This is a genomic window from Pseudacidovorax sp. (assembly GCF_017991995.1).
Lineage (GTDB): Bacteria > Pseudomonadota > Gammaproteobacteria > Burkholderiales > Burkholderiaceae_C > Xenophilus.
This window is the reverse complement of sequence record NZ_JAGOPN010000016.1, coordinates 1-56,248: the sequence shown is the minus strand read 5'-3', so window position 1 is coordinate 56,248 and position 56,248 is coordinate 1. Positions and strand designations below refer to the sequence as shown.

The window sequence follows — 56,248 nt, the reverse complement described above, 5'->3', positions numbered from 1 at the left end:
ATTTATTTCGATTGCATCATAGAAACGCCTCGTGCCCAATCGCGGCAACGCGGGCCCATGGCGGCCTCGCGAGACGGAGACACCATGCCAGAGCCCACCCCATCGCCGCACGACCCCGTGCCCATCCGCGGCCTGCACCACTTCGCCTGGCGCTGCCGCGATGGCGAGGAAACCCGCCGCTTCTGGGAGGACCTGCTTGGCCTACCGCTCGTGCACGTGATCAAGAACGAGCACGTTCCCAGCACCGGCGAACACTGCCCCTACGTGCACATCTTCTTCCAGATGCGCGACGGCTCTTACATCGCCTTCTTCGACCTGGGCGACGACACGGTGGCGGCCCCCTCGCCCAACACGCCCGCCTGGGTCAACCACATCGCGCTGCGGGTGGACACGGTGGAGGAGCTGCGCGCGGCCAAGGCCCGCATCGAGGCTGCGGGCGTGCCGGTGCTGGGCATCACCGACCACCACATCATCGGCTCGATCTACTTCTTCGATCCGAACGGCATCCGCGTGGAGCTGACCACGCCCACCGTGCCGCAGGCCGAGATGGACGCGCATGCCCGCCGGGCCCGCGCCGCGCTCGACGACTGGACCCAGCGCAAGGCCCGCCTGCGCGAGGTGCGCCCGCACCATGGCTGAGCCGCAACTCGCCGTCATCGACGTACGGCCCGGCGCCGCGCTGGAAAGCCAGTCGGGCCTGCAGATGCTGCGGCCGCGCATCTACGGCGCCTGGATGGCACCGCCCGGTGGCGCACGGGTGGCCGCCATCGTCATGCATCCGACCAGCAACTTTATGGGCCACTACCTGATCGGCCCGCTGGCCGAGCGCGGCGTGTGCTGCCTGGGCCTCAACTCGCGCTACATGGGCAACGACACCGTGCTGCTGATGGAGCGGGCCATCCAGGACCTGGGCGCGGGCGTCCAGTTCCTGCAGTCGCAGGGGTACGACCGGGTGGTGCTGATCGGCAACTCGGGCGGGGCGGCGCTGGCCAGCTTCTACCAGGCGCAGGCCGAGCAGTTGACGGCCACCCACCTGCCCGACGGCGACCCGAGCGGCCTGCATCCGGCCGACCTGCCGCCGGTGGCCGGCATCGCCCTGTGCGCGGCGCACCTGGGCCGCAGCCGGCTGCTGGCCGACTGGATCGACCCCTCGGTCACGGACGAGCACGACCCGCTCTCCGTGGACCCGGCGCTCGACATGTACGACCCCCGCCATGCGCGGCCCTACAGCCCGGCCTTCCTGGCGCGCTTCAAGGGCGCCCAGCAGGCCCGGCTGCAGCGCATCGAGCAGTGGGTGCTGGCCCGCCTCGAACAACTGCGCGCCACGCCCGGCGCGCCGCGCGACCAGGCCTTCATCGTCTACCGCACCCATGCCGATCCGCGCTGCGTGGACCTGTCGCTGGACGCCAACGACCGTGCGCCCGGCAGCGTGTGGGGCGACGCGCGGCAGGTCAACTATTCGGCCAACGCCATGGGCCGCACCACCTCGCTCACGGCCTTCCTGTCGCAGTGGTCCTCGCGCTCGCAGGCGGACGGGCCCACCAACCTGGCCCGCACCACCTGCCCAAAGCTGCTGCTGACCTACACCGCCGACCAGTCCACCTTTCCCAGCACGCGCGACGCCTGGCTGGCGGCGGGTGGCGGCACCATCCGCAACGTCGACATCGTGGGCGGCAACCACTACCTGGCTGGCCAGCCGCACCTGGTGCGCGAAGCGGCGGATGCCATCGCCGCCTTCTGCCACGCCCTCTGAACAGGGAGCGCCTTCCACCATGGACGCCTTCACCTTCGCCCCACCCTACGAACTGCCGCAGTGGCCCTTCGTGCCATCGCCCGAACTTTCGGCAGGCGAGGCCGGACGCCATCCGGTCGTGATCGTCGGTGGCGGCCTGTCGGGCCTCACGCTGGCCTGCGACCTGGCCAGCCGCGGCATCCGCAGCGTGCTGCTGGACGAGGACGACACCGTCGGCGTGCGCGGCGCCTCGTCGCGCGGCATCTGCTACGCGCAGAAGAGCCTGGAGATCTTCGCGCGGCTGGGCATCTACGAGCGCATCGCGGCCAAGGGCGCCACCTGGTCCTTCGGCCGGACCTTCTCGGGCGACACCGAGGTCTACAGCTTCAACCTGCGCACCGACAGCGTCTCGGCGCAGCCGCCCTTCATCAACCTGCAGCAGTTCTACGTGGAGTGGTTCCTGGTGGACCGCATCCTCGAACTGGGCCTGACCGACCTGCGCTGGAAGAACCGCGTGCTGGAGGTGGAACCGCAAGACGACGGCGTGCGCCTGCAGGTCGAGACACCCGCGGGCCGCTACGCCCTCGACGCCGATCACCTGATCGACGCCACCGGCGCGAACAGCCCGATCCGCACCCAGCTGGCCCTGCCGGCCCATGCCTCGCGCAGCACCGACCGCTGGTGCATCAGCGACGTGCGCTTCAAAAAGCCGCTGCCCGTCGAGCGCTGGACCTGGGTGGACGCGCCCTTCAACGAAGGCCGCGGCGTGTGGCAGCACCTGATGGCCGACGGCGTCTGGCGCATGGACTACCAGATGCCCGAGGACGCCGACCCCGCCGAGGTCAGCCTGCCCGAGGTGGCCGCCGCCCGCCTGCGCGAGCAGCTGGGGCCCGACGTGGACTTCGAGTTCGTCTGGATCGGCCCCTACGGCTACCGCGACCATCTGCTGGAACGCTTCCGCCACGGCCGCATCTTCTTCATCGGCGACGCGGCCCATGTGGTCAGCCCCTTCGGCGCGCGTGGCGGCAACACCGGCATCCAGGACGCCGCCAACCTGGCCTGGAAGCTGGCCCTGGTGCTGAGCGACCAGGCGCCCGCCACCCTGCTGGACAGCTACGACGCCGAGCGCCGGCCCGCGGCCGTGCAGAACCTGGCGGTGACCAGCCGCTCGGCGCGCTTCCTGGCGCCGCGGTCGCCCGCCGAGCATGTGCTGCGCCGGGCCGTGGTCGCACTCGCCGCGCGCCATCCCTTCGCGCGCAGTCTGGTCAACACGGGCCGCATGTCGGTCGCCAACGACTACCCGCCCTCGCCCTGGCAGCCCAGCGGCAGTCGGACGGTGCAGAACGTGCCCCTGGCCGATGCGCAAGGCCAGTCCACCTCGCTCGCGGCGCTGCTGCGGCCCGGCACGCACTGGCTGGGCCTGTGGCATGCGCCCGGGCCGGCGCAGGTGGATGCGGCCCTGGGCGCCGTCGCCGGGCGGCCGATCCGGCTGGTGGCGGTGGGCCCGCGTGCCGATACCGCCTGCGGCCTCCCCGGCCATGCGGCGGGTGCGGCCGAACTCGCACACCTGGGCCTGCAACAGCCCGGCAGCCTGCTGCTGGTGCGCCCCGACGCCTACCGCGCCGCCTTGCTGCCCGCCGCCACGGCCGACGGCCTGCGCCAGGCGCTCGACACCGCCCTGACGCCCGCTGTCCCTTCCACGCCCGCCCCATGATCACCGAGCCCCACATCCCCGACCCCGACGGCTTCTATGCCGCCCTGCTGCAGGCCCATGAGGGCCTGAGCGAGGCGCAGAGCGCCGACCTCAATGCCCGCCTCGTGCTGCTGCTGGCCAACCAGTGCGGCGACCAGCAGGTGCTGCTGGACTGCATCCGCGCCGCCGCCCTCGACACCGACACCCCTGCCCCATGACCGCCACCACCGCGCCCGCCACCGTCTCCTTCGCCTCGGCCTCCGACACCCGCGAGCAGAAGCCGCGCCTGACCCTGCTGGCGCCCGACGTCTATGGCTACATCAGCGACTTCGATCCCAACTGCGGCTTCGTCGTCGCCGAGGACCAGGTCGTGCTGATCGACACCCGGCCCACGCCGCGCATGGCGCGCGACTTCCTGGCGGCCATCCGCAGCGTCACCGACAAGCCGGTGCGCACCATCGTGCTCACGCACTACCACGCCGTGCGCGTGATGGGTGCCAGCGCCTTCGACGAGGTGCAGGCCATCATCGCCAGCCAGGGCACGCTGGACTGGATCCGCACCCGCGGCCAGGCCGACTTCGACTCCGAGGTGGGCCGCTTTCCGCGCCTGTTCGAAGGCGTGGAAGAGATCCCGGGCCTGACCCTGCCCACGATCAGCTTCGACAGCCGCATGAGCCTGTGGCTGGGTGGCGGCCGCGAGCTGCAGCTGCTGGCGCTGGGCCGCGGCCATTCCAGCGGCGACACCGTGGCCTGGCTGCCGGAGGCCGGCGTGTGCTTCTCGGGCGATGTCGTGGAGAACCGCTGCGGCGTCTATGCCGGCGATGCCTACATCCGCGACTGGGCGGCCACGCTCGACGCCGTGGCCGCCCTGCACCCACGCACCCTGGTGCCCGGCCGCGGCGCCGTGCTGCAGGGCGAGGCCGCCTGCACCGAGGCCATCCGCCTGACGCAGGACTTCCTGGCCACGCTGCTGGGCGCCGTGCAGGCCGGCATCGACGCCGGCGAATCGCTCAAGGGCTGCTTTGCGCGGGCCGAGGCGGCCATGGTGCCGCGCTTCGGCGACTGGCCGGTGTTCCGCCATGTGCTGCCCTTCGACGTCTCGCGCGCCTACGACGAGCTCACCGGCACCGAGCATCCGGTCGTGTGGACCGCCGAGCGCGACCGCGCGCTCTGGCAGGCGCTGCACGGCTGAGCGCGCATTCCTTCGCATCGATCACAACACAGGAGACAACCCCATGACCCGCTTCTTCCACCGCCTGGGCGCTGCCCTGGCCCTGGCCGCCGCCACCGCCGGTGCCGCGCTGGCCCAGGGCGCCTATCCCAGCCAGCCCATCAAGTGGCTGGTGCCCTATGCCGCAGGCGGCGGCACCGACAGCATCGCGCGGCAGCTGGCCGACGCCATGCAGCCCTCCATCGGCCAGCCGGTGCTGATCGACAACCGCCCCGGCGCCTCCACCAACATCGCCGTGGGCCTGCTGATGCAGGCCAAGCCCGACGGCTACACCGTCATGCAGGCGGAGAACGCGGCCCTGCTCTTCAACGAGCACATGTTCGCCAAGCTGCCCTACAAGCCGGCCTCCGACTTCACCTACATCGGCGCCATCGGCCGCATCCCGATCGCGCTGGTGGTGCGCAGCGACTTCCAGGCGCAGAACCTGCAGCAGTTCGTCGCCTATGTGAAGGCCAGCGGCGACAAGGCGAGCTACGGCTCGCCCGGCATCGGCACGCCGCACCACATGGCCATGGAGCTGCTCAAGCAGAAGGCGGGCCTCACCATCACGCACGTGGCCTACAAGGGCGCCGCCCCCGCGCTGCAGGACATGATGGGCGGCCAGGTGCCGATGATGATGCTGGACCTGGGCACCGCCCTGCCCTACCTCAAGAGCGGCAAGCTGCGCGCCCTGGCCATCGCGCTGCCCCAGCGCGCCAAGGCCCTGCCCGACGTGCCCACCTTCAACGAGCTGGGCTACCCGGAGGTCAACGCCTTTGCCTTCCACGGCCTCATCGGGCCGGCGGGCATGCCGGCGCCCGTCGTCGAGAAACTCAACGCCGAGCTGCGCAAGGCGCTGCAGGCGCCGCGCGTGCAGCAGGTGTTCGGCGAATTCGGCTTCGAGGCCCTGCCGGGCACGCCCAAGGAGTTCTACGACATGGCGCGCGCCCAGAGCGCGTACTGGGGCCAGATCATCCGCACGTCCGGCGTGCAGCTGGATTGATCGGGACTGCCGGCATGCCCGCCCTGGCTTCCCCGCCCGCCGCCCTGCGCGTCGGCTTCATCGGCGTGGGCGTGATGGGCGGCCCCATGGCCGGCCACCTGGCCCGTGCCGGCCACGCCGTGGCGGTGCACGATGCGCAGGCCGGCGTCGCGACCGCCCTGGCCGAGGCTCAGCCGGGCCTCCGCCCCTGCGCCACGGCCTGCGAGGTGGCCCGCCACAGCGACATCGTCGTCACCATGCTGCCCAACGGCCGCGTCGTGCGCGACGTGGTCTTCGCGCCGGAGACGGGCCTGCTGGCCGGCTGGCAGGCGGGTGGCCTGCTGCTGGACACCTCCTCGGCCGAGCCCTGGCTCACGCGCGAGACGGCCGAAGGCCTGGCGGCCCGCGGCATCGCCATGGTGGACGCGCCCGTCTCGGGCGCGGCCTGGGGCGCCCAGGCGGCCGAGCTGGTCTTCATGGTGGGCGGCACCGCCGCGGACGTGGCGCGCGTGCGGCCCCTGCTGGACGCGATGGGCCGCGCGGTGTTCCACCTCGGAGGGCTGGGCGCCGGCCACACGATGAAGTGCCTGAACAACCTGGTGACGGCGCTGACGCTGACCGCCACCGCCGAGGGTCTGGCGCTCGGCACACGGGCCGGGCTGGACCCGGCCGTGATGACGCAGGTGCTCAACGAATCGACCGGCGGCTCGTGGATCACCCGCACCCACATCGACCAGCGGGTGCTCAGCCGGCGCTTCGACGACCCGTTCAAGCTCGAACTGATGCTCAAGGACATGGGCATCGCGCTGGACCTCGCCAAGTCGCAGGACATGCCCGCGCCGCTCAGTGCCGCCGGCCTGGCGCTGTGGCAGGCCGCGGACGAGGCGCGAGGCCCTGGCGCGAGCGTCTCCGAACTGGTGCGCTGGGTGGAGACGCAGATGGGCGTGGAGATCCGCAGCCCGTCCGCTGGCGCGGCCTGAGCCGCGCCGCGGTGCGGATCAGGCCTGCGCGCCAAACTTGCCTTCGAAGGCCGACTCCGCCAGCGGCCGGCGGTCGCTCGGCACTTCACGCGCGCGGATGCCTTCGGGCAGCACGGCCGGATCGCCCTTCCGGCCCACGGCCACGACGGTGTCGATGGCGTACATCTCGGGCAGGCCGATGGCCGTGCGCAGCTTGCCGGCGTCGAAGCCGGCCATGGCATGGGCCGACCAGCCCGACAACTGCGCCTGGAAGGCCAGGCTGGCCCAGGCGGCGCCAGCATCGAAGGCATGCGAGGCGTTGGCCACCGGCTCGGTCTTGCCCGGGAACACGGCTTCGCGGGCCGAGGCGATCACCACCAGCGCGGCGGCGCGCTTCGTCCACATCTGGTTGAACTCGACGAGGCTGTCGAAGATGGGCTGCCAGGCGGCCGTATCGCGGCGCGCGTAGATGAAGCGCCAGGGCTGCACGTTGTAGGCGGAGGGCGCCCAGCGCGCGGCTTCGAGCAGGCTCATGAGAGCGGGCTCGGCGATGGCCTCCTCGGTGAAGGCGCGCGGCGACCAGCGCTCGGTGAACAGGGGATCGATGGGATGGGCGGGTTGACGGGGGTTGCTCATTCGAAAAACTCCAGGGGAAGGGACACACGTGCAAGCGGCATGCCCGGCAGGCAGGCGCGCACCGGCCCGGACGCCGCGGTCGGGTCCGGGCTGCACGCCCAGTGGGCGGATGCGCCGCGTCAAATCATGCCATCCCCGGGTATCGGGCCGCTGACGCTGTCGTGCTCGCGGCCAGGACGTGGGCGGGCCAATCTTGCTGTGATCGGCCAGCACGACACAGCGGCGCGAGGCCGCCACCATGGCGAGCGCCGCCTCGGCCTTGCACGGCGCGGGCGGCGCCTTCAGTCCACGCCGAGCGCATCGCGCAGCCAGGCATCGACCTGCGCTGCGGCCTCGTACTGGACCCAGTGCCCGGCGCCGGGAATGACATGCGTCGGACAGCCGACGAGCGCCGCGGCTTCGGCCGGATCGGCCGTCACGTCGTGGGCGCCCCACACGGCCGCGACCGGACCGGCATGGGCCGCCAGCACCGACTGCAGGCCGCCAGCCCGCGACAGCCGTTTGCTGCGAAAGCGGGTGGCCTGGCAGGCCCGGGTGTGCACGGCCAGCGCCTCGTCGTCAATGGCGGCCTCGTCGTGCAGCATGTGCATGAGCAGGTTGTGGCGCATGATGGCCGCAAGCGCCGCATGGTCCTGCGCCTGGGCGGCGGCATGCCAGTCATGCAAGGGGCCGCGCGGACGGCGGGCGCCGCCATGGCCGGCGGGGCCGAGCAGGAGCAGGTGATGGATGCGCGCGACCGTCTCGTCCGAGGCCGCGGCCGCCCGGGCGGCCAGATGCGCCGCGACCAGTCCGCCGAAGGAGAAGCCGGCCAGGTCGACGCCTTGCTTGCCAGCGCCCGGCAACTGCGCGATGCCGGCCATCAGCCGCTCGACCAAGGTGTCGAAGCTGCCCTCGTCGAGCGCGTCGGAATCGCCGTAACCCGGCATGTCGGGCACCCACACGGCGCGGTCTGCGGCCAGCGCCTCGATGTTGCGGACCCAGTGCATCCAGTTGCCATGGCCGCCATGCAGCAGCACCAGCGGGGCCCGCCCCGTGTGGTGGGTTCCCCAACCGCGCCAGCGCACGCGGCTGCCGCTGGGGCCGGTGTCCAGCTGCCGCGCCAGGGCGTCGAGCCGGCTGGCGCGCGGTGCGCGTGGGGCGAAGTCGGTGGGGGGCGGCGAAGGATCTGGCGTCATGGGCTGAGTGTGCTGCGAACGGCTTGACCTGCCGGCCGGCCTTGCGCCCTCTCCCCTCGTGGGAGAGGGGCGCACGGCGGCGCGTCTGACGAGGCGTTTCAGCCATTCAGGCCAGCACCAGCACGCCGTCGGCCGCGCGCACACCCTGGCCCTCGGGCAGCACGAAGACCGGGTTGATCTCGGCCTCCACGATGCGCTCGCCCAGCTGTGCGGCCATGGCGGAGAAGGCCACGATGGCGTCGACCAGCGCCGCGACGTCGGCCTTGGGCCGGCCGCGGAAGCCGTCCAGCAGCGGCCAGGTCTTGAGTGACTGCGCCATGGCCAGCGCATCGGCGCGGCCGAGCGGCAGGAGCCGTCCGTCCTGCTGGGACAACAGACGCAGGGTCGTGTCCTGGAACAGCTCGGCCGTGACGCCGCCCATGCCCAGCAGCACGGCCGTGCCCAGCGCATCGCGGTGCAGGCCCAGGATCAGCTCGGTTCCGCCCGAGACCATCTGCTGCACCAGGAAGCGCTGCGGCAGCACGCCCGCGCGGGCCTCGACCTCTGCGGCCATCTGCGCCAGGCGCGGCCCGACGGTTTGCGCGTCCAGGCCGACCGCCACGCCGCCGACGTCGCTCTTGTGCGTGATCTGCGAAGACAGGATCTTGAGCACCACGCGCCCGCCCAGCGCGCGCGCCGCCGCCTCGGCCTCGCGCGCATCGTGCACCACCCGTTCGGCCGCGCAGGGCACGCCGAAGCGGGCGAACACGGCCTTGGCCGCGGCCTCGTCCAGCGAGCCGCTGGGCAGATCGCCGGCATCGACGGGCACCCCCGCGGCTACCCCGTCGGCGGGCACTTCGAAGCCGGCGACATGCAGCATGCCGGCCAGCGCTGCCGTGCAGCTTTCGGCCGCCGCGAAGGCCGGCACGCCACGGCGCGTCAGCAGCGCGCCGATCTCCGGCGCATGCGGGCTCACGTAGGCCATCACCGGCTTGTCGGAATCGGGCAGGCAGTCCTGGATGGCCCCGGCCAGCAGCTCGGGCATGGCCAGACTGGAGCTGCCCACGATGATCACCAGCGCGTCGTAGCTGGGGCTCGCCAGCAGCGTGCGGATGGCGCCTCGCAGCAGGTCGGGCCGCAGGCCGGCCAGCGTCACGTCGATGGGGTTGCGGTCCAGCACGGCCTCGCTGCCGGTCTGCAGGGCGCGCAGCGCCTGGGCCGTGGCCGCATCGGGCGCGGGCGTCTCGAAGCCGGCCACGCCCAGGTCGTCCGACACCAGCGTGCCCGCGCCCCCGGTGGAGGTGAGGACGGCCACGCGCCGTCCCTGAAGCTGCCGGCCTGTGGCCAGCGCTGCGGGAATGTCCAGCAGATCCGAGAAGCTCTGCGCGCGGATCACGCCCACCTGGCGGAACAGCGCGCCGTACATGCGGTCGGCCCCGGCCATGGCGCCGGTGTGCGAGACGGCCGCCTGCGCGCCGGCCTCGGAGCGGCCGATCTTGAAGGCCACCACCGGCTTGCCGGCGCGCGCCGCCTTCAGGCAGGCCGCCCGGAAGCGCGCCGGATTGCGCACCGCCTCCACATAGAGCGCGATGACCCGCGTGGCCGGGTCGTCGGCCAGGTGCTCGATGAAGTCGGCCAGCTCCAGGTCGACCTCGTTGCTGGTGGCGATGAGCTTCGACAGGCCGATGCCCCGCGCCGCCGCGCGCGACAGCAGCGAGCCCAGGATGCCGCCGCTTTGCGACACGACGCCGATGCCGCCCACCGGGAAGTGGTCCATCTCCAGCGCGCCGGACGGCGAGAGCACGATGCCGTCGGTGAGGTTGACCAGGCCGATGGTGTTGGGCCCCAGGATGCGCATGGACCCCGCGGCCTCCATGAGCTGCTGCTGGCGCCGCGCGCCCTCCTCGCCCGTCTCCGTGTAGCCGCTGGCCAGCACGATGGCGGCCGCACAGCCGCGCTCGGCCAGTTCCTTCACGGCCAGGTGGGCGCGCTCGGCGCCCAGCAGCACCACGGCCACTTCGGGCACCTCGGGCAATGAGGCGATGTCGGGATAGCAGACCAGGTCGTCGATCTGTGCCACCTTGGGATTGACCGGCAGGATGCGCCCGGCATAGCCGTGCTTGCGCAGGTAGGCCACGGGCCGGCCCGAGGTCTTCTTCGGATCGGCCGAGGTGCCGATCACGGCCACGCTGCGTGGCGACAGGAGTCTGGCGATGGCGTCGCTCACGGCCTCACTCCTTGGCGGCCGTCTTGGCCAGGAAGGCCTCGACCGAGGCGCGGTGCTCGCTGCTGGTGTAGCAGATGCCCTGCGCCTGGCTGCCCTGGGCGAAGACGTCGTGCGCCGACAGCTCGAAGCTCTGGTCGAGGATGGACTTGGTCAGCGCCAGCGCGGTGGACGACGCGGAGGACAGCTCGGCGGCCCAGGCCTGGGCGTCGGCCAGCAGCGTCTCGGCCGAGGTCTTGCGGTCCACGATGCCCAGTGCGAGTGCTTCGTCCACCTTCACCTGGCGGCCGGTGAAGATCAGCTCCTTGGCCTTGGGCAGGCCCACGCGGCGCGGCAGGAAGTACATGCCACCGCCGTCGGGGATGATCCCGCGGTGGATGTACGACCAGGTGAAGCTGGCCCATTCGCTGGCGATGATGAAGTCGCAGGCCAGCGCCGTGTCCGCGCCCAGGCCCGAAGCGGCGCCATTGACGGCGGCGATCACCGGCTTGGGGCAGGTGTGCAGCAGGGCCTGCACCTGGTGCACGCGCTGCTGGCGGTGCCAGCCGTTGAAGCCCACCTCACCGGTGGGCGCATTCATGCGCCGCTGCATGCCGGCGATGTCGCCGCCAGCGCAGAAGCCCTTGCCGGCGCCGGTCAGCACCAGGGCGCGGATGGCCTTGTCGGCGCCCACATGCTCCAGCGCATGGGCGAACTCGCGGCGCATGTCGTCGCTCATGGCATTGCGCTTGTCGGGCCGGTTGAGCGTCAGGGTGGCGATGGCGTTGTCGACCGAGAGGGTGATGAAGTCGTAGGTCATGGCGGGGTTCCAAGGCGGGGTGGCGGGGGCCGGTTTCTGTTCAATCCGGCTTGATGCCGTTCTCTTTGACGATGCGGGTCCAGCGGGCCTCTTCGGCCTGCACGTAGGTGGCCAGTTCGGCGGGCGGGCCGCCGCTGACCACCAGGCCTTCGTGTTCGATCTTGCGGGCGAAGTCGGGCGTGCGCACCGCCTTGCGGGCGGCGGCGCCGAGGCGCTCGATGACGGCGGGCGGCGTGCCGGCGGGCACATAGAGCCCATACCAGCTTTCCATCTGGTAGCCCGGCACGGTGGCGGCGATGGCGGGCACTCCCTTGAAGGCCGGCGAGGGCTCGGGCGTGGTCACGCCCAGCGCGCGCAACCTGCCGCCATCGACGAAGGTGGAGGCGGCGGCCGCGGTGGCGAACATCATGTCCACCTGCCCGCCCAGCAGGTCGGTCAGGGCCGGGCCGGCGCCCTTGTAGGGCACGTGCACCAGCTTCACCTTGGCCAGGTTGGCCAGCATCTCGCCCGCCAGGTGGGCCGAGGTGCCCGTGCCCTGGGACGCATAGGTGAGCTTGTCGGGCCGGGCCTTCGCCGCCGTGACCACGTCGGCCACCGACTTGAAGGGGCTGTCGGGCCGCACCAGCAGCACATTGGGGCCGCGACCGATCAGCATCACGGGTGCGAACACGGCATTGCTGCCATAGGGCAGTTTGGGCTGCAACGATGGATTGACCGCATGCGCGAAGGAAGCGACCACCACCGAGTAGCCGTCGGGCGCGCTCTTGGCCACGTTGTCGGTGCCGATCATCGTGCCGGCGCCGGGCTTGTTGTCGACGATGACCGGCTGGCCGAGGTCCTTGCCCATCTCCTGCCCCAGCGTGCGGGCGATCAGGTCGGTGCCGCCGCCGGGCGAGAAGGGCACGACCAGGCGGATCGGATGGTCGGGGTAGGCGGCCGATGCGGCACCCGCCAGGCCGAGGGCGCCGACGGTGCCGAGGGCGAAAAGACAGGCGCGCCCTGCGTGCAAAAGTCGTCGAATCATGGTGTGTCTCCTTGTCGGGATCGATGCCCGAATGCACTGTCAAGCAGCACCCGGCCATGCGGCAACTCTAGGAGCATTCAAGCTTCGGAAAGCGCAAGCTGTTCCACTCAGTGGAATCACCGTAAGCTTGCCATCCCCTGCATTTGCGCCCTCCCTCCCATGCCTGGAGCCATCGATAGCCTTACGGAAAAGCCCGGCCTCTCTCCTGCCAATCGCTCGCTGGAGCGGGGTATCGCCCTGCTGCGCGCCTTCAGGCCGGGCTCGGAACTTCTGGGCAACAGCGACCTGGCTGAACGTACCGGCCTGCCCAAGGCAACGGTCAGCCGGCTGACGCAGACGCTGGTGGGCTGCGGCCTGCTGCAATGGGAGGCTGCATCGCGCGCCTACCGGCTGGCGCCGCCCGTGCTGAGCCTCGCGCACGCCATGCGGTCGGGTTCGCGCGTGCTCGCCGTGGCCGCGCCCCACATGCACGCGCTGGCCGAATCCCGGCGCATCAACGTGGGCCTGGCCGCGCCGGATGGCGACGAGATGGTCTACCTCGAATCCATCCGCTACGCCCGCCGAGTCGCGCTGCGGCATGTGGTGTCGGGCCAGCGCGTGCCGATGGAGCTGACCTCGCTCGGCCGCGCCTACCTGGCCGTGGCGCCCGCGGCCCGGCGGCGGGACATCCTGCGCGCGGTCGCGTCACGGCGCGGCCCGCAATGGCCCGCCCTCTCGCACGAGATCGAGGAAGCCACCCAGCAGATCCGCAGCCGCGGCTTCTGCGCGGCCTCGTGGCAGCCCGAAGTGGTGGCGCTGGCGGCTCCGCTGCCTTCGGCCGACGGCGCGGCCTATGTGCTGAACGTGAGCCTGTCCACGCCCTTGCCGATGGAGACGGTGGCGCAGGAACTGGGAGATGCACTGCTGGGACTGTCGGAGAAGGTCGCCCAGGCGTGGGCGGCCGACCTGCGGCCGCGCTGAGCCCGGCGCCATCATCCATTTGGCCGAGTAGCCACGATGCACCGACGGCTAGATTGCCCGGACCGCCGCCGAGACGCGCGAGGGAGGAAAGCGCAGGAGGGACCGACCACCCACAGAAGGGCCGCACGGGCACCGCGGCGAGGCAGAGAAAGCAGCCTTCCTCGCCCACCCGTTGCAGCCATCCTGTTCCCTGCCACGGGAGCAGGTGCGCTTTTTTGCAGGGGTCGTCGGGTGTGAAAGCACCCGGCGACCCATTTTTTTCTGGGCGTGTGCACGCCGGACCACGCCCGGCAAGTCCATTCACGCGCCGGGATCGCGCGGCTGCTGCGCCAATGCCTCGGCCGTCGCCTGGTCGAACCAGCGGATGTAGCTGAGCCGACCCTCGTCTGTCACGGTCTCGTCCGGAAAGGACGCCAGCATTTCCTCGGCAAAGGCCTGCACATGGGCCTTGTTCTCGGCATGGGCGATCACGTACGGATCGTTGCGACGGATGGCGCGCACCACCTGCCGGCCGATCTCCAGCGGATCGATGCCGATCTCCTGCAGCGAGGGCATGGAGCCCTTGCGATGGTCGGCCGTTTCGAAGTGCGCAGGGCGCAGGCGATGCGAGTCGCGCACGTTGGTGCGCGTGGCGCCGGGGCAGACCTCCGTCACGCCGATGCCGTACTGGCCCACCGACAGCCGAAGCGACCCCGACAGACCATGGATGGCGAACTTGGTGGTGCTGTAGATACCGCCCCAGGCCGGCGCCGGCACCAGGCCCGCGATGGAGCCGGTGTTGACGATGTGGCCGCCCTCGCCGTGCGCGCGCAGCTTGGGCAGGAAGCTCACGATGCCGTGGATCACGCCGTAGAGGTTGACGCTCAGCAGCCAGTCCCAGTCGCCGTAGGTGGCCTGGTCCATGGGCAGGTAGCCCGTGACCCCGGCGTTGTTGCACAGCACGTGGATCTTGCCGAAGGCAGCCTCGGCCTCGTCGGCCGCACTGCGCATGGCTTCCCGGTCGGCCACGTCCAGCTTCATGAAGCGCACCTTTTGCGACTGTGGCGCCAGCACTTCGCGGGCGTGGGCCAGGTGCGCGTCGCTGAGGTCGGCCACGATCACGTTCATGCCTTCGGCGAGGAAGGCGCAGGCCATGCCCAGGCCGATGCCGCTGGCGCCGCCGGTCACGAAGGCGGTCTTCCCGTGGAGGTCCTTCATCTTGCCGGTTTCATTCCAGCGCCAGGTTCATCGACCTGGCGGCGGCTGCCCACCGATCGCTGTCGACCTTCAGCACGGCAGCGAAGTCCTCGGTGGGCGCGGCGCGCTGCAGCGACAGGCGCTGCAGCAGATCGCCCACGTCCTTCGACTGCATGGCGCCCGCGATGGCTTGCCTGAGCGTGGACGCCAGCGGCGCCGGCAAGGCCTTGGGCGCGATCACGCTGTGGCGGTCTTCCACCACGATGTCGTAGCCGGACTCCTTCAGCGTTGGAATGTCCGGCATCACGGCCGAGCGGTCGCTGCCGGTCAGGGCCAGCATGCGCAGCTTGCCCGCCCGAAGGTGCTCGATGCCGCCGGCCAGCGAGCTCACGCCCACCGGGATTTCGCCCGACAGCAGCGCCAGGAAGCTCGGCGCATCGCCCTGGTAGGGCACCAGCTGCCAGTTCAGCCCGGTCTGGCGGCCGATGAGTTCGGCCGCCATGTGCGGCGTGGAGCCGATGCCCGGCACGCCGCAGCTCTTCGCCTTGGGGTTGTCCTGCATCCACTTGACCAGGTCGGGCAGCGTCTTGACGCTGGCGGGCGTGCCGGGGCCGGCGTAGAGGCCCAGGTCCAGGCGCGCCAGCGGCAGCAGTGGCTGGAAGTCGCGCACCAGCTCGTAACGCACGCTCTTGTACAGGTGCGGCGCCATGGTGATCACCGAGGCCGGCGTGACCAGCAGCACCGTGCCGTCGGCCGGCGCGCTGCGCACATAGTCGGCCGCCAGCCGGCCGCCGGCACCGGGCTTGTTGTCCACGATCACGGTGGTGCCCAGCGAGGCCTTCAGCGGCTCGGCCAGGGCGCGCGCGATCATGTCGGCCGCGCCCCCGGGAGGGAAGCCCACCACCAGGCGCACGGGCCCCTTCACGGTCTGAGCGGCAGCCGGCCAGGCGCAGGCCGCGGCCAGCGCGCCTGCGCCGGCCAGGAAATGACGACGGTCGATGTGCTTGTTCATGTCTTTGTCTCCTGTGGTTCTTTGAATCGGCGGGCCACGGCATGGCCGCGATGGCGCGCCCTCATGCAAGCGCGCCCACGGCCATGTCCGACAGCCGCTGGAAGCGCTCGATGTTGGCCGCCTGCGGCAGCAGGCCGGTCGTCAGGCAGACGAAGCTCAGGTCCAGCTCGGGGTCGACCCAGAACATGGTCGAGCCGGCGCCATAGTTGCCGAAGGTCTGCGGCGTGGTGAGCGTGCCGAACTGGTGGTGCACGATGCCCTCGCCCCGCAGGCTGAAGCCCAGGCCGATGAAGGCCGGCGGCGGCGTCCAGCCGGCGCGCAGGGCCACGCCACGGTAGAGCTCGTTGTGCATGTCGCCGGTGTGGTTCTGCCGCGCCAGCTGCAGCATGCGCGGGGACACGATGCGCGCGCCGTCGAGCGTGCCGCCCCGGCGCAGCATTTCGGCGAAGCGCCAGACGTCGCCGGCCGTCGAGCAGGCGCCCACATGGGCGGCATCGTTGACCTCTTCCTCGAACAGGCTGTGGCGACCCGGCTGCGTGCGGCCGCGCACGGCGATCGGCACCACGCCGCGGATGTCCGGCACGACCTTGCGGGCCCGCAGGTCGGGCCGCACGCCGAGCGAGGTGTCGCGCATGCCCAGCGGCTCGAACAGGTCCTCGCGGGCGATGTCGCGGAAGGCGCGACCCTGCGGGTCGGTGCGGCGCAGCAGCTCGCCCATGAGCACATGGTTGACCACCGGCGCGTAGTCGCAGCGCGCGCCGGGCTCGACGATGCCGTGCACGTTCTCGCAGACGGCCTGCAGCAGCTCGCCCAGGTCGTCCTCGAACATGTCGGGCTTGGGCGTCCACACGCCGGGCATGCCGGCGGTGTGGGTCAGCAGGTGGTAGAGGGTGGCGCGGTCACGCGGGGCGCCACCGAACTCCGGAATCAGCTCGGCCACGCGCGTGGTCAGCGAAAGCCGGCCCAGCTCCACTGCGCGCAGCACCAGCAGGTTGGTGAAGGCCTTGGTCAGCGAGAACAGGCTGAAGACCGAGTCGGCGGCCAGGCGCTTGTCGTGCGCCGCATCCTGGAAACCGATGGCGGCTTCCAGATCCAGCCGGCCGCCGCGGCCGATGCGGATGACGGCGCCGTGGTAGTGGCCGCGCTGCACGTCGGCCGCGATGGCGGCCTGCAGGTTGTCCAGTCGTTCGTTCATGGGATCGGGCATCCGGTCAATGCAGCTGCGTGTGGCTGCGCTCGGCCACCAGGCGGGCCACCTCGGTGTGGTCGGCCGTGGGGCCCAGAGCCTGCAGCGCCTGCTGCCAGAGCGCCAGCACCTGCGCGGCCATGGGTGCGTCGGCCTCGGTCTCGCGCGCCAGGCCGGCGGCGATGCCCAGGTCCTTCACCATCAGCGGCAGCAGGAAGTTGCCCTGGTAGCTGCCCGACAGCACGAAGGGCTTGAACTTGTTCTGGGTGCTGTTGTTGGCGCCGGTGGATGCGTTGAGCACGTCCAGCATCACGGCCGGATCGAGCCCGGCCTTGCGGCCGATGGCCAGCACCTCGCTGGCGATCCAGAAGCCGGCCGCCGATGCGAGGTTGTTGAGTGCCTTCATGGCCTGGCCGCTGCCCAGCGCACCGGTGCGGAAGATGGCCCGCGCCATCGGCTGCAGCACGGCGCTGGCGCGCTCGCAGTCGGCATCGCTGCCACCCAGCATGATGGCCAGGTCGCCCTTGCGGGCGCGCACCACGTTGCCGGAGACCGGCGCATCGACCATGCCCACGCCCTGCGCGGCCAGTCGCTCGCCGATGCGGCGCGTGGCCGAAGGCTCGCCCGAACTCATGTCGATGAGAAGCTGGCCTGCCCGGGCCGACGCGGCGGCGCCGTTCGTGCCGTCCGCACTGCCGTCGCCGAACAGCAGCTGCGCCAGATGCGCGCTGGTGGGCACCATGGTGATGACCACATCGCAGCGGGCGAAGACCTCGCCCGCACTGACGGCAGCCACCATGCCAGTCTCCGTGGCCAGCCGCCGGGCCGCCTCGGGCCGGATGTCGAAGCCCACCACCGCCACGTCGGCGCGTCGCAGCGTGGCCACCATGGGCTCACCCATGGTGCCCAGTCCGATGAAGCCGAGCGGCTGCGTCATTCGATGGCCCCGATCTCTTTGAGCACCTCGCGGGCGGCCTTGGTGCTGTCCAGCGCCGCGGGCACGCCGCAGTAGATGCATGCCTGCAGCAGCACGGCCTGGATCTCCTCCACGCTCACGCCGTTGTTGATGGCGCCGCGCACATGCAGCTTGAGCTCTTCCTTGCGGTTGAGCGCGGTGAGCATGGCGATGTTGAGCATGCTGCGCGTCTTGTGAGGCAGCGCCGGGCTGCCCCAGGCCTCGCCCCAACACCACTCGGTGATCATCTTCTGCAGCGGGCGGGTGAAGTCGTCCGCCGCCTGGATCGACTTGTCCACATACGCATCGCCCAGGACGGCCTTGCGCAGGGCCAGGCCCTGGTCGAACAGCGGGCTCTGCCCAGGCGGGGGAAAGCCGTTGCGGTCGGCGCCCTGCGGGCTGCCGGATGGCGTGTCGCTCATGCGGATCCTTCGTTTCAGTTTTGTACGACAGTATGTCAATCACCCGTTTTTCGTCGTACAGCGTTTTCCCGCAGTCCGGCTTGCGCGCGGCCATGCGGCGCTATCCTTGGCCGATCCGCTCCCTTTGCAGACCGCCCATGACGATCGCGCCATCCGCTGCCCATCCCTCGCCCATCGTCCGCATCGCGGCCTCGGCCGCGCCCCTGCGCCAGCAGGTGGTGAGCGCTGTGCGCGATGCGGTGGCACAGGGCCGCTACCTGCCCGGCGAACGGCTGGTGGAACGGGAGCTGTGCGAGCTGATGGGCGTCTCGCGCACCTGCCTGCGCGAGGCACTGCGCGAGCTGGAGAACGACGGCATCGTCACCAGCGTGCCCAACCGCGGCGTGATCGTGAGCACCATCGGCCTGCGTGATGCCCGCGAGATCTACGAGATGCGCGCCGTGCTCGAAGGCCTACTGGCCGAGCGCTTCGCCAGGCTGGCCAGCTCGGCGCACATGGCGGCGCTGGAGCAGGCGGTCGAGGCTCTGGCCCAGGCCTACGACAGCGGCGCCGGCCTGCTGGAGGCCAAGCGCGCCTTCTACGAGGCACTGATCGGCGGCGCCGACCACGACCTGGCGGCCTCGATGCTGCGCAGCATCCAGCTGCGGGCCAGCCAGCTGCGCAACATGACCCTGTCCGACCCTGACCGGGCACGGCACAGCATCAGCGAGATCCGGCAGTTGCTCAAGGCACTCAAGAAGCGCGACCCAGTGGCGGCGCAGGCCGCTGCCCACAAGCATGTGCAGAACGCCGGCGCGCTCGCGCTTCGGCTGCTGGAGCGCTCGGCGCCGCAGGCCGCAAGCGGCGATTGACGCTCAGTCCACCGCGCCCAGCGAGGCGCCGCCGTCGATCACGATCTGCTCGCCGGTCACGAAGCTGGAGGCCTCGGACGCCAGGAACAGCGCCAGCCCCTTGATCTCCTCGGTGCTCGCCATGCGGCCCAGCGGCACCAGCTTCGCGTGCGCCGCCTGCACGGCGGGATCCTGCATGCGTCCATTGGCGATGTGGGTGACGAAGGGGCCGGGCGCGATGGCGTTGACGCGGATCCGGTAGCGCGCCAGCTCGAGTGCCGCGGTGCGCACCAGATGCGCAGCGCCCGACTTGGCCGCCATGTAGGCCATGCCCACGCCCGGCGCCGGACGCACGGCGGAGATGGAGGTGGTGACGACGATGCGCCCACCCCGCCCCTGCGGCTTCATCACGCGCGCCGCCGCGCGGATGGCATAGAACACCGCATCCAGGCTGACGCCGATCACACGGTGCCAGCGCTCGTCGCTGTAGTGCTCGATCGCATGCTCGGGCAGCCGCTGGCCGCGGTCTGAAAAGGCCATGAAGCCCGGCCCCGGGTCGATGCCGGCGTTGGCGAAGACGATGTCCAGGCCGTGCGCCGCGGCGGCCTCGTCGAAGGCGGCGTCCACGGCGGGGCGGTCGGTCACGTCCAGCACGCGGCCGCGCACGGACAGGCCCTGGGCCGTCAGGCGAGCCACCTGGCGCTCGATGCCCGCGGCGTCCATGTCGAGGAGGGTGACCGTCGCGCCCTGGCTGGCCAGCGCCTCGACCATGGCCAGGCCGATGCCGCTGGCGCCGCCGGTGACGATGGCACCCTGGCCGCGCACGTTGAAGACTTGTTGAAGATCCATGGTCGGGAGGGCGCGGGCATGCCCGGCTCGCGTTGGAGGTTTGTCTGATGATCCCTTAGTTTCGTACGATTGTCATACAGGAATATCCCGGTGGCTGCGAATGCAGCATGGCTGCAAACTCGCGGCCATGACCGACGCCTCCCGCCCTGCCTGTGCCGTCCAGCACGAGGTCTATGCCATCCGCTACGGCCACCATCGGCGCGTCGCGGCGCAGAACTTCATCGAGGCGCCGGCCGATCCGCAGGCACCCATGCCCATGGACTACTTCGTGTGGCTGATCAAGTGCCCGGACGGTCGTCACGTCGTGGTGGACACGGGCTTCGACGCGCAGGCCGCGGCCCGCCGCGGGCGCGAGATGCTGCGCCCACCCGAACAGGGCCTGGCTCGCCTGGGCGTCGATGCCGCTGAGGTGGGCGATGTGGTTGTCACGCACCTGCATTACGACCATGCCGGCAGCACCGCCACCTATCCCCGCGCCACCTTCTGGGTGCAGGAGAAGGAACTCGGCTTCACCACCGGCAAGTACATGTGCCACAGCTTCTTCCGCCTGGCGTACGAGCAGCGCGACGTGCATGCCATGGTCGGCCACCTGTTCGAGGAGCGCGTGCGTGTGGTCGATGGCGACGTCGAACTGCGCCCGGGCATCCGCCTGCGCTGGGTGGGCGGGCACACGGCGGGTTTGCAGGTTGTGCAGGTGCACACCGCGGCGGGCTGGGTGGTGCTGGCGTCGGACCTCTTTCACTACTACGCCAACCGCGACAAGGGCTCGCCCTTCCCCATCGTCTATCGGCCGGACCAGAGCCTGGACGCCTTCGGCCGCGTCGGCGACTGGGCCTCGCACGAGTCCCTGATCGTGCCTGGGCACGATCCGCTGGTCATGCAGCGCTTTGCCCCCGATCCGCGCGACGCCGACTTCACGGTGCGGCTTTGGGAGCCGCGCTGCAAGCAGGACTGAGGCCCTCACGGGCCTGACTCCGTCGTGCAACGCGGGCACCAGGCGTGCCCAGCTGTTGCGGTACCACAACGAAAAGAGGGATCTTCTGTAAAGCGTCTGTAAAGCACGAGTTCTCCAGGACCAAAACGCCCCTCCGCAGAACGGAATGCGAACGATTGCCAATGAGAATCGCGTCCGCTTACAAACCCACGGAGCGGAGAACCATGAAAAACAACGCGACGCGCCGGCCCCGGAGCCTGCGTATGGCCGACGGCCTGGCCGCCAGCCTGTCCACCGCAGCCCTGCTGCCCTTGGGCGCTATGGCCCAGACCGCCGCCCAGCCGCCCGCCGCCGCCCTGCCGGCGGTGACGGTGCAGGAACAGGCCATCGACCCCAACCCCAATGCCGAAGGCGGCGCGCCCTACAAGGCCCGCACCTCGGGCGACACGCGCCACACCCGGCCGCTGGCCGAGACGCCGCAGACCATCTCGGTGGTCACCAAGACGGCCATCGACGATTCCGGCGCCACCGATCTCAAGCAGATCCTGGCCGCACAGCCGGGCATCACGCTGGGCACCGGCGAGAACGGCAATGCCTTCGGCGACCGCTACATCATCCGCGGCCAGGAAGCCCGCAGCGACGTCTTCGTCGACGGCCTGCGCGACCCCGGCATGACCACGCGCGAGAGCTTCGCCATCGAGCAGGTCGAGATCACCAAGGGCCCCAACTCCAGCTTCGCCGGCCGCGGCTCGGCCGGCGGCGCGATCAACGCGATCACCAAACAGGCCACGCTGGACTACGACTTCTACCGGATCTCGGCCGGTGCCGGCACCGACAAGTACCACCGTTTCACGGCCGACCTGAACAAGGGCTTCACCGACCAGTTCGCCCTGCGCGCCAATGTACTGACCGGCAAGGAGGGCGTGCCCGACCGCGACGGCTCCACCCGCCGCCGCGACGGCCTGGCCCTGTCGGGCCTGTGGGAAGTCAACAAGGACCTGTCGGTCACGCTCGACTACTACGGCCTGCGCGCCAAGGACAAGCGTCCCGACCTGGGCAGCTACCTGGTGGGCACGGCCCCCTTCCGCTATCCGGCGAAGAACGTGCCGCTCTATGCCCAGGCCAACGACTTCCTGCAGTCGGACGTGGACACCGTCACCGCCCGCGTGCAGTACCGCTTTGCCGACAACCTTAAGCTCAACAGCCTGACGCGCTACGGCCGCAGCGAGAACGCCTACGCCACCACCGGCGCCTCCAGCCGCACGGTCTATCCGCTGGGCAGCAACCAGGGCTACGTCGCGGGCACGCTGGACAACGGCCACACCGGATGGCAGGACGTCACCTACTTCGCCCATCAGAGCAACCTGCGCTGGGACACCGAGATCGCCGGCCGCAAGAACGAGTTCATCTTCAGCTTCGAGTACACCGACCATGAGGTGATCTCGGGCGGCTACAACATCACCAACGCCGGCGCCTACAACTGCCGCAACGCCACCACCAGCCGCGTGAACAACGCCTGGTGCATCACCGATGCGCTCGGCAACGCGGTGGCTGGCGTCAACTACCTGGCCAACCGCAGCTACACCCGCACGCCGCGCACCCGCGATTGGCATGTGAAGTCCACCGGCCTGAGCGTGATGGACACGGTGGACCTGACCGACCGCATCACCGCCTTCGGCGGCCTGCGCGCCGACTACACCGACTTCCGCCTGATCACCACCAGCGCCTCCACCGGCTTGGCCACCGGCAACTACGGCTACACCGACACGCTGTGGAACGGCCACCTGGGCCTGTCGTACAAGCTGAGCGAGGCCGGCATGGTCTACGCCAGCTACGGCACGGCGCAGGACATCAACGGCGGCGAGTCCGACACCGGCACCAGTGCCGGCTACGGCGGCCTGGTGATCTACCAGGGCAGTGCCGCGGGTGCCAAGCCCGAGACCTCCGAGAACCTGGAGATCGGCACCAAGTGGAACCTGCTGAACAACAAGCTGCTGTTCACGGCCGCCGCCTTCCGCACCACCAAGAAGGACGTGATGGAAGGCGCCAACTACGACGCCGTCGGCACCTTCAACACCGGCAAGAACCGGGTGCAGGGCGTGGAGTTCGGCCTGGTGGGCAACGTGACCGACAAGCTCACGGTGCAGGCCGGTGCCACCTTCATGAAGTCGAAGGTGCTGGCCTCGGCCACGGCCACCAACGTGGGCCTGCCGCTGTCCAACTTTGCCGACCGCGCCGCCACGCTGCAGGCCAAGTACCAGCTGACGCCGGACCTGTCCATCGGCGGCGTGGCCCGCCACGAGAGCAAGCGCTGCGGCGGCCAGCCCGACACCGGTGCCGGCTACACCAACGGCGTGTGCGCACAGCCCGTGCCCGGCTTCACGGTGTATGACCTGTTCGCCTCGTACCGGCTCAACAAGCACGCCGACATCCGCCTGAACGTGCTGAACGCGACCGACAAGGACTACTACACGGCGGTCTACCGCTCGGGCGCCTTCCTCTACAAGGGTGACGGCCGCGCCGTGCGGGTGACCTTCGACTACGAGTTCTGACGGTCGGGCGGCGGGCGGGCGCAGGCCTGCCCGGCCGCCGCGTCTGCTCCAATGCCGGGCTCAGCCTGACGTTCTCAATCCGATGTCCTCGCCCCCGCCGTCCGCCACCACGGCACCGTCCGACCGGATCCCGCCCGGCATCCTTGCCGCGCGCGACTATGAGCGGCTGGCCGGGCAGTTCATTCCCGCGGACCGGCTGGCCTACATCGCCGGCGGCAGCGGCGAGGACTGGACGGCGCAGGCCAACGTCGCCGCCTTCGGTCGCTGGTCCGTCGTGCCGCGCGTGCTGCGCGACCTGCGCGCCGGCCACACCCGGATGCGCGTCGGGGCCGAGGAATGGGCCCAGCCCATCGGCCTCGCGCCCGTCGCCTTCCAGAAACTGGTGCATCCCCGTGGTGAGCTGGAGACGGCCCGCGCCGCCGCCGCCACCCACACGGCCCTGCTGCTGAGCACGCTGGCCACCACGCCGCTGGAGGACGTGGCCCGGCTGCTGCCGGCCCAGGACGCCCTTCCCCGACCCTGGTTCCAGCTCTATCTGCAGCCGCGGCGCGAGGACACGCTGGCCCTGGTGCGCCGCGCCGAAGCGGCCGGCTACGGGGCCATCGTCCTCACGCTCGATGCCAGCATCCAGCTGGCCAGCCATCGGGCCTTGCGCGCGGGCTTCCGCATGCCGGCGGACTGCGTGCCGGCCCACGGCGCTTCAGCCGCAATGGCACCGGCGGTGCCCGAAGGGGCCAGCCGCATCTTCCAGGGCGCCATGGCGCTGGGGCCGCGCGCCGAGGACCTCGCCTGGCTGCGCACTGCCACGCCGCTGCCGGTGTGGGTCAAGGGCGTGCTCGATCCCGCGGACGCGCGTGCACTGGCCGACGCCGGGTGCGCCGGCCTCGTCGTCTCCAATCATGGCGGCCGCACCATGGATGGCGTCGCGCCCAGCCTGTCTCTGCTGCCCGCCGTGCGTGAGGCCGTCGGCCCCCACGTCCAGCTGCTCTTCGACGGCGGCATCCGCAGCGGCGCCGATGTGTTCAAGGCGCTGGCCCTGGGCGCCAACGCGGTGCTGGTCGGGCGCCTGCAGCTCTATGCATTGGCCGCGGCCGGTGCGCTGGGCGTGGCCCACCTGCTGCGCCTACTCGGCGAAGAGCTCCAGGCCTGCATGGCCGTGGCCGGCTGCGCCCGCATCGCGGACATCGGCCCGGACCGGCTGCTTGCCGTGCCGGACTTCAACGCGACCCCCTGAGGCCCCGCTGCCCATGCTGCTCACCATCGACCAGATCCTTCCCCGCGACAAGGCCCGCGACATGGCGCGGCAGCTGCAGGCGCAGCCCTGGCGCGCCGGGGCCGACACGGCCGGCAGCCTGGCGCGCGAGGTCAAGCACAACGAGCAGCTCGACGAGCGATCGCCGCTGGCCCAGACACTGGGACTGGAGGTGCTGCAGGCCGTCGCTGGGCATCCGCTGTTCGTTTCGGCGGCCCTGCCCCGGCGCATCTTTCCGCCGCGCTTCAACCGCTATGCCGACGGCGGCACCTACGGCGCCCATGTGGACAGCGCGGTGATGCAGCTGCCCGGCACGAGCGACGCCCTGCGCACCGACCTGTCGGCCACCCTCTTCCTGGCCGACGCGCAGGACTACGACGGCGGCGAACTGGAGATCGAGGGCCCCTCGGGCGTGCAGGCCGTCAAGCTCGATGCCGGCGACCTGGTGCTCTACCCCTCCACCAGCCTGCACCGGGTCACACCCGTGACCCGCGGTGCGCGGCTGGCCGCCTTCTTCTGGATCGAGAGCCTGGTGCCCGACCCCACCGACCGCGCGCTGCTGTTCGACCTGGACCAGGCCATCCAGCGGCTCGGCGCCGACCTGCCGGCCGCGGACCGGCGCCTCGTGCAGCTGAGCGGCGTCTACCACAACCTGCTGCGCCGCTGGGCGCTGACATGAGCAGAGGTGCACCCCCGCCATGCCCGCCCGGCCGTGTCGCCGTCATTCACAGCGTCCGGGCCGTCGCGCAAGCGATTGCGCGCCGCGATCTCCTTCAAACCCCACAAGCAAGGCCTTCCCACCATGATCCGCCACCTTCTCGCTCCCGTCCTGCTCTGCGCCGCCGGTGCCGTTTTTGCCCACGGCAATGTGCAGTGCCCCGCCTCGCCCAAGGCCGAATGGAAGCCTCACACCGACCTGCAGGCCAAGCTCGTCAAGGAGGGCTGGACCGTGCGCCGCATGGAGATGACGCCCACCTGCTACGAGGTCTACGGCAAGGACCCGCAGGGCAAGCGCGTCGAAGCCTTCTTCGACCCGAAGACGCTGGAACGTGTCGAAGAGAAGTGAGGCCGCGCCGCAGACCCGCGTGTGGAGCCGCAGCGTGCGGCTGCTCCACCTGGGCCTGATCGCATCGGTCACCGTGGCCTGGGTCTTCCGCGAAGACCTCGGCCCGGCGCACGAGGTGGCGGGCTATGTGGCACTGGCGGCCGCGGCGCTGCGCAGCGGCATTGGCCTGGCCGGACGCGGATATGCGCGCTTCGGGCAGTTCGTGCGATCGCGCGCGGCCACGCTCGGCTATGCACGGCAGGTGCTGCGCGGCACCGCACCCCGCTACATCGGCCACAACCCGCTGGGTGGCTGGATGGTGCTCGCCCTGCTGGGCTGCATCGGCCTGCTGGGTGCGAGCGGCTGGCTCTACACCACCGACCTGTTCTGGGGCTACGGCTGGCTGGCGTGGCTGCATGCCGCGCTGGGCTGGACGCTGCTGGCGCTCGTCGCGCTGCATGTGGGCGGCGTGGTCTTCACCAGCATCGCGCATCGCGAGAACCTGGTGAAGGCCATGCTCACCGGCCGCAAGGCGCCGCCGGGCCCCGGCGACGTGGACTGAACACCGGCGCGACGAGGCACCGCGCCGTCACAGCTTGGCGATCGACACCTCGGTCGACTTCACCAGCGCCACCACGTCCGAGCCGACGCGCAACTGCAGCTCGTCCACCGAGCGGGTGGTGATGACGGAGGTGACGATGCCCCAGGGCGTCTCGACATCGACCTCGGAGACGACGTCGCCGCGGATGATCTCGCGGACCTTGCCCTTGAACTGGTTGCGCACATTGATGGCCTGGATGGACATGGATAGCTCCTTGTGGATGGGTGACAGAAGACGATGAAGAAGGAAGGGCTCAGCGGCTCGCTGCCGCCAGGGCCTGGTCGAGATCGGCGCGCAGGTCGTCGATGTGCTCGATGCCGATGGACAGGCGCACCGTGTCCTCGGTGACGCCGGCACGGGCCAGTTCGTCGGGCGAGAGCTGGCGGTGCGTGGTGGAAGCCGGATGCGTGGCCAGCGAGCGCACGTCGCCGATGTTCACGAGCCGGGTGAAGAGCTGCAGCGCGTCGAGGAAGCGCTCGCCGCCCGCACGGCCGCCCTGGATGCCGAAGGTGAGCACGCCGCTGGCACGGCCGCCCAGGTACTTCTGCGCCAGCGCATGGTCGGGGTGGTCCTCCAGCGCGGCGTAGTTGACCCACTTGACCGCCGGATGGGCCTTCAGGTGCCGGGCCACGGCCAGTGAATTGCTGCTGATGCGGTCCAGCCGCAGCGCCAGCGTCTCGATGCCCTGCAGGATCTGGAAGGCGTTGAAGGGCGAGATGGCCGCGCCCGTGTTGCGCAGCGGCACCACGCGCGCCCGGCCGATGTAGGCCGCGGGGCCCAGGGCCTCGGTGTAGACCACGCCGTGATAGCTCGGGTCGGGCTCGTTCAGCCGGCGGAAGCGCTGCTTGTGCTCGGCCCACGGGAACTTGCCCGAGTCGACGATGGCCCCGCCGATGCTGGTGCCGTGGCCGCCCAGGTACTTGGTGAGTGAATGCACCACGATGTCGGCGCCATGCTCGATGGGCCGGCTGAGATAGGGCGAAGGCACCGTGTTGTCCACGATCAGCGGCACGCCATGACGGTGGGCGATGGCGGCCACGGCGGCGATGTCCGTCACGTTGCCGGCCGGGTTGCCCAGCGACTCCACGAAGACGGCCTTGGTGCGCTCGTCGATCAGCGCCTCGAAGCTGCCCGGATCGCGGTGGTCCGCGAAGCGCGTGGTGATGCCGAACTGCGGCAGCGTGTGCGCGAACAGGTTGTAGGTGCCGCCGTAGAGGGCCGTGCTGCTGACGATGTTGTCGCCCGCCTCGGCGATGGTCTGGATGGCATAGGTGACGGCGGCCTGGCCCGAGGCCAGCGCCAGCGCCGCAATGCCGCCCTCGAGCGCCGCCACGCGCTGCTCCAGCACATCCTGCGTCGGGTTGTTGATGCGGGTGTAGATGTGGCCCGGCACCTTCAGGTCGAACAGGTCGGCGCCATGCTGGGCCGAGTCGAAGGCATAGGCCACCGTCTGGTAGATGGGCGGCGCCACGGCATGCGTCGTGGGGTCGGGCCGGTAGCCGGCGTGGACCGACAGGGTTTCGAACTTCCAGTCCTTGGCTTGGGTCATGGCGGGTCTCCGTGGAAAAAGGATCAGATGGCCCAGCGCAACGCATGGGCGGGCGTCTGCGCCAGCGGGTCGTTGGCGGCGGGCGGCCGCGACTCGTCCGCGGGCTTCTGCAGCACGCGGTCGAGGATGCGTTTCTCCAGCGCGGCGAAGGCGGCCTCGCCCTGGGCGCGCGGGCGCGGCAGGTCGACGCGCACGTCCAGCGCAATGCGGCCGTCCTCGATCAGGATCACGCGGTCGGCCAGGGCCACGGCCTCCTGCACGTCGTGCGTGACCAGCAGCGCGGTGAAGCGGTGGCGCTGCCACAGGCGCTCGATCAGGCGGTGCATCTCGATGCGCGTGAGCGCGTCGAGCGCACCCAGTGGCTCGTCGAGCAGCAACAGCCGCGGGTGATGCACCAGCGCACGCGCGAGGGCGACGCGCTGGCGCTGGCCGCCCGACAGGCGCGCGGGCCATTCGTCGGCCCGCTCGGCCAGCCCCACCTGGGCCAGCACTTCGCGGCCCCGCTCGTGCGCGCCGGCGGGCAGGCCCAGCGTCACGTTGTCGAGCACGCGCTTCCAGGGCAGCAGCCGCGCCTCCTGGAACATGATGCGGGTGTCGTCATGCAGTCCGCGGATCGGCCGGCCGTCGATGCCGAGCTGGCCCGAACTGAGCGACTCCAGCCCTGCCACCAGGCGCAGCAGCGTGCTCTTGCCGCAGCCGCTGCGGCCGACGATGGCCACGAACTCGCCCGGCGCCACATGCAGCTGCAACTGGTGCAGCACCTCACGCTCGCCGTAGCGCTTGCCCAGGCCCTGCGCGTCCAATGCCACGCCAGCCGGGGCGGTGACGGCCTCTTCCCGATTCGGTACAGCGCTCACGACGCGGCTCCCGGTTTGAACAGGTCGACGTCCAGCGCATCGACGCGCCGCGGCAGCAGCTTCTCCGCCAGGAAGGCATCGGCGATGCGCTGTTGCTCGCCCAGGCGCTCGCGGGTGACGACGCGCACCGCATAGCTGCGGCGGCCGTTGGCCTGCTCGACCACCGCGGCATCCAGGCCCCAGAAGGGCGCGAGCAGGGCCGCCGCCTCCTTGGGCTGGGCCTTGACCCAGCGGCCGGTCTTTTCGAGTTCGGCGTACAGCACCGACAGCGCCTCGGGCCGCGCCCGTGCGAATCGTGTGCTGGCCAGGTAGTAGCGCTGGTACGAGGCCAGCCCCGTGCCATCGGCCAGCACGCGCGCCCCCGACTGGATCTGCGCGGCAGAGAGGAACGGGTCCCACACCACCCAGGCATCGATGGCGCCGCGCTCGAAGGCCGCTCGGCCATCGGCCGGCGTAAGGTAGGCCGGCTCGATGTCCTTGAAGCCCAGGCCGGCCTTGGCCAGCGCCGCCAGCAGCAGGTAGTGCACGCCGGCCGCCTTGGCAAAGCCGACCCGCTTGCCACGCAGGTCGGCCACCGTGCGCAACGGCGAATCGCTGCGCACCACGATGGCCTGTGCGGCGGGCGACGGCGCCTCCTGCGCCAGAAAAGTGAGCTGAGCCCCGGCGGCCTGCGCGAAGACAGGCACCGTGTCGGCCACATCGGCGCTTACGTCCACGTTGTCGAGGTTCAGCGCCTCCAGCAGCGGCAGTCCGCTGGTGAACTCATGCCAGGTCGGCTTGAGCCCCAGCGGCGCGAAGGCCCGCTCCAGCGTGCCCTGAAGCCGAAGCACGGCAATGAGGGTGGAGGACTTCTGGTAGCCGATGCGCACGGCCTGCGGCGCGGCGCCGCCCTGCGCGAGCGCGGGACCGGCGGCTAGAGCGCCGAGGAGGCTCAAGGCGGTGCGGCGTTGAATGAAGAGATCAGAGTTCATGAAGAGGGTGCAACAGCAAGAGATCTATCGCCGGCCCGGCGTCCCATCAAAGGACGCCGAAGGCCGCGGAGCCGGCCAGGCGGGAGCGCCCGCGGAACTGGCTCTGCCAGGCCGCCAGGCGCGCCCCCCGCAGGGGGGTTGGCGAAGCGCGCAGCCTGGGGGGAATTCATTGATACCCCGGGTGCCAGCGCAGCCACCATCTTTCGAGGCCGCGCGCAAGCAGGTCCGCCAGCTTGCCCAGCAGCGCATAGAGCAGGATGCCCACCAGCACGACGTCCGTCTGCAGAAACTCCCGCGCGTTCATCGTGAGGTAGCCGATGCCGGCCTGGGCCGAGATGGTCTCGGCCACGATCAGGATCACCCACATCAGCCCCAGCGAGAAGCGCAGCCCGACCAGGATGGAGGACAGGGCGCCCGGCAGGATCACCTGCCGGTACAGCTGCCAGCGCGACAGGCCATAGGTGCGCCCCATCTCGATCAACTGCGGATCGACGTTGCGGATGCCGTGGAAGGTGTTGAGGTAGATCGGAAAGAACACCGCCACGCTGATGAGGAACAGCTTGGCCGATTCGTCGATGCCGAACCACAGGATCACCAGCGGAATGAGCGCCAGCGCCGGAATGTTGCGCACCATCTGGATGGTGGAATCGAGCAGCGTCTCGAAGAAGCGCACCGAGCCCGTGAGCAGGCCCAGCGCCAGCCCCAGCCCGCCACCGACGGCCAGTCCCGCCAGCGCGCGGCCGGCGCTCACCTTCACATGGGTCCACAGCTCGCCCGAGACGGTGAGCTGCCAGGCAGCGCGCAGGACGTCCACGGGCGCTGGAAGTACGCGCGAGGAGAGCCACCCCAGCGACGAGGCCGCCTGCCACAGCACCACCAGCAGCACGGGCACGACCCAGGGCAGCAGGCGCTGGCCGAGGCCGGCGAGAAAGATGCGAAGACCGCCGGGCCCGGCGGACGGCGACAGCACGGGAGGTGCCGGCAATGCTTGTGCTTGTTGGGTCATGGGCGTCTTTCTGCTCAGCCCTGCGCACGCAGCCGCGAGGGCGCATCGACATTGGCGACCACCTCGCCCAATGGCCCGCCGGCCCGTGCGCCCTCCCCCACGCGGGCCTGCACATCGCGCGGCAGCAGCGGGAACACCAGCTCGGCGAAGCGATAGGCCTCCTCAAGGTGCGGATAGCCCGAGAAGATGAAGGCATCGATGCCCAGGTCGGCGTACTCGCGGATGCGCGCGGCCACCTGCTGCGGATTGCCCACCAGCGCGGTGCCTGCGCCACTGCGCACCAAGCCCACGCCCGCCCACAGGTTGGGGCTGATCTCCAGGGCCTCGCGGCTGCGGTTGGCGCCGCGGCCATGCAGCGCGGCCATGCGGCGCTGGCCTTCGGAATCCATGCGGCCCAGTGCCTCCTGGGCCTTGGCGATGGTGGCGTCGTCCACCCGGCTGATGAGCGCATCGGCGGCCTGCCAGGCCTCGTCCTCGGTCTCGCGCACGATCACGTGCAGGCGGATGCCGAACTCGACCTGGCGGCCGTGACGTTCGGCCCGCGCCCGCACATCGGCCAGCTTGCGCGCCACCTCCGCGGGCGGTTCGCCCCAGCTGAGGTAGCGCTCGACCTGCTCGGCGGCGAGTTCATGCGCCGCCTCGGACGAGCCGCCGAACCATACCGGCGGATGCGGCCGCTGCACGGGCGGAAACACCAGTCGAGCCCCCTTGACCTGCACATAGCGACCATCGAAGTCGAAGGCCTCGCCGCCATGGCTGCGTGCCACGATCTCGCGCCACACGCGGATGAATTCGGCCGACTGCCCATAGCGCTCGGCATGGTCCAGGAAGACGCCGTCGGCCTCCAGCTCGGCCCGGTCGCCGCCGGTGACCAGATTGATCAGAAGGCGCCCGCCGCTAAGGCGGTCGAAGGTCGCGGCCATGCGCGCCGCCAGCGAGGGCTGGTGCAACCCGGGACGCACCGCCACCAGGAACTTGAGCCGGCGCGTGGCGCCGATCAGGCTCGACGCGACCACCCACGGGTCTTCGCAGGAGCGGCCAGTGGGAATCAGCACGCCTTCATAACCGAGCGAATCGGCCGCGCCCGCAATCTGCTGCAGGTAGGCGAGATCGACCCGCCGCGCGCCCTCGGTGCTGCCGAGATAGCGGCTGTCGCCATGGGTGGGAAGGAACCAGAACAGCTGGAGGCTCATGGGAGGAAGTCGGTGATGGGTCGTGGGCACACAGGCGGACGAGGCGGCGCCCGTCACCAGGAATGCGCGAGCAAGGCCGCGGGCACGAGCCGCACGCGCCGGGGCTTGCCGGCGCCCGCAGCGCTGCGCAGACGCTGGAGTGCATTCAGCGCGCCGGGCCTGGCACCCGCGACAGGCCCCCGGGCCGTCTGTGCGTCGGCCAGGCGTACGCCCCAGGCCAGGGCGGTGACGCCGATGATGCGAAGGGCGGTCTGCGAGAGCGCGCGATGGCGGTCTTGCAACAGGGGATGGATCGGCTCGGCGTCGGCGCGCCGCAGGGCAGGAAGGCTCATGGCGATCTCGTCGTTGGATGGCGTGCGACAGCCCAGGCCGCCAGCGGCAGCCATCGCACGAGAGCAATGGGAGGGGAAGAAAGGCAGGACGGCGACGGCGCCGCCCGAGTGGCGTCACACGCTACATCGCACGCTGCTGAAGGCCACCGGCGCGAAGCCGCGCTGCGGCGGCAGGTTCAGCCCTTCGGCGGCCAGCGTCTGCACGGCCTCGGCCAGGCGTGCATCCAGCTCTTCCTGCAGGTGGTAGGCGCCCTCGGGCACCAGCGTCACCTGCGCATCGCTGGCATACACGCCGGGCAGGATGTGCCGGGCGCCCAGCGACTGCAGCACGGGCCGCAGCGCGTAGTCGAGCGCCAGCATGTGGTGCGGACTGCCGCCCGTGGCCAGCGGCAGCACCGTCTTGCCCTTGAGCGCCGTCTGCGGCAGCAGGTCCAGAAAGGTCTTGAGCAGGCCGCTGTAGGCGGCCTTGTAGACCGGCGTGGCCACCACGATGGCCGGCGCCTCGGCCAGCGCGGCCACGGCCTGCGCGATCGCCGGTGCCGACACATCGGCCGCCAGCAGCGATACGGCGGGCAGGTCGCGCACCTGCAGCAGCCGCGCCTCCACATCGCGCTGCGCGAGCCGGTCGGCCACGGCAAGCAGCAAGGCGGTGGAACGGGAAGGTGCCGAAGGGCTGCCGGCGATGAGGAGGACGGGAGGCATGGGCATCGGGACCAGGGCATCGCGGCTGGCGCGGCGCCATCGGTCAGTGGCGGGGGTTAGCTGTCGATGGCATCGATTCTGGTGAGAGGTCCTGCTGCTGCGAACGACCGTCTTCGCAGGTGGTCATGCGGAAAACGAGTAAGGCATGCTCTTCCAGCACGACTTCGACCCACCGAATGCCCGGCCCGAGGGCGACCGGCCTGCCGTATCCTCGACGGCATGGAGCATAGACAGATGTGGCCGTACTGATCCCTGCCATAGGCGCCTGCGCCGGGCGCATGACCGCTGGCGAGCGCCGCTTGGCCGAGCGCCTGGAGCAGAAGCTCGACGACGACTACCTACTTTGGTACGACGTGCCCGTCGGCCCCAAGCAGACGCATCCGGATTTCGTGGTGATCCATCCGCGCCGGGGCATCCTGATCCTCGAAACCAAGGACTGGCGCATCGATACCGTGCAGGAGGCGAACCGCCAGGCTTGGACGCTGCTCGTGGATGGCCGGCCCAAGGTCGTTGCCAACCCTGCACTGCAGGCGCGCCACTGCGCCATCCAGGTCGTCCATGCGCTGGAGCGCGATCCTCAGCTCGTGCATGCCGATGGACCGCACGCCGGCAAGTTGGCCTTTCCGTGGGGCAGCGGCGTGGTCTTCACCAACATCACGCGCAAGCAGTTCGAGCAGTCGGGCTTGGACCAGACCATCGATGCGCATCTGGTGATATGCAAGGACGAGATGCTCGAATCCGCTGAGCCGGAGGCTCTACAGAAGCGCTTGTGGGACATGTTTCCGCACAGCTTCGGCCATGCAATGTCGATGCCGCAGCTCGACCGCGTCCGCTGGATCATGTTCCCGGAAGTGCGGGTGCCCGTGCAGGGCAGTCTGCTGCCGGCCGACTCGGAAGAACTGCCAGACATCATGCGGGTCATGGATCTGCAGCAGGAGCAGTTGGCCCGCAGCCTGGGCGAGGGCCACCGGGTGATCCATGGCGTGGCCGGCTCTGGCAAGACCATGATCCTGGGCTACCGCGCCGAGCATTTAGCCCAGGCGCCCTCGGCCAAGCCCATCCTCGTTCTTTGCTACAACGAGCCGCTGGCCGTCAAGCTGGCGGCCCTATTCGCACTCAAGGGCCTGGAGCACCGGGTGCACGTGCGCAACTTCCACCGATGGTGCCGCCAGCAGCTCGTCGCCTATGGGCAGCCCGTGCCCGCGCAGGGACACGACATGTTCGACCGCATGGTGGATTTCGTGATCCGCGGTGTGGAGCGCCACCAGATTCCGCCGGCCCAGTACCAGGCCGTCATGATCGACGAAGGCCACGACTTCCGGCCCGAGTGGTTCAAGCTTGTCGCGCAGATGGTGGACCCCGATACCAACAGCCTGCTGGTGCTATACGACAGCGCGCAGAACATCTACGGCAAGAGCAAGGCACGCGGCTTCAGCTTCAAGAGCGTGGGCATTCAAGCGGCGGGGCGCACGACCATCCTCAAGATCAACTACCGCAACACCCGGCAGATCCTGCAGACCGCCAACCGCGTCGCGGCAGATTTTCTTCAGCCCGATGCGCAGGACGACGACGGCGTGCCCCTGGTGCAACCCATCAGCTGCGGGCGCGACGGACAACCGTCCTTGATCGTGCGGCTGCCGTCACCGCGCGACGAGCCAGGCAAGATCGCCGAACTGCTGGCCGCCGCACATGAAGAAGGGCACGCTTGGGGCGACATGGCCATCCTGTGCCGTGATCACGAGGCCATGGACCAGTGCGACCGAGCACTATGGCAGCGCAAACTCCCGCACCGGGTGCGCCGCCGCTCCGGCGACTTCGACCCACTGGCCGACAGCATCAAGGTAATGACCATGCATGCCAGCAAGGGGCTGGAGTTTCCGGTGGTCGCCGTTGCGGGCGTCGGCCGCATGCCACGGGAGGGGGAGGACGTGGCTGCGGAGGCCCGCCTGTTCTATGTGGCAGCGACGCGGGCGACGCAGAAGCTGGTGGTGACGGTGGCGGGGGATGGAGAGTTTGGACGGTCGTTGGCGGGAGAAGGAGGCTAGGAAGACGACCAGCCTTGGCATTGGCTCGCGCACCAGCAATCATCTGCAGACTAGAACGGGCGCCGAGTGCAGAAGTCGCGGATTACCCAGCTGACCGTATGTTGGCCGCGAACACAGATCTCACACACACGCTGCACTGGCTGGAAGAGGAGATCCGGCGACACGGGTGTGTTGCGTTGTACTGAGGGCGAGCATTCACTGAAATCCGCGTACGCGGCCTCGTGCATGCCAGACTATTCAGGTCTTTTCGTTATTCTTCAGCACACCGCCGGAACAAGCGGCAGCATCAGATGCGAGTCATACCGCCCACCGGTCAACAGCGTGTTCTCCCCGTGGAAGATCGCGGCCGGCCGGTCGCTGCGGTCCGTGTGCAGGAAGGGCCCCGATCCCTTGCGCGGCCCTGTGGCGCCCTCCCGCTCGAAGTCCTGCGCATCCACGCGCACTGCCAGTCGGTAGCCCGCGGGCAGCACGATGGAGGTGGGCCAGATCTCCACCTCCACGCGGTAGTCGGTGCCGGGCACCATGGGCTCGGCCTCGGTGTGCGTGTGGAAGGGCCGGCCCGGTCGTGACCGGGCCGGGTCCGTCCGGCGGTGCGACACCCGCAGCCAGCCTTGCGCCACCGGCACCTGCGGATCGGTCGCGCCGCGGAACAGCACCTCCTGGCCGTCCGGCGCATAGGCGCGCAGGGTCACGAACAGGTCCATGTCGGTGCAGGTGGCGCGCACCCACAGCACCAGCGACACCGGCCCGGTGAACTCGCTGGCCACGGCCATCGGCGCGCTGGTGAACTGCACACCGCTCCCCGGCGCCCGGTAGCTTGTCTCCGCCGCAGTCGCGACGGGGGCCGCAGACAACGTAAGCGTCTGTGCGTCCAGGTAAAGCGGCGTCCACTGCGTACGTGCCAGCGGCCATTCGTTCTCGGCCCGCTGCTCGAAGTGGTCAGGATGCCGCACCTCCAGCAGCAGGGGCGGCTGCGCGTCCCAGCCGTTGGCCTCGCCCTTGAGGAAGTGGTCGAAGAAGCGCTTCTGCATCTGCACGTACTGCGGCAGGTAGAAGGACTCCCAGTGCGTCCCGCCGTGCATCTGCAGCCACTTCTGCCGAGAGCCGGCGCCCAGGAAGCCCTCGACGTTGCCGCGCAGGTGCAGGCCCATGCCGCCCCAGTTGCCGGCCGACAGCAGCGGCACCTCGATGTCTGCCAGCCGCGCCGTGCGGGCGCGGTACCAGTCGTCCTCGAAGGGATGCGAGCGGAACTCCTCGATCACGTCGACGCGGTTGGCCTCGACCTGCTCGCGGCTGAGCAACGCGCCGGTCATCTGCATCTCGGTCTCGCGGTCGACGAAGGGGCTGGCCGCATGGCCGTTCTGAACCGACAGGATCTGCTTGGGGAACCAGAACTCGAAGAAGAAGTTGCCGAAGATACCGCCATGGTGGCTGGCGTCGCGGTATAGGTCGCTGGCGCCTTCCCACGGGCACATGGCGGCCAGGTGTGACGGCCGCAGCGCGGCCACCTGCCATTGGTTCATGGCGTAGTACGAGATGCCCAGCAGGCCGACCTTGCCGCTGCACCAGGGCTGGGTGCCCACCCATTCGATGCACTCGGCATAGTCGCGTGTTTCCTGTGGCGACCAGACCCAGAGCTTGCCGGGCGACTCGCCCGCGCCCCGGCTGTCCACCACCACCAGGGCATAGCCCCAGGGCACCCAGCGCTCCGGGTCGGCCACCTCCCAGCGCAGATAGCGGCCGGTGCTGCCTTCGGTGTCCAGGCCCGGTAGAGCCGCTTGAGCTCGTCCCACTGCGGCTTGAAGCCATCCTCGAAATGCAGGTCCTTGCCATAGGGACCGTGCGTCATGAGCACGGGCACCGGCGCCCCGCCCTCCGGACGGAACACGTTGGCCTTGAGTTCAGTGCCGTCCTGCAGACGGATGCTGACGTTCTTCTCGACGATCATCGCGGGCCGGTCTCCTCACTGAAACAGCGCCACGGCGCGGGTCCAGCCGGCCGAGCCGCCACGGACCTTGGCCGGAAAGCAGGACACGAAGAAGCCATCGGGCGGCAAGGCCTCGAGGTTGTGCAGCTTCTCGAGGTGGCAATAGCCGATGTCGCGGCCGGCTTTGTCGCCTTCCCAGATGATGGCCGCATCGCCGTCCCGCCGGTAGCGCTCGGCGGTGTACTCGAAGGGCGCGTCCCAGCTCCAGGCATCGGTGCCGGTCACGCGGATGCCGCGCTCCAGCAGATACATGGTGGCCGCATAGCCCATGCCGCAGCCCGCCTGCACGAAGTCGGGCTGGCCGTAGCGGCTGCCCGCGCGGGTGTTGATCATCACGATCTCCAGCGGCTGCAGCGTGTGGCCGATCCGGTCCAGCTCGGCCTGCACGTCGCCGGGCTGGACGATGTAGCCGTCCTCGAAATGCCTGAAGTCCAGCTTCACGCCGGGCTGCATGCACCATTCCAGCGGCACTTGGTCGATGGTGATCGCGGGCTCGCCCTGGTTCATGGTCGATGCGAAGTGCCAGGGCGCATCCAGGTGCGTGCCGTTGTGGGTGCTGAGTTCGACCTTCTCCACCGCCCAGGCCTCGCCATCGGGCAGGTCCCCGGGCCTGAGGCCGGGAAAGAACTGCGACAGCCTGCTGAAGCTCTGCTGGTGGTCCATGTAATGGATCCGCGGCGCGAAGGCCGGCGGGTCGGAGATGACGTCGTTCTCCAGGTAGATGGAGAGGTCCACGATGCGCTTGAACATCAGGCGTCCATTTCGATGCCGAGGGGCGGAAGGATGCGCTGGTAGCGCGCGTATTCCTGCTGCAGGTAGGCCTTGAAGCGCTCCGGCGGCATGCCCGACACCTGGTTGCCGAAGGCCACCATCTTCGACTTGAACTCGGCATCGGCCAGGGTCTTGGCGACGCCGTCGTACAGCGCGGCGAGCACGTCGGGCGGCATCCGCGGTGGGGCGAGCATGCCGATCCACGCGGGCACATCGATCTCGGGCATGCCCAGCTCCGCGAAGGTGGGCACGTTGGGCAGCGTGTCGGCACGCTGCGCACCGGTGATGGCCAGCGCCTTGATCTTGCGCGCCTCGATGTACTGCATCACCGACGACGGCGCGATGAAGGACACGTCGACCACGCCGCTGATCAGGTCCGTGAGCGGCGTGCCCTTGTAGGGCACATGGATGAGCTCGATGCCGGCCTGTTTGGCGAAGAGTGCGCCCACCACGTGGGTGGTGTTGCCGTTGCCCGCCGAGGCGTAGCTGAACCTGCCCGGCTGCTTCTTGGCGGCCGCGACGAAGTCGGCCACGCTGTTGAAGGGGCCGTCGGCCCGGTGCAGCAGGGCGAAGCCGTAGGTGGAATACACCATCGTCAGCGGCGTGAAGCCATCGATGGGGTGGTAGGGCAGCTTCCTCATCAGCACGCCATTGGTCAGGTGCCCGCCGGTGGTCCACAGCACGACGGAGCCGTCGGGCCGGGCCCGCGACACCTCGGCCGCCCCGATGGTGGTGGCCGCGCCGGGCTTGTTGTCGACAAGGCAGGTCCGGCCCGTGACCTTCTGGTAGCTGTCGGCAAAGATGCGGGTCATGCCGTCGAGGGCGCCGCCTGCCGGGAAGGGCATCACGATCCTCAGCATGTCCGGCAGGTTTGACCCAGCCTGCGTCATCGGCACCGCCAGGCCGGCGGCCAGGCCGGCAAGGGCCTCTCTTCGGTTCAGCATCGCTTGTCTCCTTCTGGGCGCCTACGGCGCGTGGGTCCGGTCCCGCAGCCATCGGCCGGCCGCGCCAGTCTAGGCGATTCAAACGCCTGTTTCAATCAAATGTTTTCAGTGGCGTGAATCACGTCCGACGATGACTTCTCTTCCGCCGGCCGCACGCGGTGCTGAGGCAGAATCGCCGCGGCCTGCACGCCGCATCCGCTGGCTTGACGGGGCACCCCAGACCACCACGACCACGCCCATGGCAGCACCCCGCAGCCTTCCGCCCGACAGGATCACCCGGCAGAAGATCATCGATTCGGCGCTCAAGCTGTACGCACAGAACGGCATCGATGGCGTGCCGGTGCGCGCATTGACCACCGATGCGGGCGTGAATGTCGCCGCGGTGCACTACCACTTCGGCAGCACCGAGGCCCTGGCGGAGGCGGTGTTCGGCGAACTCTCCGAGCGCCTCAATGCGCAGCGGGTGATGGCGCTCGAAGCCATCACGGCGGGTGCGGCCCAGGCCGCGCGCAAGCCCGCGGTGAGCGCGATCGTGCGAGCCTTCGTCGCCCCCTATGTTGGACCGGAGGCATCGACCGAGGGCCGGCTGCTTGCCCAGCTGATCCTCAAGCATCGGCTGTCGCCCTCGCCCATGACCGAGCGCGTGGTGGGCAAGCATTTCGATCCCATGGCCAAGAAGTTCGTGGCGGCGCTGTTGCAGGCCCTGCCCGAGGTTCCACCCGGCGTCATGGCGATGCGCTACATGCTGATGGTCAGCACCGTCGTCCTGTCGCTCAGCGACCGTGGCCGCGCGCAGCGCCTGCAACGCCTTGCAGGCAAGAAGGCCGCGAGCGAAGACCTGCAGACCATGGAAGCCGCGCTGGTGGACTTCATCGTGGGCGGCCTGCGGGCGCCGGTGTCAGGACCTTAAGGCTCCGGGCAGTCCGCGGCAATGACCACTTCGGCGCGCGCAGGTGCCGGGGCTGGCGAGCTCCCGTCCAACTGCTAGGGAGGCGTGCCTCAGCCAGTCGCCGTGCGGTCCGGGTCCGAGGCCGGCGTCGTCTCGGCCTGTCGGTTGGCCATGTGTCGGATCACGTCCATGAAGGCCAGCACCGCCGTGCTGGGCGGCTCGCCCTGCAGCGTGATCAGGCCGAAGTCGGGCATGCGGTTGGGGAGATCCGCGGCGATGCGCGTGAGCAGCCCACGCCGCACGTACTTGTCCACCAGGGCGGCGGGCTGCAGCGACAGCATCGTGGTGCTCTGCATCAACTCCAGGGCGAAGAGGAAGGACGGCGTCTCCACGATGCCCGAGGTGAGCGAGAGGCCCGTGCTGCTGAAGATGTCGTCCGACACCCGGCGCAGCGCCGTGGAGGGCGGATAGAGGATCCACGGCCAGTTCGACAGCTCCCTCAGCGAGGGCGCGTTCGGTCCGCGCAACGGATGGTGTACCCCTGCGGTGATCTGCAGCGTCTCGCCGCTCAGGTTCTCGTAGCGGAACTGGTCGCGATGGGCCTCGTCGGTGAAGCGGCCGATCATCACGTCGATCTTGCGTTCGGCCAGCCACACGATCAGCTGGTCGCTGCTCTGTTCCAGCACCTTCACCACCAGCAGTGGCCGCAGGCGCTGCAGTTCGGCCACCGCCGCGATCAGCAGGTGTGCCGCGGAGCCCGAGATGGCGCCGATCGTCAGATGGCCATGGCCGCCCTGCTTCAGGGTGCTGAACTCGTCCACGAACCTGCGGTGGCCGTCCAGCGCGGAATGCGCATAACGCAGGGTGAACAGGCCCAGTTCATTCGGCTGCATGCCGCGTGGCAGGCGATCGAACAGTCGCGCCTCCAGCATCTCTTCGATGTCCACCAGCACCTTGGTGGCGGCCGGTTGTGTGATGTACATCTGCTCGGCCGTCAGCCGCAGATTGCGCGTCTTGCCAAGAATGTCGAGGAACTGCAAATGCCGGAAACGAAGACGAGAGACTTGCGCCAGCAGCGTGGATTTACCGGGCGTCGGGTCTGGACTCATCAGCATTTGGAATGGATGCTAGCGAAAAAGTCAGTGGACCGGCAGGTGGCCGTCACCTAGCCTTCGGGTGCGTCGAGTACGGCTCCACAGAGGGCCGGCGCATCGCGGCAAGGTCGCCGCGCCCCTGCATATTCCATTCTGGAGACATCATGAAGATCAGATCACTGGGCCTGGCGACTGTGCTGCTGGCCGCACTGGCCGGCTCTGCCTTTGCGCAGATCAAGGAGCACGTATTCAAGATCGGCACCGGCCTCAGCGAAGACCATCCGCAGGCCCTGGCCCTCAAGCATTTCGCCGACCGGCTGGCGGCCAAGAGCGGCGGCAAGCTGACGGCGCGGGTCTACGCCAGCGGATCGCTGGGCAACGACCTCAGCATGACCTCAGCCCTGCGCGGCGGCACGCTGGAGATGACGATCCCCGACAGCTCCACGCTGGTGTCGCTGGTCAAGCCCTTCGGCGTGCTGAACCTGCCCATGACCTTCAACAACGAGAAGGAAGCCGACGCGGTGCTGGACGGCCCCTTCGGCCAGAAACTGCTGGCCAAGCTGCCAGAGAAGGGCCTGATTGGCCTGGGCTTCTGGGAGAACGGCTTCCGCCATGTCACCAACTCGCGCCGGCCGGTCCAGCGTGCCGAGGACCTGAGCGGCCTGAAGCTGCGCGTCATCCAGAGCCCCCTGTTCCTCGAAACCTTCAATGCACTGGGCGCCAATGCCACGCCCATGCCCTTCACCGAGCTGTACACGGCGATGGAGCAGGCGGCCGTCGATGGCCAGGAGAACCCGCCGGCCACCATCCTGGCCAGCAAGTTCTACGAAGTGCAGAAGCACCTGGTGCTGTCGCGGCACATGTACAGCGCCTGGGTGCTGCTGATGTCCAAGAAGACCTGGGACGGCCTGTCGCCCGAGGAGCAGAAGATCGTGCAGGACGCGGCGCAGGAAGCCACGCTGTATGAGCGCAAGACCATCCGCGCCTTCTCCGACACGGCCCTGGCCGACCTGAAGAAGGCCGGCATGCAGATCACCGAATTGCCGCCGGCCGAGCAGGCCAAGATGCGCAGCAAGCTGCAGCCGGTGCTGGCCAAGTTCAGCAAGGAATACGGCGAGGACACCACCGCCGAGATGAACGGCGAACTTGCCAAGGTGCGCGGCAGCACCACGGACAGCAAGTAAGTTCCTCGGGCAAGTCTGCCCCGCGGGAAGGAGGCGGCCATGCGGCCGCTTCCTTCGATCCTCCCCTTTCCGACGTCGACCGCCATGGACAACAGAGCTGGTCGCAGCTTTCGCTCGCGCGAATGGTTTGCAGACCCCCATCGCTCCGACATGACGGCGCTCTATCTGGAGCGCTTCATGAACTACGGACTGACACCCGCCGAACTGCGTTCGGGCCGGCCCATCATCGGCATTGCGCAGACGGGCAGCGACCTGTCGCCGTGCAACCGCATCCACCTGGACCTGGCGCGCCGCGTGCGCGACGGCATCCGCGATGCGGGGGGCATTCCGATGGAGTTCCCCGTGCACCCCATCTTCGAGAACTGCCGCCGGCCCACCGCCGCACTCGACCGCAACCTGGCCTACCTGGGCCTGGTCGAGATCCTGTACGGCTATCCCATCGACGCCGTGGTGCTGACCACCGGCTGCGACAAGACCACGCCGGCGGGCATCATGGCCGCGAGCACCGTGGACATTCCGGCCATCGTGCTGTCGGGCGGCCCCATGCTCGACGGCTGGCATGGCGGCGAACTGGTGGGCTCGGGCACGGTGATCTGGCGCAGCCGCCGGCAACTCGCGGCGGGCGAGATCGATGAGGAGGAGTTCCTCCAGCGCGCCTGCAGCAGTGCGCCCTCGGCGGGGCACTGCAACACCATGGGGACGGCGTCGACGATGAATGCCGTCGCCGAGGCGCTCGGTCTCGCGCTGCCGGGCTGTGCCGCCATCCCGGCGCCCTACCGCGAACGCGGCCAGATGGCCTACGAGACCGGCCGCCGCATCGTGGGCATGGCCTTCGAGGACCTGCGGCCCTCACGCATCCTCAGCCGCGAGAGCTTCCTCAACGCCCTGTCGGTGGTCAGCTGCGCGGGCGGCTCCAGCAACGCACAGGTGCACATCATGGCCATGGCCCGCCACGCCGGCGTGGAGCTGCGGCCGCAGGACTGGACGGACCATGCCTACGACCTCCCGCTGCTGCTGGACATGCAGCCCGCCGGCAGGTTCCTGGGCGAGCGCTTCTTCCGCGCCGGCGGCGTGCCGGCGCTGATGTGGGAACTGCAGCAGGCCGGCCGCCTGCATGGCGACTGCGCCAGCGTGACGGGCAAGACCGTGGGCGAGAACGTCCAGGACCGCGAAAGCACCGATCGCGAAGTCATCCGCCCCTTCGACGCACCGCTGATGACCAAGGCGGGCTTTCTGGTGCTGAGCGGCAATCTCTTCGACTTCGGCATCATGAAGACCTCGGTCATCTCGCGCAGCTTCCGCGAGCGTTACCTGAGCCGGCCGGGCCACGAGGACGTGTTCGAGGCGCGTGCGGTGGTCTTCGATGGCGCCGATGACTACCACGCCCGCATCAACGATCCGGCGCTCGAGATCGACGAAGGCTGCATCCTGGTGATGCGGGGCGCCGGCCCCATCGGCTGGCCGGGCTCGGCGGAGGTGGTCAACATGCAGCCGCCCGATGCCCTGATCCAGCGCGGCATCCAGGCGCTGCCGACGCTCGGTGACGGACGCCAGTCCGGCACGGCCGACAGCCCCTCCATCCTGAACGTGTCGCCCGAAAGCGCCGTGGGCGGCGGCCTGCGCTGGCTCAGGACCGGCGATGTGATCCGTGTCGATCTCAATGCCCGCCGCTGCGACGCCATGGTGTCCGACGAGGAGATCGCCCGGCGCCAGCACGAGCTGCCCGCGCCGCAGTTGCCGCCGAGCCAGTCCCCCTGGGAAGAGATGTACCGCCGCAACACCGGACAGCTGGTGGACGGCGCCACGCTGGACATGGCCCTGAAGTACCGGCGCATCGCCGAACGCACGCCGCGCCACAACCATTGATCACGCCCAAGGAAATCTGAATGACTGTGACAACGACGGCCCTGCCGGAGCGCAGCCCTGCCCTGCACCCCGTGCTGCCGATGGATGGCCTGGCCGGCACGCTCGTGGCCCGTGCCTGGTGCGCCGGCACGCCGGCCGGCCCGGCCGTGGTGGCCCTGCGCCCCGACGGCGTGTTCGACCTGAGCCGCCACTTCGCCACCATGAGCACGCTGCTCGAAAGCGACCGGCCGGCACAGGCGGTGCGCTCGGCGGACGGCGAATACCTGTGCAGCGTCGACGCGCTGCTCGACAACAGCCAAGCCGAAGGCCGGGACCCGGCCCTGCCCTGGCTGCTGGCGCCGTGCGACCTGCAGGTGGTCAAGGCCGCCGGCGTGACCTTCGCCGCCAGCATGATCGAGCGCGTGATCGAGGAGCAGGCCGGCGGCGACGCCAGCCGCGCGCTGGCACTGCGCGGCCAGGTCACGGCCTTGATCGGCACCGACCTGTCCGACATCCGCCCAGGCTCGGCCCAGGCGCAGGCATTGAAGCGCCTGCTGCAGCAGAAGAACCTGTGGTCGCAGTACCTGGAGGTGGGCATCGGGCCCGACGCGGAGGTCTTCACCAAGGCTCCGGTGCTGGCGTCGGTGGGCCATGGCCAGGCCATCGGCATCCGCCCCGAGTCGACCTGGAACAACCCCGAGCCCGAGGTGGTGCTGGCCGTCAACAGCCGCGGCGCCATCGTCGGGGCCGCGCTGGGCAACGACGTCAACCTGCGCGACATCGAAGGCCGCAGCGCGCTGTTGCTGGGCAAGGCCAAGGACAACAACGCGTCCTGCGCCATCGGCCCGTTCATCCGCCTCTTCGACGAGGGCTTCGGCCTGGACCAGCTGCGCAGCGAAACGGTGCACCTGGAGGTGAGCGGCGAGGACGGCTACCTGCTGCGCGGCATCAACACCATGGCCAGCATCAGCCGCGACCCGGAAGAGCTGGTGCACCAGACGACCGCCTGCCACCAGTACCCGGACGGCTTCATGCTGTTCCTGGGCACGCTGTTCGCGCCGGTCGAAGACCGTGACGAGCCCGGCGGCGGCTTCACCCACAAGCTCGGTGACGTGGTGACCATCCACAGCCACTGGCTGGGCCGCCTGCAGAACCGGGTGACGCACTGCGAGGCGGCACCGCCCTGGCAGTTCGGTCTGCGCGCGCTGATCCGCAACCTGGCCGACCGCGGCCTGCTGCAAGGGGCGCGGCTGTGATGGCCGCGTCGCGTCCCGCCCGGAGTTGCGCATGATCGACACCACCATCGCGCGCTTCTGCCGCGCCATCGACATCCTGATCGCCGCCGCGCTCGCCCTCATGGTGGTGCTGGTGTTCGGCAACGTGGTCCTGCGCTACGTCCTCAACTCCGGCATCGCGGTCAGCGAGGAACTGTCGCGCTGGCTGTTCGTCTGGCTGTGCTTCCTGGGTGCCGTGGTCGCGCTGCGCGACGGGGCGCACCTGGGCACCGACATGCTGGTCTCGCGCCTCAGCGCCACGGGCAAGAAGGTCTGCCTGGTGCTGGGCCACCTGCTGATGCTCTACGTGACCTGGCTGTTCCTCACCGGCAGCTGGGTGCAGGCACGGCTGAACCTGGACATGGAGGCGCCGGTGACCGGCGCCCCGGTGGCCATCTTCTATGCCTCGGGCGTGGTCTTCTCCGTACTGGCCGGCCTGCTGCTCCTGCTGCAGCTGGCGCGGGTGCTGACGGGGCGCATCCGCGAGAGCGAGCTCGTGATGGTCAAGGAATCGGAAGAGCAGGCCGAGCTCGAGGCCCTGCAGGCCCAGCTTGCGCGCGACGACGCCGCCCACGACCTCTTCCAATCCCCTCACTCCGGCAGCAAGGCCGGCGGACAGCGCCCATGACCGTCTTCATCTTTCTCGCCAGCCTCGTCGGCGCGATGGCGCTGGGCATTCCCATCGCCTACGCGCTGCTCGCCAGCGGCGTCGCGCTGATGTGGCACCTGGACCTGTTCGATGCCCAGATCCTGGCGCAGAACTTCATCAACGGTGCCGACAGCTTCCCGCTGCTGGCCGTGCCCTTCTTCATGCTGGCCGGCGAGATCATGAACGTGGGCGGGCTGTCGCAGCGCATCGTCAACTTCGCGCTCGCGCTGGTCGGCCATGTCAAGGGCGGGCTCGGCTATGTCGTCGTGCTCGCCGGCTGCCTGCTGTCGGCGCTGTCCGGCTCGGCGGTGGCCGATGCCGCGGCGCTCACGGCCCTGCTGCTGCCGATGATGATCAAGGCCGGGCACAAGAAGGAGGTGTCGGGTGGCCTGATCGCCGCGGCCGGTGTCATCGGCCCCATCATCCCTCCGAGCATCGGCTTCGTCATCTTCGGCGTCACGGCCAACGTGTCGATCAGCAAGCTGTTCATTGCCGGCATCGTCCCCGGCATCCTGATCGGCGCCGGCCTGGCACTGACCTGGTGGTGGCTGGGCCGCAAGGAGACGCTGGTCCTGCCGCCGCGCAAATCGCGCGCCGAAATCTGGGCCGCCGCGCGCGAGTCGGTCTGGGCGCTGATGCTGCCGGTGTTCATCCTCGTGGGCCTGCGCATGGGTGTGTTCACACCCACCGAGGCGGCGGTGGTCGCCGCGGTCTATGCGCTCTTCGTGGGCAACGTGATCTACCGCGAACTGCCGCTGCGCGCGCTCTTCCACATCTTCGTCACGGCGGCACGCACCACGGCGGTGGTGATGTTCCTGGTGGCCGCTGCCATGGTGTCGGCCTGGCTCATCACGGTGGCCGACCTGCCGCAACAGGTGGTGGAGCTGCTGCGTCCGCTGCTGGGCAACCAGACGCTGCTGATGATCGCCATCATGGTGCTGGTCATGGTGGTGGGCACGGCGATGGACATGACGCCGACCATCCTCATCATGACGCCGGTCCTGATGCCGCTGATCAAGGCCGCCGGCATCGACCCCATCTACTTCGGGGTGCTCTTCATCATCAACAACTCCATCGGCCTGGTCACGCCCCCGGTCGGCACGATCCTCAACGTCGTCGCCGGCGTCGGCCGGATGAAGATGGACGAGGTGACCCGCGGCGTGATGCCCTTCATGGCCACGCAGTTCGCGGTGATGTTCCTGTTGGTGCTCTTCCCGCAACTGGTTCTGGCACCACTGCGCTGGTTCTATTGAAGCACCGGCACGGTGCGAGCGAACCCGTCATGCCCGTCGTGCGGCCCGAGAGCACTGCCGACGCGGAGACATTTCTTCCAACCAAGAGAGACAAGAGAGAGAGAGACAAGCATGCATCTGATCATCGAACCCCCACCCGCAGCAGGGCGGCAGGACGACCCTGCAATGGCCTACGAATCACCGACGCGGATACCTCCACGCCTCGGGCCCACCAGGAAAGCGCCTCGCATGACCGGACGCATTGACGCCAGGCGTGTCTTGATGGCCCTGGCAACCGGCGCCGTGCTGACGAACGGCGTCATGGCGGCGGAGCGCCCCACCGACCCGGCCAACTGGCCCGCGCTCAAAGACGTCTACAAGAACTACTTCCTGATCGGCAGCACCAATCTCAGCGCCAGCTATTTCGGAACCAATGTGGTGCCGGGCGAGAACTCCACCGCTGCCATGACGCTGAAGCACTTCAACGCGGCGACGCCCAGCAACGCGATGAAGCCGGAGTTCTGGAATGGCGGGAGCAGCAATCCCACCCCGACGTTCCTCACCAATCTGACGTCCGGCATCAACGCCGACATCAGCGCGGCCAACGCGCGCGGCTTCAAGGTCACGGGGCATACCCTGCTCTGGCACAACCAGTCGGCCCAGTGGCCCGCGCCCAACGTCCTGACCTCGACGGGCGGATGGGAAACCCCGTGGGACTACACCACGGCGAAGACCAACCTGGAGTACTACATCCGGACCGTGGCCGGCCATTTCGATCAGGAGCCGTACAAGACCTACGCATGGGACGTGGTCAACGAAGCGTTCAAGGACAACCCCGACAACCCCGCCGACTGGCGCAATGCCCTGAGAACGGGGTACAGCCCCGAGGAGCGCCCGTCGCGCTGGGCCCAGGCCTACGCCAAGGGCGGCAAGAGCTGGGAGTACATGTATGACGCGTTCTTCCATGCGCGCCAGAACACGACGTCGATCCTGAACTACAACGACTTCAACGACAACGAGCGCGCCTCCAAGGCCACGGCCATCGCATCGATGGTCAAGGAGTTCAACCAGCGCTACGCGGCCGAATCGGCCGCGGGCAAGGGGCGCATCCTTCTGGATGCCAAGGGCAATCCCCGGCCGCTGGTCGACGTGATCGGCACGCAGGGTCACTGGGACATGCGGCTCAACATGGACGCCTTCGAGCGGACCATCAAGACCTATCTCGAAGCGGGGGTGAATGTCGACCTGACCGAGCTGGATCTCGCGCCCACGCTGGGCCTGGACAAGGGCCAGCGGATCCAGAACGGCCCCGAGATGGAGGCCTTGTTCAAGGAACAGGGCATCCAGTACGCGAAGCTGTTCAGCCTGCTCAAGGAATATGCCGCCGGCCCGAGCGGCCGCCACCCCGGGTACAAGGGCGGCGTGCACCGTGTGACCTGGTGGGGCATGACGGATCCGGGCTATCACACCAATGGCTATCCGTGGTCCGCCGTGGGCCAGCCGAAGGAGGCGTACTGGGCCACGACCGACCCCGAGCAATACCTCATCGATGCCGGCCTGCCGCCCAACGGGGTCACCGCGACCTTCAGCTACGGCGGGGAAAGCTTCAAAGCCCGGACCTGGGGCGGCAAGAACGCGCAGGCGATGCTCGACATCAACGTGCCGGCCAGCACGAAGAACGTCGTGTTCACGCCGGCCAACGTCGCGCTTCCGGCAGGGTTCGCCGTCGAGAGCATGAAGTTCAACCCGCCCGACTGCGCGGTGAGCCCCGGCAAGCCCTGCCATGTGACGGTAACCGCGCGCGGCCCCGCGCCGGCCACCACGGCCGTGGAGAACACGGCGACCTTCGTCGTGTCCTTCGGCAAGATGACCGTCGGATGGATGGACGCGTACAACGCCCTGGAAGCCCCCCTGTCCTATGCCGACGTCCGCTTCAGCGACGGCGTGACGCCCTTCAGGCAGTACAAGACCTCCTATGGCAGCGACGGCATGGCGAGAGCATCCGGCGTCGTGGAAACGAAGCCGGTGCCCAAGCATGGGCGCACCACGCTCGTCCTGTCGCCGCAGGACGTCATCGCCGGACCGACGGGCCTGAAGCTGCAGAAGGACGCGTCCACGGAGAAGGCCTGGCGGCTCGTCACGCGATTCGAGCCCGGCCGGACCTACATGGTGGTGTCTGGCGAGTCCGACTTCAACGGGAAGATGCAGCCTGCGGCATTGACCAACAGGACCAAGCCCGCCACCGCGGCTTCGCCGGAGTCGCTGTCGCGCACGCCGGTCACCCTGCGGGGCGACATCCTCGTGCCGTCGCGCAGCGCGAATGCGCCCGACACCGAGCCGGCCCTGTCGCAGGACAACCTCAAGTTCGTCTTCGAGGAGGCGAAGAGCCCTGCCGCAGGCCCCTACGCGAGCCAGGAGGGGCACACCATGCAGAGCTTCATCCATGGCACCAACGTCTATCCGCAGATCGTCTTCCGGGGCAACGGAGCGACCGGCACCGTCGTGGCGGGCCGGAACTCGCTGATCACGCGCCAGACGAACGGGCAGGAGGGTTCGCAGATCGCCGAAAGGAACCTGGACCAGGCGGTGTGGTTCAACACGCCCATCGATCCGGAAAGCGGCGAGATGAAGATGTTCCTCTACACCGAGAAGGACGGCGTCAAGCAGCATTACGTCCTGAAGGACGTGGTCGATGGCGAGACGCCCAACCGCGACGCCGGCAACGCCATCAGCCAGCGGCAGGGCTCCGTCGGCGGCTTCGTCGCCGTGCAGGCGGAGAGCCCCAAGGAAGGCACGAGCGTCAAGCTCTATGCCTACGACGTCGCCGCCTATGCAGTGGAGGATGAGCCGACCACCCCGACCACCCCGACGACGCCGACGACACCGCCGAGCACGGAGCCCACGCAGCCGGTGATGCCGATCGCCTCGCCTTTCAGCAGGAAGGGGGGTGCGCTGGACCTGGGTGACCTCGCCCTGGTGCTGGCCGGCCTCGTCGCACTGGGGGTGGCTCGCCGGCGCCGGACCTGACGCCGTCAGGCCCGGGCCTGCCGCAGGCGGCTCCACGCCGCCTGCAGCAGGCAGAGCAGCAGTGCGCAGAGCGCGCCGTACAGGTGCGCCTCGACCATCACCTCGCCGCCGATCCACGAGGGCTGCGCGTCGGAGTGCGGTGGGATGAGTTGCCAGCCCAGGCGCGCGACGACCACCGCCAGGCCGATCCAGGCCCAGCGATCGCCCTGCCAGGCACGCGGCGCCAGCACCCAGATGAACAAGCCATAGAGCACACCCGAGAGGCCCGCGTAGTTCGTGGCCCCGGGCGATGCGACCACCAGCAGGGCCCCCACGCCCAAGGCCAGCGCCACGATCACGGCAGTCCACGCGCGCCCGCTGCGGGTGCCCGCCGCGAGCGCGGCGCACAGCGCCAGGCCGCCGGCATTCATCAGGCAGTGCGCCCAGCCCAGGTGCACCGCATGCGCCGACAGCAATCGCCAGGGCTGTCCGTCGAGCACGCGCGCGCGCTCGTAGCGCAACGCTTCGTACACCGGCTCGCCGCCGGCCTGCAAGGCCAGCATCAGGCCTGCAAGCGCGGCGGGAACGAGCCAGTGGGCAGGGGACCGCAGGGGGGATGTCGCCGGGTGCGCGGCCCCTTCAGGGGTTCGAGGCATGGGCCATGGAGCGACACCAGGGGTGCGCAAGGAATGAGGGAAACCGGGTCACTGTAGCCTGCCAGCGGGCCCGCGCAAGCCATGGACAATCGCCCGCCATGCCCGGAGACAACCCCACCCCTCACCACGCGCCCCGCCCCATCCTCATCGCTGGCGGCGGCATCGGTGGCATGGCCACCGCGCTCACCCTCCATCAGATCGGCGTGCCGTGCATCGTCTTCGAGACCGTGCCCGAGCTTCAGCCCCTGGGCGTCGGCATCAACCTGCAGCCCAACGCCGTACGCGAGCTGCACGACCTGGGCTTCGGCAACGACGTGCTCGACACCATCGGCCTGCAGGCGCGCGAATGGGCGCTGGTGGGCCGCAACGGCAACGAGGTCTATGCCGAGCCGCGCGGTCTGGCCGCCGGCTACCGCTGGCCGCAGTACTCGGTGCATCGCGGACAGCTGCAGATGTTGCTGTTCGATGCCGTGCGCGCGCGACTGGGCGACGATGCCGTGCGCCTGGGCCAGCGCGTGACCGGCTATCGGCAGGATGCCGATGGCGTCACGGCCCTGATCGAGACACGCGACTGCAGGCGGGAGGAAGTGGCAGGCTCGCTGCTGATCGCGGCCGACGGCCTGCATTCGGCGGTGCGGGCGCAGATGCATCCCACGCAGCCGCCCATCCAGTGGGGCGGCGCCATCATGTGGCGCGGCACCACGCCGGGCGTGCCGGTGCGCACCGGCGCGTCATTCGTGGGCGTGGGCTCGCTCAAGCACCGGGTGGTGCTCTATCCCATCTCTCCGCCCGATCCGGCCACGGGGCTGGCCACCATCAACTGGATCGCCGAGATCACGGTCGACAACCAGGGCGGCTGGCCGCAGGGCGACTGGAACCGGCGCGTGCAGCTCGATGACTTCATCCACCACTTCGAAGGCTGGAACTACAGCTGGATCGACGTGCCCACCATGCTGCGTGGGGCCAAGGACGTCTTCGAGTACCCCATGATCGACCGCGACCCGGTGCCCACCTGGGTCGACGGCCGCGTCGCGCTGCTGGGCGATGCGGCGCATGTGATGTACCCCGTGGGCTCCAACGGCGCCAGCCAGGCCATCGTGGATGCGCGGGTGCTGGGCGCGCAGCTCATCGCCCATGGCGTGGGGCCGCAGGCGCTGCGGGCCTACGACGACAGGCTGTGCCAGGACATCTCGGCGCTGGTGCTGCGCAACCGCGGCGCCGGGCCGTTCGGCCTGCTGGGATTGGTGGACGAGCGCTGCGGCGGCGTGTTCGCCCACATCGACGAGGTGCTACCGCGCGAGGAACGCGAGGCCTTCATGGCGCGCTACAAGGCAGCCGCAGGTTTCGCCATCGAGACGCTCAACGCCGCGCCGCCGACCATCGCGCCGGGGCAGCGCGTGGCGGCGAACTAGAGCGGGCGTCAGCTGCCAACGCGCGGTTCGATCGCTCCCTCGACGGCCGGGCGTTGAAGGCGATCGTGCCCCTCATTTCGTCAGGTCGCCTTCGCAGGCGGTGATGCGCCCCCTGTGCTCCTGCCTGCCCGCACCAGCCAGGATTCGACACTCGTCGCCGCAACGCGGGCAACGTACCAAGCAGTCCTGGGCAGTAACGGAAATGCCATGCGCCTTCATGTCCAGTGCCGTGATCACTTCGCCACCATGATCGATGGGGTCGCCCAGCCGGACCACTGCCCGGCCGCTTACGTCACGCATCACTGTCCTCTCGAAGGGGTGGCAGCTCGGTCAAGTTGTCGAATGCCAGCGAGGCCGCTGCAATCGGCGTCCGGCCATTTGGCTGCTTTGGTGTAGCGCTGGCGGCGAAGTCAGCTCTTCTTCTTGGAGCCGAACATCCGCTCGATTTCCTGGGCCATGGGATCGGGGCCGACCCATTGCCACCAGGCGGGCTGTGTCACAACGCGGCCGGTATCAGGATCCTGCCCGTTCAGGACAGGGAACCATCCGTCATCGCCGAGGCTTTGGATGCGCCGCTGCACGGGAATAACAGTATTCAGTGCGTCGTCGGCGAAGAAGCCAAGCCAGCGGCCGTCCTTGGGAACCCGCTGGCCCGTCCTGGGCATGTCGCCGAACTTCTTCTGATCGCGCTCGCGCAGTTGCTCGGAAGTGAGGTAGTCGCGGCGGATTTCGAGGCGCACCATCTCCCGCGCTGTGTACGGGTCCTGGTCTCGCGGTTTGGTGTAGTCCAGCACCGCCTTCACTATGTAAGGTGCATAGGGCGGATTCAGGATGTCGTATTCGAAGAACGCAGGCTGGTGCACGATACCCAGCTGCATGATCACTTCGGGGGGATAGAGATTGCCTCCATCCTGAAGCCATCCTGGCGCAACCTTGAGTCTCAGTAGTTGCTCCAGACGCTCGCGGTCAAGGTCCATCGGCGGACTGAACTCGATCTGGAAGTGATAGGGCTCCACCTTGCCCTGCTCGTCGGTCGTGCCGAGCATGTAGATGCTGGTCCATTGATTGAGAAAGCATGCATTGAAGGCGAAGTTGGTCCCGCCCCGGTATGCTTGGCCACTCACGATGGCTGGCTTTTTGCGCTTGATCGGGACCAGCCGCGACAACATCTCGAACGGTGCGTCCCCTCGAATCACCTTCATCGCCGCCGCAACGAATTCGACCAGCCGTTCCCGCTGCATGTCGTCATAGCGGAAGTTGTCGTAGACGGCTTGGGCGGCGCGCAGTTCTGCCTCGGTGGCTGCACGCCGTTGGGCCTTCTCATCGGGTGTCATGACTTTCCTTTTCTCCTGAGGGTCGACCAGCCGCAGTGGTTGCGATGTCGAACAGTCTTGTGCAAAAGCCGGGCTGAGGCAGAGCAGCGCCAGGAGCGCCGTTCCACAGATGCTTGACCACCTCCTCGCAAGCGAAGCTGTCCTCCTCCCAGGGTCGCATGCGATAGCCGAGGCTGCCCGGCTCTGCCGTAGCCATCTGGTCCACATCGATGGGCTTGCCGCCCAACCCCACGTCTTGAAGCAATTCATAGGCGGCCTTTCTTGCCAAGGGAATCTCGGTTCGCAGGACGTCGGGCAGGTAGCCCGGTCGGTCCGGCTTCTTCTTGTTCGCGCTGTCGAAGTAGCAGAGCAACTGGTAGTACATGGCAATGACCATGCGATGCAGGCCCACCAGCGCGCTGGGTTCGTTGGGGAGTGGGGTCTTCGCTGCCAGGGCGTGATACTTCGGCGGCATCAAGGTGGCCCAGATGAGCTGGATGTTGGGCAGATGCACGTAGTCGAACGGATGCTGCTGCACCAGGGCCGACATCCAGAAGTACTGCTGCGCGTGTCGGGCCTCGTGGTAGATCGTGCTGGCGAATTCGCGCACGGCATCGCCGACGTCATCGCCGTCCTTCGCGGCTTTGAGGATCGAAAGAATCCCACCCTTGTAGCCTACGAGCAGCCACTTCTGCGGGAGCATGACGCCCTTGAGATCCAGGTTGTCGAAGTCTGTGAGGCCCAGTGCCTGAGCCTCCTTGTCGGTCGGTATCGCGATGCGTGGCATCGCATCCGCAGGCAGTCCGAATGCTCCCTTGGCGAGGGCCTTCGGCAGTTCAGCCTGGAATAGCGTCTGAACGAACTCCATGTTCCCTTCGTCCAGTGGCCATTTCCCGCCCCGCCAGGAAATCCTCATCAACACCGGCTTCACCGCCTCCACATACGCCCGGGCCACCGGATAGTCCCCCTGCCCCGAGGCCCCCTTGGGCTCATGCTGGCGCATCCCCCAGTTGTTCGGATCGCAGCTCGCATACACCGGCGCCTTGCTCTGGCCGGTGGCCTCGTCCGCATTGGGCTTGAGCCCCTTGCCACCGACCGCCTGGACCTTGCGCTCGCGCTTCTCGGACACGGGCGCATAGTCCTGGTCGGCTGGCGTGTACACCGTGGGCGCATAGCGGGCCAGCACGCCGTCCTCGCTGTGTCGCAGCAGCTCGACGCTGGCGACCTGGGGCACCATGCTGCGCGCCACGTCGGTCTCGCCCGCGTCGTTGGTCACGCCTTCCACCGTGCGGCCGCCGCCGAAGACGATGCGGTATTTCTGTTGCGCCAGCCGCAGGCCGCTGGCATGTTCGAGCAGCACGAACTGCTCCTCGAAGTGGCGCTGCGTCGCGGCTTTCCCCGGCATGGAGTCGGCCACGTCCCGTCGGGGCGGGGGTGCGCCGTGGTGCTGGTCGACGCTCAACGGCCCCATCTGCACATGCGAGGCCGCATGCTCCACCCAGGTGCCGGACGTGCCGTGGGTGATGCCGGCATTGCTCCATTCGGTGAAGCTGCCGCCGCCGTTGACCGTCACGCTCACCGGGGCCGAGATGACGATGCTGCCGGTGGTGCTGCGGATGGTCACGCCCTGGCGGGCCAGGGCCTGCACGGCATCGCGCTGCGCCTGGATGCGCACCGGCCCCTCGCCCACGATCCACTTCATGCCGGCCCTGCGCGCGAACACGCGAAGGCCCTGCTTGGCGGCGACCAGCCAGCGCCGGCCCACGCTCAGGCTGGTGTGGCCCTCGCTGGTCAGGGCCACATGCTCGCCCCCCTGCAGGTGCAGGCTCTGCGCGGTGGTGGCGGCCAGGCCTGCCGCGCTGGCCAGCACCAAGTGCGGCTGCTGCAGTTCCGGAAAGCGCCGCTGCGCCGCATCGGCCTGGCCTTCGCCCTGGATGTCGGACGCCTGCCGGGCCAGCCGCTGTGCCACGGCGTCCTGGTCGGCGCCCCTTTCCTGCGCCTTGGCGATGCTGGCGGCATCGGCCAGGCCCTCGTGCTGGCGCGTGGCCGCCTTCAGGCGCGCGGCGGTCTCGCCCAGGCTCTTGGCATGTTCGGCGGCGTTGGCCCGCCCTTCGGTGGTGATCAGCATCCCGTCCTTGGCGCGCAGCACGCCGTGCCCATCGGTGCGCAGCTCGAAGCCTTCGCCACGCGCGTCCTTGCGGCCCTGGTTGTCCTCGATGCGCGTGATCGCCCCCAGGCTCAGGCTGGAGTGCTGGTGGTCGCTCTTCAGCTGGGCCTGGATCTGCCCGGCCGTGTCGTCCATCACCAGGTGGTTGCTGCGTCCGGCCGCGCTATTGCCGCCGCCGTCGGTCAGCTCGCGGCTGCGAAAGCCGCTGAGTGCGGCTTGCTGCGGCAGTTGCCAGGGCGGCAGGTTCAGCTGGTTGTGCACCCGGCCTGTGCAGATGGGCAGGTCCGGATCGCCGCCGAGGAAGTCGACGACCACCTCCTGCCCGATGCGCGGGAGGTGCACGCCGCCCAGCTGGTTGCCCGCCCACGGGCTGGAGACACGTACCCAGCAGCTGCTGTGCGGGTTCTCCTGGCCTTGCCGGTCCCAGGGGAACTGCACCTTGATGCGGCCGAGTTCGTCGGTCCACAGCTCCTGGCCCTCGGGGCCGACCACCCGTGCTGTATGGGGACCATGGGTGTGCGGCTTGAGCCTGGTGAGCGCCGGGCGCAGCGGCTCGGTGATGGGGTGCGCTAGCAGGTCCACCTGCACCCGCCAGCGTTGCTGCGACTGGGGTTGAGTCACCGCGTTTAGCGCCGCCTGGCTGTCCTGCCCCACGTCCTCGATGAGGAAGTCGGTTTCCAGGATCAGGTATTCCGCATTGGCCGCTTCCCTTGGATGCCCCTGCAGCGCGAAGCTGAAGCCCGGCACCATGCCGCGCAGGTTGCCGCTGGCCCGCGCACGCGCCCCCGAGGTGCGCAGCTGCTGCATGCGAAGCCGGGCGATCAGGTCGCCCTCGGCCAGCGGGTCATTGGCCCCGGCGGTGCCGGCGCGCGGCTGGGCGTAGTGACTGCCGGCCAGGCTCGCGTGCCAGGCGTAGACCTCCGCCTCCGCAAAGCCGGTCGGCCGCGGATCGCTGCGGCTGACCGACAGGTCGGCCCGGGGGC

51 protein-coding genes and 1 pseudogene are annotated in these 56,248 nt (G+C 69.4%); 24 read left to right on the top strand and 28 right to left on the bottom strand.

Annotation, left to right across the window (positions count from 1 at the left end; translation table 11 throughout):
* Positions 1-84: 84 nt before the first annotated feature.
* Genes KBC94_RS20330 through KBC94_RS20300 form a run of 7 tightly spaced genes read left to right on the top strand, consistent with a single transcriptional unit; the run spans position 85 to position 6,597 of the window.
* On the top strand, positions 85-639 hold the full coding sequence (locus KBC94_RS20330) for a VOC family protein (RefSeq protein WP_294374295.1): 555 nt from the start codon (positions 85-87) through the stop codon (positions 637-639).
* Complete coding sequence (locus KBC94_RS20325) at positions 632-1,753, top strand: alpha/beta hydrolase (protein WP_294374292.1); 1,122 nt, start codon at positions 632-634, stop codon at positions 1,751-1,753. The genes KBC94_RS20330 and KBC94_RS20325 overlap by 8 nt, the downstream gene beginning before the upstream one ends.
* Positions 1,754-1,772: 19 nt before the next feature.
* Positions 1,773-3,446, top strand: coding sequence for an FAD-dependent oxidoreductase (locus KBC94_RS20320; protein ID WP_294374290.1), 1,674 nt, complete (start codon positions 1,773-1,775; stop codon positions 3,444-3,446).
* Positions 3,443-3,643, top strand: coding sequence for a DUF2783 domain-containing protein (locus tag KBC94_RS20315; RefSeq protein WP_234195099.1), 201 nt, complete (start codon positions 3,443-3,445; stop codon positions 3,641-3,643). The genes KBC94_RS20320 and KBC94_RS20315 overlap by 4 nt, the downstream gene beginning before the upstream one ends.
* Positions 3,640-4,617: an MBL fold metallo-hydrolase gene (locus KBC94_RS20310; protein ID WP_294374288.1), complete on the top strand. Its 978-nt coding sequence runs from the start codon at positions 3,640-3,642 to the stop codon at positions 4,615-4,617. Before KBC94_RS20315 ends, KBC94_RS20310 begins: the two co-directional genes overlap by 4 nt.
* Before the next feature lie 43 nt (positions 4,618-4,660).
* On the top strand, positions 4,661-5,638 hold the full coding sequence (locus KBC94_RS20305) for a tripartite tricarboxylate transporter substrate binding protein (protein ID WP_294374286.1): 978 nt from the start codon (positions 4,661-4,663) through the stop codon (positions 5,636-5,638).
* A 14-nt stretch (positions 5,639-5,652) separates the two neighbouring features.
* Entirely contained in the window at positions 5,653-6,597 is a 945-nt protein-coding gene (locus tag KBC94_RS20300; RefSeq protein ID WP_294374283.1) for an NAD(P)-dependent oxidoreductase, read from the top strand.
* 18 nt (positions 6,598-6,615) lie between these two features.
* Here KBC94_RS20300 and KBC94_RS20295 read toward each other — a convergent pair whose 3' ends face one another.
* The 5 genes from KBC94_RS20295 to KBC94_RS20275 form a co-directional block, all read right to left on the bottom strand.
* Positions 6,616-7,212, bottom strand: a complete 597-nt coding sequence (locus KBC94_RS20295) for a nitroreductase family protein (protein ID WP_294374281.1) — start codon at positions 7,210-7,212, stop codon at positions 6,616-6,618.
* Positions 7,213-7,493: 281 nt separating this feature from the next.
* Entirely contained in the window at positions 7,494-8,387 is an 894-nt protein-coding gene (locus KBC94_RS20290; RefSeq protein ID WP_294374279.1) for an alpha/beta fold hydrolase, read from the bottom strand.
* Positions 8,388-8,493: 106 nt separating this feature from the next.
* Positions 8,494-10,593 carry an acetate--CoA ligase family protein gene (locus KBC94_RS20285; RefSeq protein WP_294374275.1) on the bottom strand — a complete coding sequence of 700 codons (2,100 nt, stop codon included), beginning with the start codon at positions 10,591-10,593 and terminating at the stop codon, positions 8,494-8,496.
* A 4-nt stretch (positions 10,594-10,597) separates the two neighbouring features.
* A complete protein-coding gene (locus KBC94_RS20280) occupies positions 10,598-11,389 on the bottom strand; it encodes an enoyl-CoA hydratase/isomerase family protein (RefSeq protein ID WP_294374272.1) in 792 nt (263 codons plus the stop codon).
* Positions 11,390-11,429: 40 nt separating this feature from the next.
* Positions 11,430-12,413 carry a tripartite tricarboxylate transporter substrate binding protein gene (locus KBC94_RS20275; RefSeq protein WP_294374270.1) on the bottom strand — a complete coding sequence of 328 codons (984 nt, stop codon included), beginning with the start codon at positions 12,411-12,413 and terminating at the stop codon, positions 11,430-11,432.
* 159 nt (positions 12,414-12,572) lie between these two features.
* Between KBC94_RS20275 and KBC94_RS20270 the strand changes: the two genes are divergently transcribed.
* Positions 12,573-13,373 carry an IclR family transcriptional regulator gene (locus tag KBC94_RS20270; RefSeq protein ID WP_294374267.1) on the top strand — a complete coding sequence of 267 codons (801 nt, stop codon included), beginning with the start codon at positions 12,573-12,575 and terminating at the stop codon, positions 13,371-13,373.
* Positions 13,374-13,673: 300 nt separating this feature from the next.
* Here the strand turns inward: KBC94_RS20270 and KBC94_RS20265 are convergent, their stop codons facing one another.
* The 5 genes from KBC94_RS20265 to KBC94_RS20245 all read right to left on the bottom strand — a co-directional run bounded on the left by KBC94_RS20265 (position 13,674) and on the right by KBC94_RS20245 (position 18,124).
* Positions 13,674-14,570 carry an SDR family NAD(P)-dependent oxidoreductase gene (locus KBC94_RS20265; RefSeq protein WP_294374264.1) on the bottom strand — a complete coding sequence of 299 codons (897 nt, stop codon included), beginning with the start codon at positions 14,568-14,570 and terminating at the stop codon, positions 13,674-13,676.
* 10 nt (positions 14,571-14,580) lie between these two features.
* Positions 14,581-15,561 carry a tripartite tricarboxylate transporter substrate-binding protein gene (locus KBC94_RS20260; RefSeq protein ID WP_294374259.1) on the bottom strand — a complete coding sequence of 327 codons (981 nt, stop codon included), beginning with the start codon at positions 15,559-15,561 and terminating at the stop codon, positions 14,581-14,583.
* A gap of 61 nt (positions 15,562-15,622) precedes the next feature.
* Positions 15,623-16,756, bottom strand: coding sequence for a serine hydrolase (locus tag KBC94_RS20255; RefSeq protein ID WP_294374258.1), 1,134 nt, complete (start codon positions 16,754-16,756; stop codon positions 15,623-15,625).
* 16 nt (positions 16,757-16,772) lie between these two features.
* On the bottom strand, positions 16,773-17,684 hold the full coding sequence (locus KBC94_RS20250; RefSeq protein ID WP_294374256.1) for an NAD(P)-dependent oxidoreductase: 912 nt from the start codon (positions 17,682-17,684) through the stop codon (positions 16,773-16,775).
* Positions 17,681-18,124, bottom strand: coding sequence for a carboxymuconolactone decarboxylase family protein (locus tag KBC94_RS20245; RefSeq protein ID WP_294374253.1), 444 nt, complete (start codon positions 18,122-18,124; stop codon positions 17,681-17,683). Before KBC94_RS20245 ends, KBC94_RS20250 begins: the two co-directional genes overlap by 4 nt.
* A 137-nt stretch (positions 18,125-18,261) precedes the next feature.
* On the opposite strand from KBC94_RS20245, the gene KBC94_RS20240 reads away from it, so the two are divergent.
* Entirely contained in the window at positions 18,262-18,975 is a 714-nt protein-coding gene (locus KBC94_RS20240; RefSeq protein WP_294374249.1) for a GntR family transcriptional regulator, read from the top strand.
* Between the two features lie 3 nt (positions 18,976-18,978).
* On the opposite strand, the gene KBC94_RS20235 is transcribed toward KBC94_RS20240, so the two are convergent.
* A complete protein-coding gene (locus tag KBC94_RS20235) occupies positions 18,979-19,803 on the bottom strand; it encodes an SDR family NAD(P)-dependent oxidoreductase (RefSeq protein WP_294374243.1) in 825 nt (274 codons plus the stop codon).
* A gap of 127 nt (positions 19,804-19,930) precedes the next feature.
* On the opposite strand from KBC94_RS20235, the gene KBC94_RS20230 reads away from it, so the two are divergent.
* From KBC94_RS20230 to KBC94_RS20205, 6 genes are all read left to right on the top strand, one after another.
* Positions 19,931-20,758 (top strand): N-acyl homoserine lactonase family protein, encoded by an 828-nt coding sequence (locus tag KBC94_RS20230; protein WP_294374240.1) that lies wholly within the window; start codon positions 19,931-19,933, stop codon positions 20,756-20,758.
* Between the two features lie 203 nt (positions 20,759-20,961).
* Positions 20,962-23,289 (top strand): TonB-dependent siderophore receptor, encoded by a 2,328-nt coding sequence (locus KBC94_RS20225; RefSeq protein WP_294374239.1) that lies wholly within the window; start codon positions 20,962-20,964, stop codon positions 23,287-23,289.
* A gap of 82 nt (positions 23,290-23,371) precedes the next feature.
* Positions 23,372-24,523 carry an alpha-hydroxy acid oxidase gene (locus KBC94_RS20220; protein WP_294374236.1) on the top strand — a complete coding sequence of 384 codons (1,152 nt, stop codon included), beginning with the start codon at positions 23,372-23,374 and terminating at the stop codon, positions 24,521-24,523.
* 13 nt (positions 24,524-24,536) lie between these two features.
* Positions 24,537-25,220 carry a Fe2+-dependent dioxygenase gene (locus KBC94_RS20215; RefSeq protein WP_294374232.1) on the top strand — a complete coding sequence of 228 codons (684 nt, stop codon included), beginning with the start codon at positions 24,537-24,539 and terminating at the stop codon, positions 25,218-25,220.
* Between the two features lie 123 nt (positions 25,221-25,343).
* On the top strand, positions 25,344-25,607 hold the full coding sequence (locus KBC94_RS20210) for a PepSY domain-containing protein (RefSeq protein ID WP_294374229.1): 264 nt from the start codon (positions 25,344-25,346) through the stop codon (positions 25,605-25,607).
* Positions 25,591-26,148, top strand: coding sequence for a cytochrome b/b6 domain-containing protein (locus KBC94_RS20205; RefSeq protein WP_294374226.1), 558 nt, complete (start codon positions 25,591-25,593; stop codon positions 26,146-26,148). Before KBC94_RS20210 ends, KBC94_RS20205 begins: the two co-directional genes overlap by 17 nt.
* A gap of 27 nt (positions 26,149-26,175) precedes the next feature.
* Here the strand turns inward: KBC94_RS20205 and KBC94_RS20200 are convergent, their stop codons facing one another.
* The 8 genes from KBC94_RS20200 to ssuE form a co-directional block, all read right to left on the bottom strand.
* Positions 26,176-26,391, bottom strand: a complete 216-nt coding sequence (locus tag KBC94_RS20200; protein ID WP_017757916.1) for a molybdopterin-binding protein — start codon at positions 26,389-26,391, stop codon at positions 26,176-26,178.
* 49 nt (positions 26,392-26,440) lie between these two features.
* Entirely contained in the window at positions 26,441-27,736 is a 1,296-nt protein-coding gene (locus KBC94_RS20195; protein WP_294374222.1) for an O-acetylhomoserine aminocarboxypropyltransferase/cysteine synthase family protein, read from the bottom strand.
* A 23-nt stretch (positions 27,737-27,759) separates the two neighbouring features.
* On the bottom strand, positions 27,760-28,545 hold the full coding sequence (locus tag KBC94_RS20190) for an ATP-binding cassette domain-containing protein (protein ID WP_294374572.1): 786 nt from the start codon (positions 28,543-28,545) through the stop codon (positions 27,760-27,762).
* A 44-nt stretch (positions 28,546-28,589) separates the two neighbouring features.
* Positions 28,590-29,564, bottom strand: coding sequence for an aliphatic sulfonate ABC transporter substrate-binding protein (locus KBC94_RS20185; protein ID WP_294374217.1), 975 nt, complete (start codon positions 29,562-29,564; stop codon positions 28,590-28,592).
* A 166-nt stretch (positions 29,565-29,730) separates the two neighbouring features.
* Positions 29,731-30,570: an aliphatic sulfonate ABC transporter permease SsuC gene (ssuC, locus tag KBC94_RS20180; protein ID WP_294374214.1), complete on the bottom strand. Its 840-nt coding sequence runs from the start codon at positions 30,568-30,570 to the stop codon at positions 29,731-29,733.
* Positions 30,571-30,584: 14 nt separating this feature from the next.
* Complete coding sequence (gene ssuD, locus KBC94_RS20175) at positions 30,585-31,763, bottom strand: FMNH2-dependent alkanesulfonate monooxygenase (RefSeq protein ID WP_294374211.1); 1,179 nt, start codon at positions 31,761-31,763, stop codon at positions 30,585-30,587.
* Between the two features lie 53 nt (positions 31,764-31,816).
* Complete coding sequence (locus tag KBC94_RS20170) at positions 31,817-32,095, bottom strand: hypothetical protein (protein ID WP_294374209.1); 279 nt, start codon at positions 32,093-32,095, stop codon at positions 31,817-31,819.
* Between the two features lie 114 nt (positions 32,096-32,209).
* The gene (ssuE, locus tag KBC94_RS20165; RefSeq protein WP_294374206.1) at positions 32,210-32,797 is read right to left on the bottom strand and encodes an NADPH-dependent FMN reductase; all 588 of its coding nucleotides are present in this window, start codon (positions 32,795-32,797) and stop codon (positions 32,210-32,212) included.
* Between the two features lie 278 nt (positions 32,798-33,075).
* Between ssuE and KBC94_RS20160 the strand changes: the two genes are divergently transcribed.
* Positions 33,076-34,842 carry a 3'-5' exonuclease gene (locus tag KBC94_RS20160; RefSeq protein ID WP_294374205.1) on the top strand — a complete coding sequence of 589 codons (1,767 nt, stop codon included), beginning with the start codon at positions 33,076-33,078 and terminating at the stop codon, positions 34,840-34,842.
* Positions 34,843-35,099: 257 nt separating this feature from the next.
* On the opposite strand, the gene KBC94_RS20155 is transcribed toward KBC94_RS20160, so the two are convergent.
* From KBC94_RS20155 to KBC94_RS20140, 4 genes and pseudogenes are all read right to left on the bottom strand, one after another.
* On the bottom strand, positions 35,100-36,635 hold the full coding sequence (locus KBC94_RS20155) for a CocE/NonD family hydrolase (protein ID WP_294374202.1): 1,536 nt from the start codon (positions 36,633-36,635) through the stop codon (positions 35,100-35,102).
* A gap of 68 nt (positions 36,636-36,703) precedes the next feature.
* Positions 36,704-36,790: pseudogene (locus KBC94_RS20150) on the bottom strand (hypothetical protein); the annotation flags it as partial.
* 15 nt (positions 36,791-36,805) lie between these two features.
* The gene (locus tag KBC94_RS20145; RefSeq protein ID WP_294374199.1) at positions 36,806-37,579 is read right to left on the bottom strand and encodes a cyclase family protein; all 774 of its coding nucleotides are present in this window, start codon (positions 37,577-37,579) and stop codon (positions 36,806-36,808) included.
* Positions 37,579-38,544, bottom strand: coding sequence for a tripartite tricarboxylate transporter substrate binding protein (locus tag KBC94_RS20140; protein WP_294374197.1), 966 nt, complete (start codon positions 38,542-38,544; stop codon positions 37,579-37,581). Before KBC94_RS20140 ends, KBC94_RS20145 begins: the two co-directional genes overlap by 1 nt.
* A gap of 238 nt (positions 38,545-38,782) precedes the next feature.
* Between KBC94_RS20140 and KBC94_RS20135 the strand changes: the two genes are divergently transcribed.
* Complete coding sequence (locus tag KBC94_RS20135; protein WP_294374194.1) at positions 38,783-39,454, top strand: TetR/AcrR family transcriptional regulator; 672 nt, start codon at positions 38,783-38,785, stop codon at positions 39,452-39,454.
* A gap of 89 nt (positions 39,455-39,543) precedes the next feature.
* On the opposite strand, the gene KBC94_RS20130 is transcribed toward KBC94_RS20135, so the two are convergent.
* Positions 39,544-40,542 carry a LysR family transcriptional regulator gene (locus KBC94_RS20130; protein ID WP_294374191.1) on the bottom strand — a complete coding sequence of 333 codons (999 nt, stop codon included), beginning with the start codon at positions 40,540-40,542 and terminating at the stop codon, positions 39,544-39,546.
* Positions 40,543-40,691: 149 nt separating this feature from the next.
* Here KBC94_RS20130 and KBC94_RS20125 point away from each other — a divergent pair, with 149 nt between their 5' ends.
* The 6 genes from KBC94_RS20125 (at position 40,692) to KBC94_RS20100 (ending at position 49,738) form a co-directional block, all read left to right on the top strand.
* A complete protein-coding gene (locus KBC94_RS20125) occupies positions 40,692-41,711 on the top strand; it encodes a TRAP transporter substrate-binding protein (protein ID WP_294374188.1) in 1,020 nt (339 codons plus the stop codon).
* 84 nt (positions 41,712-41,795) lie between these two features.
* Positions 41,796-43,577, top strand: coding sequence for an IlvD/Edd family dehydratase (locus tag KBC94_RS20120; protein ID WP_294374184.1), 1,782 nt, complete (start codon positions 41,796-41,798; stop codon positions 43,575-43,577).
* Between the two features lie 20 nt (positions 43,578-43,597).
* Complete coding sequence (locus KBC94_RS20115; RefSeq protein ID WP_294374182.1) at positions 43,598-44,812, top strand: fumarylacetoacetate hydrolase family protein; 1,215 nt, start codon at positions 43,598-43,600, stop codon at positions 44,810-44,812.
* 31 nt (positions 44,813-44,843) lie between these two features.
* Positions 44,844-45,458 (top strand): TRAP transporter small permease, encoded by a 615-nt coding sequence (locus KBC94_RS20110; RefSeq protein WP_294374179.1) that lies wholly within the window; start codon positions 44,844-44,846, stop codon positions 45,456-45,458.
* Positions 45,455-46,732, top strand: coding sequence for a TRAP transporter large permease subunit (locus tag KBC94_RS20105; protein WP_294374177.1), 1,278 nt, complete (start codon positions 45,455-45,457; stop codon positions 46,730-46,732). The genes KBC94_RS20110 and KBC94_RS20105 overlap by 4 nt, the downstream gene beginning before the upstream one ends.
* Before the next feature lie 111 nt (positions 46,733-46,843).
* Positions 46,844-49,738 carry an endo-1,4-beta-xylanase gene (locus tag KBC94_RS20100; protein ID WP_294374175.1) on the top strand — a complete coding sequence of 965 codons (2,895 nt, stop codon included), beginning with the start codon at positions 46,844-46,846 and terminating at the stop codon, positions 49,736-49,738.
* A 5-nt stretch (positions 49,739-49,743) separates the two neighbouring features.
* Here KBC94_RS20100 and rrtA read toward each other — a convergent pair whose 3' ends face one another.
* Positions 49,744-50,280, bottom strand: a complete 537-nt coding sequence (gene rrtA, locus KBC94_RS20095; protein WP_294374173.1) for a rhombosortase — start codon at positions 50,278-50,280, stop codon at positions 49,744-49,746.
* A 191-nt stretch (positions 50,281-50,471) separates the two neighbouring features.
* On the opposite strand from rrtA, the gene KBC94_RS20090 reads away from it, so the two are divergent.
* The gene (locus KBC94_RS20090; RefSeq protein WP_294374171.1) at positions 50,472-51,785 is read left to right on the top strand and encodes a flavin-dependent oxidoreductase; all 1,314 of its coding nucleotides are present in this window, start codon (positions 50,472-50,474) and stop codon (positions 51,783-51,785) included.
* A gap of 72 nt (positions 51,786-51,857) precedes the next feature.
* Here KBC94_RS20090 and KBC94_RS20085 read toward each other — a convergent pair whose 3' ends face one another.
* The 3 genes from KBC94_RS20085 to tssI all read right to left on the bottom strand — a co-directional run.
* On the bottom strand, positions 51,858-52,085 hold the full coding sequence (locus KBC94_RS20085; RefSeq protein WP_294374169.1) for a PAAR domain-containing protein: 228 nt from the start codon (positions 52,083-52,085) through the stop codon (positions 51,858-51,860).
* Positions 52,086-52,195: 110 nt separating this feature from the next.
* Positions 52,196-53,119 carry a hypothetical protein gene (locus KBC94_RS20080; RefSeq protein ID WP_294374167.1) on the bottom strand — a complete coding sequence of 308 codons (924 nt, stop codon included), beginning with the start codon at positions 53,117-53,119 and terminating at the stop codon, positions 52,196-52,198.
* Positions 53,106-56,248: type VI secretion system Vgr family protein (tssI, locus tag KBC94_RS20075; protein WP_294374165.1), on the bottom strand; the 3,143-nt coding region annotated here is incomplete at its 5' end. The genes KBC94_RS20080 and tssI, both read right to left, overlap by 14 nt.

Coding starts and splice junctions, on each gene's coding strand:
- rrtA (WP_294374173.1), bottom strand. CDS start 50,280: ATGCTGGCCTTGCAGGCCGGCGGCGAGCCGGTGTACGAAGCGTTGCGC.
- KBC94_RS20265 (WP_294374264.1), bottom strand. CDS start 14,570: ATGAAGGACCTCCACGGGAAGACCGCCTTCGTGACCGGCGGCGCCAGC.
- KBC94_RS20160 (WP_294374205.1), top strand. CDS start 33,076: ATGACCGCTGGCGAGCGCCGCTTGGCCGAGCGCCTGGAGCAGAAGCTC.
- KBC94_RS20325 (WP_294374292.1), top strand. CDS start 632: ATGGCTGAGCCGCAACTCGCCGTCATCGACGTACGGCCCGGCGCCGCG.
- KBC94_RS20130 (WP_294374191.1), bottom strand. CDS start 40,542: ATGAGTCCAGACCCGACGCCCGGTAAATCCACGCTGCTGGCGCAAGTC.
- KBC94_RS20090 (WP_294374171.1), top strand. CDS start 50,472: ATGCCCGGAGACAACCCCACCCCTCACCACGCGCCCCGCCCCATCCTC.
- KBC94_RS20290 (WP_294374279.1), bottom strand. CDS start 8,387: ATGACGCCAGATCCTTCGCCGCCCCCCACCGACTTCGCCCCACGCGCA.
- KBC94_RS20330 (WP_294374295.1), top strand. CDS start 85: ATGCCAGAGCCCACCCCATCGCCGCACGACCCCGTGCCCATCCGCGGC.
- KBC94_RS20110 (WP_294374179.1), top strand. CDS start 44,844: ATGATCGACACCACCATCGCGCGCTTCTGCCGCGCCATCGACATCCTG.
- KBC94_RS20230 (WP_294374240.1), top strand. CDS start 19,931: ATGACCGACGCCTCCCGCCCTGCCTGTGCCGTCCAGCACGAGGTCTAT.
- KBC94_RS20080 (WP_294374167.1), bottom strand. CDS start 53,119: ATGACACCCGATGAGAAGGCCCAACGGCGTGCAGCCACCGAGGCAGAA.
- KBC94_RS20200 (WP_017757916.1), bottom strand. CDS start 26,391: ATGTCCATCCAGGCCATCAATGTGCGCAACCAGTTCAAGGGCAAGGTC.
- KBC94_RS20260 (WP_294374259.1), bottom strand. CDS start 15,561: ATGAACAAGCACATCGACCGTCGTCATTTCCTGGCCGGCGCAGGCGCG.
- KBC94_RS20295 (WP_294374281.1), bottom strand. CDS start 7,212: ATGAGCAACCCCCGTCAACCCGCCCATCCCATCGATCCCCTGTTCACC.
- KBC94_RS20100 (WP_294374175.1), top strand. CDS start 46,844: ATGCATCTGATCATCGAACCCCCACCCGCAGCAGGGCGGCAGGACGAC.
- KBC94_RS20300 (WP_294374283.1), top strand. CDS start 5,653: ATGCCCGCCCTGGCTTCCCCGCCCGCCGCCCTGCGCGTCGGCTTCATC.
- KBC94_RS20195 (WP_294374222.1), bottom strand. CDS start 27,736: ATGACCCAAGCCAAGGACTGGAAGTTCGAAACCCTGTCGGTCCACGCC.
- KBC94_RS20185 (WP_294374217.1), bottom strand. CDS start 29,564: ATGAACTCTGATCTCTTCATTCAACGCCGCACCGCCTTGAGCCTCCTC.
- KBC94_RS20310 (WP_294374288.1), top strand. CDS start 3,640: ATGACCGCCACCACCGCGCCCGCCACCGTCTCCTTCGCCTCGGCCTCC.
- KBC94_RS20085 (WP_294374169.1), bottom strand. CDS start 52,085: ATGCGTGACGTAAGCGGCCGGGCAGTGGTCCGGCTGGGCGACCCCATC.
- KBC94_RS20115 (WP_294374182.1), top strand. CDS start 43,598: ATGACTGTGACAACGACGGCCCTGCCGGAGCGCAGCCCTGCCCTGCAC.
- KBC94_RS20305 (WP_294374286.1), top strand. CDS start 4,661: ATGACCCGCTTCTTCCACCGCCTGGGCGCTGCCCTGGCCCTGGCCGCC.
- KBC94_RS20235 (WP_294374243.1), bottom strand. CDS start 19,803: ATGGATCTTCAACAAGTCTTCAACGTGCGCGGCCAGGGTGCCATCGTC.
- KBC94_RS20255 (WP_294374258.1), bottom strand. CDS start 16,756: ATGAACGAACGACTGGACAACCTGCAGGCCGCCATCGCGGCCGACGTG.
- KBC94_RS20210 (WP_294374229.1), top strand. CDS start 25,344: ATGATCCGCCACCTTCTCGCTCCCGTCCTGCTCTGCGCCGCCGGTGCC.
- KBC94_RS20105 (WP_294374177.1), top strand. CDS start 45,455: ATGACCGTCTTCATCTTTCTCGCCAGCCTCGTCGGCGCGATGGCGCTG.
- KBC94_RS20145 (WP_294374199.1), bottom strand. CDS start 37,579: ATGTTCAAGCGCATCGTGGACCTCTCCATCTACCTGGAGAACGACGTC.
- KBC94_RS20220 (WP_294374236.1), top strand. CDS start 23,372: ATGTCCTCGCCCCCGCCGTCCGCCACCACGGCACCGTCCGACCGGATC.
- KBC94_RS20270 (WP_294374267.1), top strand. CDS start 12,573: ATGCCTGGAGCCATCGATAGCCTTACGGAAAAGCCCGGCCTCTCTCCT.
- KBC94_RS20125 (WP_294374188.1), top strand. CDS start 40,692: ATGAAGATCAGATCACTGGGCCTGGCGACTGTGCTGCTGGCCGCACTG.
- KBC94_RS20280 (WP_294374272.1), bottom strand. CDS start 11,389: ATGACCTACGACTTCATCACCCTCTCGGTCGACAACGCCATCGCCACC.
- ssuC (WP_294374214.1), bottom strand. CDS start 30,570: ATGACCCAACAAGCACAAGCATTGCCGGCACCTCCCGTGCTGTCGCCG.
- KBC94_RS20275 (WP_294374270.1), bottom strand. CDS start 12,413: ATGATTCGACGACTTTTGCACGCAGGGCGCGCCTGTCTTTTCGCCCTC.
- ssuE (WP_294374206.1), bottom strand. CDS start 32,797: ATGCCTCCCGTCCTCCTCATCGCCGGCAGCCCTTCGGCACCTTCCCGT.
- KBC94_RS20120 (WP_294374184.1), top strand. CDS start 41,796: ATGGACAACAGAGCTGGTCGCAGCTTTCGCTCGCGCGAATGGTTTGCA.
- KBC94_RS20135 (WP_294374194.1), top strand. CDS start 38,783: ATGGCAGCACCCCGCAGCCTTCCGCCCGACAGGATCACCCGGCAGAAG.
- ssuD (WP_294374211.1), bottom strand. CDS start 31,763: ATGAGCCTCCAGCTGTTCTGGTTCCTTCCCACCCATGGCGACAGCCGC.
- KBC94_RS20140 (WP_294374197.1), bottom strand. CDS start 38,544: ATGCTGAACCGAAGAGAGGCCCTTGCCGGCCTGGCCGCCGGCCTGGCG.
- KBC94_RS20170 (WP_294374209.1), bottom strand. CDS start 32,095: ATGAGCCTTCCTGCCCTGCGGCGCGCCGACGCCGAGCCGATCCATCCC.
- KBC94_RS20240 (WP_294374249.1), top strand. CDS start 18,262: ATGACGATCGCGCCATCCGCTGCCCATCCCTCGCCCATCGTCCGCATC.
- KBC94_RS20245 (WP_294374253.1), bottom strand. CDS start 18,124: ATGAGCGACACGCCATCCGGCAGCCCGCAGGGCGCCGACCGCAACGGC.
- KBC94_RS20315 (WP_234195099.1), top strand. CDS start 3,443: ATGATCACCGAGCCCCACATCCCCGACCCCGACGGCTTCTATGCCGCC.
- KBC94_RS20320 (WP_294374290.1), top strand. CDS start 1,773: ATGGACGCCTTCACCTTCGCCCCACCCTACGAACTGCCGCAGTGGCCC.
- KBC94_RS20215 (WP_294374232.1), top strand. CDS start 24,537: ATGCTGCTCACCATCGACCAGATCCTTCCCCGCGACAAGGCCCGCGAC.
- KBC94_RS20225 (WP_294374239.1), top strand. CDS start 20,962: ATGAAAAACAACGCGACGCGCCGGCCCCGGAGCCTGCGTATGGCCGAC.
- KBC94_RS20250 (WP_294374256.1), bottom strand. CDS start 17,684: ATGACGCAGCCGCTCGGCTTCATCGGACTGGGCACCATGGGTGAGCCC.